The sequence below is a fragment of the Achromobacter sp. GD03932 genome, from assembly GCF_029839485.1.
GTDB classification, from domain to species: Bacteria; Pseudomonadota; Gammaproteobacteria; order Burkholderiales; family Burkholderiaceae_B; genus Achromobacter; species Achromobacter bronchisepticus_A.
This window is the reverse complement of sequence record NZ_JAOCAT010000027.1, coordinates 1-55,838: the sequence shown is the minus strand read 5'-3', so window position 1 is coordinate 55,838 and position 55,838 is coordinate 1. Positions and strand designations below refer to the sequence as shown.

Below are 55,838 nucleotides of genomic sequence, written 5' to 3'. Positions count from 1 at the left end.
CCTTGCCCGATTGGGGCGAGGCGGCGCTGCGCCAGCGCGTGGCGTTGATCGGGCAAAAGCCGCAGTTGCTGACAGGCTCCATCGCCGACAACATCCGCCTGGGCCGTCCCGACGCTTCCGATGCCGAGGTGCAGGCCGCCGCGCGCCGCGCCTGCGTGCTGGAGTTCGCCGAGGCCTTGCCGCAAGGGCTGGCGACGCAACTGGGCGGCCGCGGGCACGGCCTGTCCGGGGGCCAGGCGCAGCGCGTCGCGCTGGCGCGTCTGTTCCTGCGCGATCCGGGCTTGATCCTGCTGGACGAACCCACGGCGCATCTGGACGAAGCCACGCAGGCGCGCGTGCTGGACGAGATCCTGGCTTTCTCCGCCGGCCGCACCTTGCTGCTGGCGACGCACGCGCCCGCGGTGGCGGCCCGGCTGGGTCGGACGTTGCGAGTGGTTGGCGGAAAAGTGGAAGACGCATGAAGAACCTGTTGTTGCTCCTGCCGCTGTATGCGCGCCGTAAAAGCGGGCTTTTGCTCGCATTGTTCTGCGCGCTGGCGACCGTGGCCGCCGGCGTGGGCCTGCTGGGCGTGTCGGGCTGGTTCCTGACCGGCGCGGCGCTGGCGGGGGCGGGCGGCGCGTTCAATCTGTTTGCGCCATCGGCGCTGGTGCGCGGCCTGTCGTTCCTGCGCATCGTGGCGCGTTACGCCGACCGCGTGGTGGGCCATTCCGCCACGCTGCGCCTGCTGGCTGACCTGCGCGCGAAAGTGTTCTCGGCGTTGATCCGCCTAACGCCGCGGCAATTGGCGCGCTATCGCGACGGCGATCTGGTTGCACGCATGACGGGCGACGTAGATGCGCTCGATACGGTTTTCCTGTTTGTGGTGGCGCCCTTGGTTACCGCCATCCTGGCGGGTGCGGTGTTGACCGCGGTGTTGGGATCGTGGGTGCCCGCGGCCGCGCTGGCGCTGGCCCTGGCCTTGCTGGTTGCATGCGTGCTGGTGCCCTTGTGGCTGCTGCGCGCCGCGCGCAAGCCCGGCGCGGCGGCCCAGGAGAGCGCGGCGGGACTGCGCGCGGCGACGCTGGACGCGGTGGAAGGGCATGCCGACATGGTGGCCCTGCACGCGCAGGCGCAGACAGCCGCGCATTTCGAGCGTCTATGCGAAGCCACCGCGCTCGCCCGCCGCAGCCAGGCGCGGGTGGCGGCGCGGGGACAGTTCTTCCTGCAGGCGGCCGCCGGCGCATCGGTGCTGGCTTTGCTCTGGTTCGGCCTGGACACGCTGGAGGGAGGGCGCATCGAAGGCCCCACGCTGGCCGGGTTGTTGCTGGCGGTCATCGGAATTTTCGAAGTGGCTGGCCCGATCATGCGGGGCGCATCGCGCATGGGCTCGGCCATTTCGGCGGCGGGACGCATCCGGGAAGTCACGCAAAGCGAGCCGGACATGCAGGATCCGGCAGCGCCCAGCGTCTTGCCCGACAGCGGCGTGCTGGAGCTGGACGGCGTGCGCTTTGCCTATTCCGCCCGAGGAACGTCCGCGAGTCCGCCCGTGCTCGACGGCGTCAGCCTGCGTGTGGCGCCCGGCGAGCGGATCGCCATCGTGGGGCCCAGCGGCGCGGGCAAGTCGACCCTGCTGCACCTGCTCCTGCGACTGGAGGATCCGCAGGCGGGGCAGGTGCGTTTCGGCGGCTGCGATGCGCGCGTCTGTACACAGGCGGATTGGCACCGGCGCATCGCGCTGCTGTCGCAGGATGCTCCGGTATTCCTGGGAACCCTGCGCACCAACCTGCTGATCGGCGATCCCAAGGCGGACGACGCCGCCCTGTGGCGCGCGCTGGACGCCGCGAGGCTGGGCGACTTCGTGCGCGGCCTGCCGGATGGCCTGGACACCTGGGCGGGGGAGACGGGTTCGCAGCTGTCGGCCGGGCAGGCGCGTCGCTTGTGCCTGGCGCGTGCGCTGTTGTCGCCGGCCGCGGTCATTGTGCTGGACGAGCCGACGGCTGGTCTGGACGCCGAGGCCGAAGCGGCATTCTTCAGCGATCTGGCGGGCGCGGTGCAGGGACGCGCCGTGGTGCTGGCCACCCACGCGGCGTTGCCCGCAGGGGCGGTCGATCGCCGCTACGCGCTGCAGGACGGCCGGCTACAGCAATGTGAATTGTCATCGGGGGCGGCAACCCTGGCTTAAGCGCGGTTGCGAGGTTATAGTTCGCCTTGCTTCAATTCTTCAGGGCCGTCTTCCATGCAGACCGACAACGCCGAGTACATCCGGCGCACCATCCGCAGCGTTCCAGACTGGCCCCAACCCGGTGTCATTTTTCGCGACATCACGCCCGTGCTGCAGGACCCGCGCGCGTTCCGGGTGCTTATTGATCTCTTCGTCTATCGCTACATGCGCCAGCGCCTGGACCTGGTGGCTGGCGTGGATGCGCGCGGCTTCATCGTGGGCAGCGTGCTGGCCTACGAACTCAATCTGGGCTTCGTGCCGGTGCGCAAGAAGGGCAAGCTGCCGTTCCGCACCGTGGCCGAGGAGTACTCGCTGGAGTATGGCAACGCGTCGGTCGAAATGCACACGGACTCCGTGCGCACCGGCCAGCGCGTCCTGCTGGTGGACGACCTGATTGCCACCGGCGGCACCATGCTGGCCGCCATCAAGCTGCTGCAGCGCCTTGGCGCCAATGTGGTCGAGGCGGCCGCCATCATCGACCTGCCCGACCTGGGCGGCTCCGCCAAGGTCGCCGCCACCGGCACGCCGCTCTACACCGTCTGTCAGTACAGCGCCGATACGCCTGCGTAACCCATCAACAGTCGCCGCTCAAACGTCCGACAACCTCGGTTGGATGAAGTCCAGGAAGGCCTTGGTCTTTGCCGGCAGCATGCGCGAAGGCAGCAGCGCGAAGAGCGGCAGAGGCGTCAGGCTCCATTCCGGCAGCACCCGCACCAGGCCCGCTTGCTTGATGGCGCGTTCCATCGCGTCGAAGACCAGCAGCGGCGTGATGCCCAGGCCTTGTCCCGCCAGCCGTCCGAGCATGCCGACGTTGTTGGCCGACAGGCGGCCCGACACCTGCACGCGTTCCACCTTGTCGCCCGAATGCAGCATCCAGAAGGATGACTCCTCGCGCATGGTGGGGCGCAGGCATTCGTGATGGCTGAGATCCGCGGGCACCCGCGGCTCGCCGTGGCGGGCCAGGTACTCGGGCGAGGCATATAGCTGATGGGCCATCAGCACGATCTTGCGCGAGATCAGGCTGGAGTCCGGCTGCTGGCCAAAGCGCAGGATCAGGTCGAACGGATTGCTGATGGGATCGATCGGACGCATGCTCAGATCGAAGTCGCATTCGATATCCGGATGCTGCTCACGGAATTCGCTGATGACGGCGGGCAGGAACAGTTGCGCCAGGCTGGTAGGCAGCGAGATGCGCAGGCGTCCCTTGGGCTGCACCGCCATGTCCAGCAACTGATCGTGAGCAATGCGCGCTTCTTCCACGATATGGCGGCAGCGTTCGAAATAGATGGCGCCGGCCTCGGTCAGGTCGATCTTGCGCGTACTGCGGTTGAGCAGCCGCATGCCGATGCTGCGTTCCAGTTCACTGACGCGGCGCGAGAGCGTGGAGGTCGGAATATTCAAGGCTTCGGCTGCGTGGCTGAAGTTCTTGCGCTTGGCGACTTCGACAAACAGAGCGATGTCGTTAAGCTGGATATCCATGGGGGCCCTCGAGATTCAATTCCATTGCTGGTGGATTCGTATGATAAATGGAATCATTGTCCCGCCAGTAGAAATGTCTATTTCCCCACGCTGAACGGCGTATCCACCCGATCAGCTGCACATCTTCCCTTACCTAGCTTGCTTGCGGCTGAATGCCGGCAAGGCCTGCCGGTGCTGGATGGCACTCGGAAGTGTGCAGAAAATGCGCAGATTCTGGCGATCACTTCCCGTAATTGTCCCATCTGTGCAAATATGTTCCCCAAAATAAGGGTTTTTACTAGGCCGCAATCGCCAGATACTTCGTCCCAGCAATCAAATTGTCATATCGCACCTGCCAGCCTGGCAGAAGACGATGTGCAAGGTTTAGGATGGAGTCGTCTCAATGAAAGCCCTAGCTACCGCACTCATGGTTACCGCAACGTTGGTGGGTATGTCCGCCGCTCACGCCGATGGCAAGACGCGTGAACAGGTCCAGCAGGAACTGCAAGCCGCCAAGGCCGCCGGCCAGGTCACGTTTGGTGAACTGGACTATCCGCCTGCCGCCGTCGAGCGCACCAGCCTGTCGCGCGAGCAAGTCCAGCAGGAACTGCAAAGCGCCAAGGCTGCTGGCCAGGTGACCTCTGCTGAACTGGACTACCCGCCCAAGGCCGCGGTGTCGCAAACCGCCGGCAAGAGCCGCGAACAAGTGCGTCAGGAGTTGGCTGAAGCCAAGGCCCGCGGCGAGTACACGTTCGGTGAACTGGACTACCCGCCCCAAGGCCGGTAAGCCGTCCAGCTGGCAAGAAAAGAGCCCCTTCGAAGTGTCGAGGGGCTTTTTTTATGTGCAGCGGATGGTCCGCCATCCGCCGATAGTGTGGCGTTTGCACATCAGAATTGTCCGGGCCAATCAACAACTCTTGTTGGTCTGTCGGGCCCGGCAGGAGAATATCCGAGGCCCGTCTGGTGTTTTGCGAGCCTTAATTCGCATTTGATATCAATGCGTTAACGCAGGTTTCCAAAGAGGGTGGTTAGTAAGAAGGCCGTCATTATCCCAACCATGGAAAGTAGTTCTTCGAAATCCGGGTTACTTCGAATGGGCGCAGGCTGGACACTGACTCCAGTGCATGCGCCGCTAACTTGTTCGCAGCGGCACGCAGACTCCCAGCTCTGTGCGCGGTGGGTTTGCGGTTTGCCTTTCATCTCGCCATTTTGGGGACTTATATGAAGAAGACGCTATTGGCTGTCGCGCTGCTGGCTGGTTTCGCCAGCGCTGCGCAAGCCGCAGACTCCGTGACGCTGTACGGCTTGATCGATGCCGGTGTCGGCTACGAGAAGGTCAAGTTCGGCGGTAATTCGCAAAGCCGTTTCGGCGGAGTTCAGGGCGTGAGCAGCGGCTCGCGCTTCGGCCTGCGCGGCACCGAAGATCTGGGCGACGGCTTGCGCGCCGTGTTTACCCTGGAAGGCGGCTTCGGCCCCATGAACGGCAAGTCGCTGCAGAACGGCCGCCTGTTCGGCCGTCAGGCCACCGTGGGCCTGGACAGCGATTCCTGGGGCCGCCTCGAATTCGGCCGCCAGACCAACCTGGCCTCCAAGTACTTCGGCTCGATCGACCCGTTCTCGATCAGCTACAACACCGCCAACATGGGTACCACGTTCGGCAGCGCCAACACGATGCGCCTGGACAACATGGTCCTGTACCAGACCCCCAGCATGGGCGGCTTCAAGCTGGGCGTGGGTTACTCGTTCAGCGCCGATGACACGGTCAGCGACACCTCGCAGACCGGTTTCGCAACCGGCAACAACAACCGCGTGCTGACGGCGGGCGTGCAGTACGTCAACGGCCCGCTGAACCTGGCTGCGGCGTACGACCGCTTCAACCCGTCCAACGGCCAGACCGGCGGCAAGTCCGAAGCGCGCATCCAGGAATACATCCTGGGCGGTTCGTATGACTTCGAAGTCGTGAAGGTCGCGGCTGCGTTCGGCCAGACCCGCGACGGCTGGTTCGTCGGCCAGAACATGGGCACCACGCCCGACGGCATGCAGAACCTGGGCTCGTTCAAGCTGGCTGACGGCTTCCGCGCCAATTCGTACATGATCGGCGCCACCGTGCCGCTGGGCCGCCACGCTGTCTTCGGTTCGTGGCAGCGCGCCACCGCCAGCAACGACAAGCTGACGGGCGACGATGCAACGTTCAACGTCTACAGCCTGGGCTACACCTACGACTTCACCAAGCGCACCAACCTGTACGCGTACGCCTCCTACGGCGACAACTACGCGTTCCAGCGCGATGCGACCGACACGGCAGTCGCCGTGGGCGTGCGTCACCGTTTCTAAGCGCTAGGACGTCCGGCAAGACCTTGCTGAATGCGCGGCTCATCTCCGTGGGCCGCCGAGTGACAGCGAACCCCCCCTACTGGTTGCCGCCGGACGTTTCTAGAGCAGGGAAGGGAAGGGCCTCCGTATGGAGGCCCTCTCGTTTTTGTGCGCCGGTGTGAAGGTCGCGGCCCTACAGGAATAGCTTGTAGGCCGGATTGTCGGTCTCGTTCCAGTGGGGATAGCCCAGTTCGGCGACGAAGCTGCGGAACTGCTTCTTGTCGGCGGGCGGCACCTGGATGCCGATCAGGATGCGGCCATAATCCGCGCCCTGGTTGCGGTAATGGAACAGGCTGATGTTCCAGTCCGGATTCATGGCGTTCAAAAAGCGCATCAGCGCGCCCGGACGTTCCGGGAATTCAAAGCGGTACAGCAGTTCGTTGCGCGCCAGCGCCGAGCGCCCGCCCACCATGTGGCGCAGGTGGGTCTTGGCCATTTCGTCGTGGGTCAGGTCCAGCGTGTCAAAGCCGTGGCGGCGGAAGTTCGCGGCGATCTTGTCGGGCTCGGATGCCGAGGACACCTGGATGCCGACGAAGACGTGGGCGCGGTCCGCGTCGGAGATGCGGTAGTTGAACTCGGTCACGCTGCGCTCGCCCACCAATTCACAGAAGCGGCGGAAGCTGCCGCGCTGCTCCGGCATGGTGACGGCGAACACGGCTTCGCGCATTTCGCCGACTTCGGCGCGTTCGGACACGAAGCGCAGGCGGTCGAAATTCATGTTGGCGCCGCAGGCGATCGCCACCAGCGTCTTTCCCTTCAGGTTGTGTTCGGCCGCGTATTGCTTGGCGCCGGCGACGGCCATCGCGCCGGCCGGCTCCAGCACGCTGCGGGTGTCCTGGAACACGTCCTTGATGGCTGCGCAGATCGCATCGGTGTTGACCACCACGAAATCGTCCACATACTGGCGCGTGAGCTTGAAGGTCTCCGCGCCGACCATCTTGACCGCCGTGCCGTCGGAGAACAGCCCCACGTCGTTCAACTGCACCCGGCGGCCCGCACGCACGCTGCGCAGCATGGCGTCCGAGTCTTCCGTCTGCACGCCGATGATCTTGATCTCCGGGCGCAGCTGCTTGATGTAGGCGGCCACGCCCGCGATCAGCCCGCCGCCGCCGATGGCCACGAAGATGGCGTCGATCGGGCCGGGGTGCTGGCGCAGGATTTCCATGCCCACGGTGCCCTGGCCGGCGATCACGTCGGGATCGTCGAAGGGGTGGACGAAGGTCAGCTTCTCTTTCTTTTCCAGGATCTGCGCGTGCGCGTAGGCATCGGAAAAGCTCTCGCCCGCCAGCACGACTTCGCCGCCCAGGCGGCGCACCGCGTCGATCTTGACCTGCGGGCTGGTGGTGGGCATGACGATGACGGCGCGGCAGCCCAGCCGGCTGGCCGCCAGCGCCACGCCCTGGGCGTGGTTGCCTGCCGAGGCCGCGATGACGCCGCGGTTGCGCGCGGCCGGGCTCAGGTTGGCCATCTTGTTGTAGGCCCCGCGCAGCTTGAAGCTGAACACCGCTTGGGTATCTTCGCGCTTGAGCAGCACCGTGTTCGAGATCCGCTGCGACAGCAGCGGTGCCGTCTCCAGCGGCGATTCGACCGCAACGTCGTAAACCTTGGAGGTCAGGATGCGTTTCAGATAATCAGTGGACATGGACAGCAGGCGGGGCAAGAAGTAGGGAGGTGGGGCAGATTATGCACCCGCGCGCGGCTACACTCGGCGCACTATGGAAGAAAGTCTGCTATCCGCTGTGCATTGGATGCTGGGGGTGCTGTCGCTGCCCTCGGTCGGCCTGTCCGCCATCTTCACGGTTTCGCTGGTGTCCGCGACCCTGCTGCCCTTGGGTTCGGAACCCGCTGTATTCGGCTACATCAAGCTGGCGCCGGACATGTTCTGGCCGGCCATCCTGGTGGCGACCCTGGGCAATACGGTGGGCGGCGCCATCAGCTACGCCATGGGCCTGGGCGCCGAGCGCGCCGTGCAGCGCTGGAAGGAACACCACCCCCATCCGCATCCCGATGCGACCGAAGGCGGACGCATGCGCGGACGCTGGAACGAGCGTGCCCACGACTGGATCCATCGCATGGGACCGCCGGCGCTGCTGCTGTCCTGGCTGCCCGCCGTGGGCGATCCGCTATGCGCCGTGGCGGGGTGGCTGCGGCTGTCGTTCTGGCCCTGCGTGCTCTACATGGCCATCGGCAAATTCCTGCGCTATCTGGTCATGACGGCCGGACTGCTGTGGTTTTTTCCCGGGCAGATCTAGCGCCAGGATTGCGCTTAATTGGGGACACACCATCCCTATCATTTCCGAGTTTCGAGCGCTTCCCTAGGGGTATTAGGGGCCAGACTCGGCCTATGGCATAAAATAATTTTTTAAGGGCCCCCTTCTTGCAGCCATGAACGCCCCACTCGCTAGCCACATCTTGAACGGGGCGATGCCGCCCGCAGCACCCGCGCGCTTGCGCGAAATCCCGTACAACTACACGTCGTTTTCCGACCGCGAGATCGTCGGCCGCTTGCTGGGCGACGACGCCTGGAGCCTGCTGAGCGACCTGCGCGGCGAACGCCGCACCGGCCGTTCCGCGCGCATGCTGTACGAGGTCCTGGGCGACATCTGGGTGGTGCGCCGCAACCCCTATCTGCAGGACGACCTGCTCGACAATCCCAAGCGCCGCAAGCAGCTCATCGAAGCCCTGCATCACCGCCTGGGCGAAATCGACCGCCGCCGCGAACCGGACGTGCCCGCCGAGGCCGGCCACGATCCGCACCGCGACGAGAAGGTCGTCGGACTGCTGGCGCGGGCGCGCTCCGCCATCGCCGCGTTCGAGGGCGAGTTCGATCAGACCGCCATGATGCGCAAGCAGGCGCAGAAGGTGCTGGGCCGCATCACCGCGCGCGACAACATCAAGTTCGACGGCCTGTCGCGCGTCTCGCACGTGACCGACGCCACCGACTGGCGCGTGGAATACCCCTTCGTGGTGCTGACGCCGGACACGGAAGACGAGATCGCCGCCCTGGTCACCGCCTGTATTGAACTCGGGCTGACCATCATCCCGCGAGGCGGCGGCACCGGCTATACCGGCGGCGCCATTCCGCTGACCTGGAAGTCGGCGGTGATCAACACCGAGAAATTCGACAAGCTCGGCAAGGTCGAGTCCTGTCTGCTGCCCGGGCTGACCGAGCCCGTGGCGGTCATCCATGCCGGCGCCGGCGTCGTGACCAAGCGCGTTTCCGAGGCTGCCGAGGCGGCCGGCTTCGTGTTCGCCGTCGACCCGACCTCGGCCGAGGCCTCCTGTGTCGGCGGCAACATCGCCATGAACGCGGGCGGCAAGAAGGCCGTGCTGTGGGGCACCGCGCTGGACAACCTGGCCTGGTGGCGCATGGTTGACCCGAACGGCAACTGGCTGGAAGTCAGCCGCCTGGACCACAACATGGGCAAGATCCATGACGTGGACGTGGCGCGCTTCGAGCTCAAGTGGTTCGACGGCCGCGGCAAGCCGGGCGAACGCCTGCTGAAGACCGAAACCCTGGAAATCCAGGGCCGCGTGTTCCGCAAGGAAGGCCTGGGCAAGGACGTTACCGACAAGTTCCTGGCCGGCCTGCCCGGCATCCAGAAGGAAGGCTGCGACGGCCTGATCACATCGGCGCGCTGGGTGCTGCACCGCATGCCGCGCTACACGCGCACCGTCTGTATGGAGTTCTTCGGCCAGGCGCGCGACGCGATCCCGTCGATCGTCGAGGTCAAGGGCTACCTGGACGGCGAAGGCCGCGCCCGCGGCGCCATCCTGGCCGGTCTCGAGCATCTGGACGAACGCTATCTGCGCGCGGTGGGCTACGCCACCAAGAGCAAGCGCGGCGTGCTGCCCAAGATGGTCCTGATCGGCGACATCGTCGGCGACGACGAAGACGCCGTGGCCGCGGCTTCCAGCGAAGTCGTGCGCCTGGCCAACACGCGCCATGGCGAAGGCTTCGTGGCCGTCAGCCCCGAGGCGCGCAAGAAGTTCTGGCTGGACCGTTCGCGCACCGCCGCCATCGCTCGCCACACCAACGCCTTCAAGATCAACGAAGACGTGGTGATCCCGCTGCCCCGCATGGGCGAGTACACGGATCACATCGAGCGCATCAACATCGAACTCTCGACCAGCAACAAGCTCAAGCTGCTGGGCGAGCTGGACGCCTATCTGTGCACGCCGTTGCCGGTCGGCAAGATCGACGACACCGACGTCGAGACCACCCGCGCCGAAATGCTGGCCGAGCGCACGCGACAGGCGCTGGAACTGCTGGCCGCCGTCAGGCAGCGCTGGCAGTGGTTGCTGGACAACCTCGACCTGCCGCTTCTGCAGGCGCTGCCCGAGCTGCATGGCCTGGGCCTGGGCGAGCTGCAGCCCGTGCTGTCGGACCGCCTCGCGGCGCAGCCCGGCGCGCGCGTCTTCGACGTGGTGCAGGATCGCACCATCCGCCTGTCCTGGAAGACGGAAGTGCTGGCGGGCCTGCAGCGCACTTTTTCGGGCGCGGCCTACAAGAAGATCGTCGACGAGATGATCGCCATCCATGGCCGCGTGTTGAAGAGCCGCGTCTTCGTGGCGCTGCACATGCACGCCGGCGACGGCAACGTGCATACCAACATCCCGGTCAACTCGGACGACTACGGCATGCTGCAGGAGGCCCACCAGGCCGTCGAACGCATCATGCAGATCGCCCGCGACCTGGACGGCGTGATTTCCGGCGAGCACGGCATCGGCCTGACCAAGTATGAATTCCTGACCGAGGCCGAACTGGCGCCGTTCCAGGACTACAAGCGCCGCGTCGATCCCAACGGCCACTTCAATGCCGGCAAGCTGATGCCGGGCGCGGACCTGCGCCACGCCTGGACGCCCAGCTTCAACCTGATGGGTCATGAGTCGCTGATCATGCAGCAAAGCGACATCGGCGCCATCTCCGAATCCATCAAGGACTGCCTGCGCTGCGGCAAGTGCAAACCGGTGTGCGCGACCCACGTGCCGCGCGCCAACCTGCTGTATTCGCCGCGCAACAAGATCCTGGCCACCTCGCTGCTGGTGGAAGCCTTCCTGTACGAAGAGCAGACCCGCCGCGGCGTCAGCCTCAAGCACTGGGAAGAGTTCGAGGACGTGGCCGACCATTGCACGGTCTGCCACAAGTGCTACAACCCCTGTCCGGTCGACATCGATTTCGGCGACGTGTCCATGAACATGCGCGCCGTGCTGCGCCGCATGGGCCGCAAGTCGTTCAATCCGGGCACGGCCAGCGCCATGTTCTTCCTGAACGCCAAGGATCCGGCCACCATCAACGCCACCCGCAAGGCAATGGTGGGCGTGGGCTACAAGGTCCAGCGCGCCGCGCACGACCTGCTGTCGGGCCTGGTGAAGAAGCAGACCGCCGCGCCTCCGGCGACGGTGGGCAAGCCGCCGCTGCGCGAGCAGGTGGTGCATTTCGTGAACAAGAAGATGCCTGGCGGGCTGCCCAAGCAGGCGGCGCGCAAGCTGCTGGACATCGAAGACGCGAACTACGTGCCGATCATCCGCGATCCCAAGGCCACCACGGCCGACACGGAAGCGGTGTTCTATTTCCCGGGCTGCGGCTCGGAGCGCCTGTTCTCCCAGGTGGGCCTGGCCACGCAAGCCATGCTGTGGCACGCGGGCGTGCAGACCGTGCTGCCGCCGGGCTACCTGTGTTGCGGCTATCCCCAGCGCGGCAACGGCATGACGGACAAGGCCGAGCAGATCATCACCGACAACCGGGTGCTGTTCCATCGCGTCGCCAACACGCTGAACTACCTGGATATCAAGACGGTGGTGGTCAGCTGCGGCACCTGCTACGACCAGTTGGCGGGCTACGAGTTCGACAAGATCTTCCCGGGCTGCCGCCTGATCGACATCCACGAATACCTGCTGGAAAAGGGCATCAAGCTGGAAGGGGCCAAGGGCGTGCGCTACATGTACCACGACCCCTGCCACACGCCCATGAAGCTGCAGGAACCCATGAAGACCGTGCGCGCCCTGGTCGGCGACGACGCCGTCAAGAGCGACCGCTGCTGCGGCGAATCGGGCACGCTGGCCGTCAGCCGCCCCGACATCTCCACGCAGGTGCGCTTCCGCAAGCAGGAAGAGCTGCTCAAGGGCGATGCCGCCTTGCGCAGCGACGGCTTCACCGGCGACGTGAAGGTGCTGACCTCCTGCCCGTCGTGCCTGCAGGGCCTGTCGCGCTATGAAGGCGACACCGGCATGGACGCGGACTACATCGTGGTCGAGATGGCGCGTCACATCCTGGGCGAAGGCTGGATGGAAGAGTACGTGCGCCGCGCCAATGCGGGCGGCATCGAGCGGGTGCTGGTTTAGGCCGGCAGTCCACGCAAGAAGCGCACAAGAAAAAACCGCGACCATTGCTGGTCGCGGTTTTCTTTTCAACTGTGGCAGCGAGCTGTGAGGATTACTCCAGCTTGATGCCGGCCTTCTTGATCACGTCCGCCCAGGCGCTGCGTTCTTGTTCGGCGTAGGCCTTGAAGTCTTGCGAGGACATTGGCATCGGGATGACGCCCATGTCCAGGATCTTCTGCGATACGGCGGGCGACTTCAGCGTGGCTTCCAGGTCGGCGGCCAGCTTCTTGACGACGGGCTCCGGCAGGCCGGCCGGGCCGACCAGGCCTTGCCAGGCATAGGCGGTGAAGTTGGGCACGCCTTGCTCGGCCATGGTGGGCACGTCCGGCAGCGCGGCGACGCGTTCCGGAGTGGCCGCGGCCAACACGCGCAGCTTGCCGGCCTTGACGTTGGGCAGGCCCGAGGCCAGATCGATGAACATCAGGTCCACCTGTCCGCCCAGCAGATCCTGGACGGCGGGCGCCGCGCCCTTGTAGGGCACGTGCAGCACGTTGGCGTTGGTGCGCTGCTTGAAGAGTTCCAGCGCCAGGTGATGCGGCGAGCCCGCGCCGGCGGATGCCGCCGACAGCTTGCCCGGCTCTTTCTTGGCGGCCTGGATCACGTCGTCCACGGTCTTGAACGGCGAATTGACATTCACGGCCAGCAGCAGCGGGAACTTGGCGATGCCGCCGATGTAGGTGAACTTGGACGGATCGTAGGACAGCTTGGCGTACAGCGACGGGTTGAACGCCAGCGTGCCCGAGTCGGCCGTGCCGACCATGTAGCCGTTGGCCTCGGCCTGGGCGATGGCGGTAGCGCCGATGATGGTGGCGGCGCCGGGGCGGTTCTCGACCACGATGGTCTGGCCCAACGGTTTTTCCAGGCCGCTTGCCACCGTGCGCGCCACGACGTCGGTGCCGCCGCCGGCCGGGTAGGGCACGATCCAGCGGACCGGCTGGGTGGGCCAGGATTGGGCGGAGGCCGCGGCGGCGGCCAGGGACAGGGCGGCCAGCGCCAACAGGCGCTTCGCGTGCTTATGCATGGGGTGTCTCCAAGTGCGGAATTAAGTATGGGCCGCCGCCGCAGGGTGCGCGGGGGGCCTGTTATGCGCCGTTATTATGCCTTGCGTCCCCGGCAATCGGCAGATGTTTTGTGCCCTGTTTTCAGCGGCTTATTGCGGATCGGGGTAGCTGCGGGCGCCGAAGATCGCCGAGCCGATACGCACCTCGGTCGAGCCTTCCTCGATCGCCAGCTCGAAGTCTCCGCTCATGCCCATCGAGAGCCGGTCCAGCGATACGCCGGGCAGGTTTTCCTGGCGCAGGCGGTCGCGCAATTCGCGCAGGGTACGGAAGCAGGCGCGCACTTCGGCGGGATCCGGCGAATTCACGGCCAGCGTCATCAGGCCTTGCACGCGCAGCGTCGGAAAGTCAGCGGCGATGCGGCGCAGGAAGGCGGCCACGTCGGCGGGATCCATGCCGTACTTGGTGGGCTCGGACGAAGTCTTGACCTGCACCAGCACGTCCAGGGTCCGGCCTTCGTTGGCCAGGCGGCGGTGCAGGGCTTCGGCCAGCTCCACCCGGTCCAGCGACTGGACTTCGGCCGCGTCGCGCGCGGCGTCGCGGGCCTTGTTGGTCTGCAGGTGGCCGATCAGCACCCATTGCAGGCCCAGGCCGTCCAGGGCCGCGGCTTTCTGGCGGATTTCCTGCGTCTTGTTTTCGCCGTAGCGGGTCAGCCCCAGCGCCATGCCCTCGCGGATGGCGTCCACGCCGAAGGTCTTGCTGACGGGCAGCAGCGTCACGCTGTCCGGGCTACGGCCGGCGCGCGTGCAGGCGTCGGCGATGCGTTGCTGGATCTGGGCAAGGCGCCCGGCCATGGTGTCTACGGCGGTCATTCAGCTCTCTGGTAGGAACGGGATGTCCCATAGTGTAGGACTGCGCCGGATCGTTTCGCCACAACGCCCGCCGGCGTCGTTGACCCTGTCTGATTGGCAGGCTTAGAATTTGAAGATATTTGTTTATATTTCAATGTTCTATGCCATCCGGCGCCGCCCCAGCGGGCGACACGGTATCCAACCTACACAGTCTCCCGCCATGTCCACCGCAGCGCCTGAATACGCTTTCGCCACGCCTTTCCTGAATCCTCCCGCTTCCCCCATCCGATCGCTCATGCCGTATGCCATGCGGCCGGGCACCATTTCGCTGGCGGGCGGCTATCCCGCGCAGGAACTGTTCGACGTGGAAGGCCTGTCGATCGCCTCGACCCAGGTCCTGGCCCGCCTGGGCGCCTGCCTGCAGTATTCCAACATCGACGGCCAGGCCAGCCTGCGCCACGAATTGGCGCGCCTGTCGGCCGAACGCGGCCTCCATTGCAACGCCGATACCGAGCTGGTCGTGACCGGCGGCTCGCAACAGGCACTGGCGCTGCTGACCCGCGTCATGCTGCAGCCCGGCGACCACGCCATCATCGAATCGCCCGCGTTTCCCAATTCCGTACAGGCGCTGCGCTACACCGGCGCAACGGTGCATACGGTGCAGTCGGGTCCCGAAGGCATCGACGTGGACGCGCTGGACGAACTGGCCGGCCGCATCAAGCCCAAGATGGTCTGCGTGGTCGCCTCCTTCTCCAACCCTTGCGGCGCGACCCTGACGCGCGAGCGCCGCCTGCGGCTGCTGGAACTGGCGGTCAAGCACCGCTTCCTGATCGTCGAGGACGATCCTTACAGCGAACTGCGCTTTGCCGGCGAGGCGGTGCCGCCCATCGCCGCGCTGGCCGAGGGCGAAGCGCGCCATTGGGCCGTGTACCTGGCCAGCATGTCCAAGACCATGGCGCCGGCGCTGCGCATCGGTTGGCTGGTGGCGCCGCCGGAAGTCCGCCGCCGCTGCGTCAGCGCCAAGGCGGCCGACGATATGGCCTCGTCCGCCTGGATCCAGGAAGTCGTGGCCCAGTACCTGGCCAACGGCCGCTACGGCGAGCACGTGCCGCGCATCCGCGCGGCCTACGGCCAGCGCTGCGACGCGATGGCGGAATCCCTGGCCCGCGAACTCAACGGCCGCGTCACCTTCAGCAAGCCCGAGGGCGGCATGTTCTTCTGGGCCCGGCTGACCGGTGATATCGACGCCACGCGGCTGTTGCCCTACGCCATCGAGCACGAGGTCGTCTACGTGCCGGGCAAGGCGTTCTACGCGGACGCGGCGCAGGCCGACCTGCACGCCATGCGCATGTCCTTCGCCACCATGAATGAAAGCCAGATCGCCCAGGGTATGGTGCGGCTGGGCCGCGCGCTGGACGCGTGCGAGGCCAACCAACCGGTGTCGATCTCGCTGGCCGCCTGATGCTCTGATGCCGGCTTGACGGCGCGCATGCGCCTCTGGCTGGCCTGTTGCTAAGCTCTTCAGACTGTCCGCCCCGGCGCTTGCGTGCGGGGTGCGCATACCTAAATAAGCGCTCGTTATTTGGTTTGGGCGCTTCATGTCTATAAGCTTCTTGCCTCGGCGCGTTCCCGCGCCCGCAAAGCAGAACAGGAAACGAGGTCATGAACATTGCAAAAGGGTTGATCGGCGCGGCGTTGCTGGCGGCAGCGGCACAGGGCGCGCAAGCGGCCACGCTGGACGTGGTGCGCCAGCGCGGCGCCGTGGCTTGCGGCACGACCACGGGCTTCGCGGGCTTCTCCGCGCCCGACGCGCAAGGCAAGTGGCAAGGCCTGGACGTGGACCTGTGCCGCGCAATTGCCGCGGCGGTCTTCGGCGACGCCAACAAGATCAAGGTGGTGCCGTTGAATTCGCAGCAGCGCTTCACCGCCCTGCAATCTGGCGAGGTGGACGTGCTGACGCGCAATACCACCGTGACGCAGCAGCGCGACACCGCACTGGGCATCATCCACGCCGGCATCAACTTCTATGACGGCCAGGGCTTCCTGGTGCCGAAGTCCTTGGGCGTGAAGAGCGCCAAGGAAATCAACGGCGCCACCATTTGCCTGCAGACCGGCACGTCCAACGAAAACACGCTGGCCGACTGGGCGCGCGCCAACAACGTGAGCTACAAGCCGGTCGTGATCGAGACCTTCAACGAAGTGGTCAACGCGTTCGCCGCCGGCCGCTGCGACGTCTTCAGCACCGATGCCTCGGGCCTGGCCTCGATCCGCATTTCCAAGCTGCAGAACCCCGACGACTACGTGGTGCTGCCCGAGATCATCTCCAAGGAACCGCTGGGGCCCTTCGTGCGCCAGGGCGATGATGCCTGGCTGAACATCGTGCGCTGGTCGCTGTCGGCCATGATCGAAGCCGAGGAGTACGGCGTGTCGTCCGCGAACGTGGACGAGCAGGCCAAGAGCGCCAACCCCAACATCAAGCGCATCCTGGGCGTCACGCCCGGCAGCGGCGCCAACCTGGGGCTGGACGAGAAATGGGCCTACAACATCGTCAAGCAGGTGGGCAACTACGGCGAGAGCTTCGAGCGCAACGTGGGCCAGGGCAGCCCCCTGAAGATCAAGCGCGGGCTGAATGCGCAGTGGACGCAGGGCGGCTTGATGTACGCGTTGCCGATACGGTGACGACGACGGGTTTCGCGCGTTGGGCAATCGATTGCCTCGTGCGCGGAGCCCAATGGCTTTATCCGCGCCGGTACAACTCCGCGATCTTCACGAACGCCGCCCGCAGTTCCCGCGTGCCGCCCTGGAAGATCATCGGCCGGCCGCGGTGCGTGAACACCACCAGCCGCTTGGAAAACAGCATCGGCACGAAGCGCGCGTAGCGCACGTCTTCCCAGGCGACTTCGCGGCGCGTGAACCAGGTCTGGCGCAGGCCGCGTTCGTCGATGGTGGTGATGGACGTCTGCATGTGCCAGGAAACGAACAGCAGCCCCAGAAAGCACAGCCCCACCACGACGGCCAGCAAGGTGTCGAAGGGCTGCGAGGGCGCGCGGATGGCGGTGGTGACCACCTGCACGCCCAGCACCGCCAGGATGACCCAGGTCAGGATGCGGACCCAGTCGGGCCAGGCTTGGCCGGACAAGGGCAGGGGACCGATGGTACGCAGCAGCGCCGCGTGTTCCTCGGCGGAGGGCGTGCTGGCCGAAGCGTTCATGCGGTCCGTCATGCCGCCCGTTTGGCGGCAATGGCGTTGCCCGCGCGGCTTGCGCCCTTGCGGTTCAGGTGGGCCGACATCCATTGGCCGATGTCGACCACGGCGTCGAAGTCCACGCCGGTGTCGATGTCCAGGCCGCGCAGCATGTACAGCACGTCTTCGGTGGCGACGTTGCCGGTGGCGCCCTTGGCGTAGGGGCAGCCGCCCAGGCCGGCCACTGAAGTGTGGAAAATCGAGATACCGGTTTCCAGCGCCGCCAGGATGTTGGCCAAGGCCTGCCCGTAGGTGTCATGGAAGTGGCCGGAGATGCGGGCCGGGTCGGCCACGCGCGTCACTGCGCTCATCACTTCGCGCACACGCTTGGGCGTGCCCACGCCGATGGTGTCTGCCACGTCGATCTCGTCGACCTGCATCGCCAGATAGCGCTGCGCCACATCCACGACCGCTTCCACCGGCACTTCGCCCTGGTAGGGACAGCCCAGCGCGCAGCTGATGCTGCCGCGCACGCGGATACCGGCGGCGCGTGCGGCCTGCACCACGGGTTCGAAGCGCGCGATCGATTCGGCGATGGAACAGTTGATGTTCTTTTGCGAGAAGGCTTCGCTGGCCGCGCCGAAGATCACGATTTCATCGGCGCCGGCGGCCAGCGCACCCTCGAAGCCCTTCATGTTGGGCGTCAGCACGGAATAGATGGTGCCGGGACGGCGCTCGATGCGGGCCATCACTTCGGCGCCGTCGGCCATTTGCGGCACCCATTTGGGCGACACGAACGAGGCGGCTTCCACATTGGGGAAACCGGCGGCGGATAAGCGGTTGACCAATTCCACCTTGATGTCGGTGGGGACGAATTCCTTTTCGTTCTGCAGGCCATCGCGGGGCGACACCTCGACGATCTTCACGCGGGAGGGCAAAGCCATGTTTGTTCCTGTCTCGGGATGGGGTAAGCGGCGCGGCAGGGCGGCGCTATCTGCCCAATATTAGCGCCATAGCGCCGACCCTGTTTTGCAGGGAGGTCCGGGGGGAACAACCCTATTTCATGCGCTGGTAACGGCCATCGTCGAGCCGGACGATGCGGCCTTGCAGCTCCAGTTCGACCAACTGCGTCTGCAGGTCGGCGGTGTCCATTCCACTGCGGGCCTGGATCGCATCCAGGTGCAGCGGATCGTAGCCCAGCGCGTCCAGCACCGGGTGGTCAGGCAAGGCCTCCGCGGCGGCGGGCTGGGCGCGCGCGGCCGGCGTGGGGTCGCCGCCCAATTCGTCGGTGATGTCGCGGGCGGTTTCCACGAGCTTGGCGCCCTGGCGGATCAGCGCATGGCAGCCGCGCGAAAGCGGCGAATGGATGGATCCGGGAATGGCGAAGACCTCGCGCCCGCCTTCTGCGGCAAGCCTGGCCGTGATCAGCGATCCGCTCTGGCGGGCGGCTTCCACCACCAGCACGCCGCGCGCCAACCCGGCCACGATGCGGTTGCGCTTGGGGAAGTGCTGCGGCAGCGCGCCCGTGCCCAGCGGCAGTTCCGATACCAGCGCGCCGTGCGCCGCGATGCGGTGCGCCAGGTCGCGATGCTTGGCGGGGTAGATGCGGTCTATGCCGGTGCCCATGACGGCCACCGTGCCGGCGCCATCGGGGCCGGCGTCCAGCGCGCCTTCATGGGCGGCGCCGTCGATACCTAGCGCCAGCCCGCTGACGACGCGCCAGCCATGCCCGGCCAGATGCCGCGCAAAGGCGCGGGCGTTTTCCTGGCCGCCGGGCGTGGCGTTGCGCGCGCCCACCACGGCCAGCGACGGCCCCTGCAGGAAAGCGGGGTCGCCCGCCACATAGAGCAGGATGGGCGGGTCGGCGATGGACAGCAGGCTTTGCGGATAGGTGGGATCGGCCAGCGTCAGGATGTGCCGGCCGGGCGCGGCCACCCATTCCAGCGCGCTTTCGACCTGCGCCGCCATCTCTGGCGGCATCGGGGCGGCCAGCTGCCGCGCCAGCGCTTCGGGCAGATGACGCGACAGAGCCGCGGCGCGCTGGGCGTAGATCTGTTCCGGCAGGCCGAGCGCGCCGAGCAGGGTGCAGGCGGTGGCGGAGCCGATGTTCGGTTCCAGGGACAGGCGCAGCCAGGCGGCCAGTTCGGAAGGGGATTGCGTAAGCGGCATCGTGCGGGGCGCGTAAGGGCGTCGGTGGTGCGAGAGTGTCGCATGCGGGGCGTTGGGCCGCGGGCCGGGGCGGATTGATTTGCGGCGTGGCGCGGCCAGGAAACTCCCGGGCACATGGCAATCCTGCCAATCCCGGGATTAGCCGAAAACTATTAGAAATCAAGAGTCTAATGAATTAAACTCTTATGTAAACCTGACTACTGGCATTTCCCCCGCAATGGCTTTACTTCCTATTCTTCGCTACCCGGACCCGCGCCTGCACAAAAAGGCCAAGCCGGTCGCCGAGGTCGACGACCGTATCCGCCAACTGGTGCGCGACATGGCCGAAACCATGTACGACGCGCCGGGCGTAGGCTTGGCCGCGACCCAGGTCGACGTGCATGAGCGCGTCGTCGTGATCGATGTGTCCGAGGAAAGCAACCAGCTGCTGGTCCTGATCAATCCCGAGATCACGTGGCGCAGCGACGACTACAAGATCTACGAAGAGGGGTGCCTGTCTGTGCCCGGCGTCTATGACGACGTCGAGCGCGCCTCCCGCATCCGCTGCAAGGCGCTGGACGTGGATGGCAAGCCCTTCGAGTTCGAGGCCGACGGTCTGCTGGCCGTGTGCGTGCAGCACGAGCTCGATCATCTGGAAGGCAAGGTGTTCGTGGAATATCTGTCCAGCCTGAAGCAGAACCGCATCAAGACCAGGCTGAAAAAGGCCGAGCGCGAAGCGTTGCGAGCGTAGAGGGGCCCACCCCCTACCCGCCGCGCGGGCCCCCTAGGCGGGCCCCTCTCCAGGGGGCGGCGCAGGCGGACCGGCAAAGCCGGATCCGCGGCGCCCCGGATCGGCCAGGCCTCCTGGCTGCGGGCAACGCGATTCTTTGAACGTCCGTTCCATTCTTCTTTTTACGTCCCATGCGCCTAGTCTTTGCCGGCACGCCGGAATTCGCCCGTATCGCTTTTGACGCCCTGCGCGCCGCAGGCCATGAGATCCCGCTGGTCATGACCCAGCCCGACCGCCCGGCCGGGCGCGGGCTGAAGCTGACGCCCAGCCCCGTCAAGCAGGCGGCGCTGGACGCCGGCATCGAGGTCGCCCAGCCGCGCAGCCTGCGCCTGGACGGCCGCTATCCCGAAGAGGCCGGCGAGGCCCGGGCGCTGCTTGAGCGTGTGGCCCCCGATGTGATGGTGGTGGCCGCCTATGGCCTGATCCTGCCGCAATGGGTGCTGGACCTGCCGCGCCTGGGCTGCCTGAACATCCATGCCAGCCTGCTGCCGCGCTGGCGCGGCGCCGCGCCCATCCAGCGCGCCATCGAGGCCGGCGACGCGCAGACTGGCGTGACCATCATGCAAATGGATCAGGGCCTGGATACGGGTGACATGCTGCTTGAACGCGTCGTGCCCATTGGCGGCGACACCACGGCGGCCGAACTGCACGATGCGTTGGCGCTGGCGGGCGGCGAGGCGATCGTCGCGGCGCTGGATGCGCTGGCTCAAGGTGGACTGACGCCGCGCAAGCAGCCCGAGGCCGGCGTGACCTACGCCGCCAAGCTCGACAAGGCCGAGGGCGCGCTGGATTGCACGCAGCCGGCGGAACTGCTGGCGCGCCGCGTGCGCGCCTTCAATCCCGTGCCGGGCGCCAGCATCCGCCTGCCCGGCCTGGCAGACCCGGTGAAGGTGTGGCGTGCGCAGGCGCTGGATCAGGCCACGACGGCTGCGCCCGGCAGCGTGCTGCGGGCCGATGTCTCAGGCATCGACATCGCCACCGGCAACGGCGTGCTGCGCCTGCTGGAATTGCAGAAGGCGGGCGGCAAGCGCCAGCCCGTGGACGTGTTCGCGCGCGGCTGGCAGCCGGCCTGACAACACCGGGGCCGAGCCGCCCCTGAACTCGCTTTCAATACAAGGTGCTGGCCACGCGGGCGGGTAGATCGCGGTCGTAGGTGACGCCGTCGAAGGTGCCTGCCGTCAGGTCCGACAGGATGCGGCCGGCGCTGGGCAAGGCGCTGCGCGGCACCTGGGTAGCGGGATCCCACAGCTTGGAGCGCAGCAGGGCGCGCGAACACTGGAAATACACGGTGTGCACGTCGACGACGAGCACCGAGCGCGGCAGCTTGCCGTCCATCTCGAAGCGGGCGAGCAGGGCGGGGTCCACGCTGATGCGCGCCGCGCCGTTGACGCGCAGGGTTTCGCCCACGCCAGGCACGAGGAACAGCAACGCGACCCGCGGGTCGGCCAGGATGTTGCGCAAGCTGTCGATGCGATTGTTGCCGCGGCGGTCCGGCAGCAGCAGCGTCTTTTCGTCCTCCACCACTACAAAGCCAGCGGGGTCGCCGCGCGGCGAGGCGTCCAGGCCATCGGGACCCGCGGTCGCCAGCATCGCGAACGGCGCGGCTTCGATGAAGGCGCGGTAGTGCGGATGCACATGGTCCACTTCCTTTTTGATCGAGGCTTCGCCAGGCGAGCCGTACAGCGCTTGCAGGGCGTCCGCGTCAGCAACCAGGTGGGCGGGGTCGATATGCATGGCAGTGAGGTCCCAGGTTCAGGCCAGCGCGGCTGGCAGGTCGGCAACAGTCAAGAACAGCTCGTCGGGGCCGCGTTCGCGCAGCGCCTCGACATGGTTATAGCCCCAGGCGACGGAGCCCACGCGCACACCCGCCTTGCGGGCGGCGTCGATGTCGCGCATTTCGTCGCCCACCAGCAGAAAGCGCTCGGGGGCGGTGCCGTGCTGCTTGAGCAGGCGGTCGATCTTGGCGGACTTGCCGAACAGGTCGGTGCCGCATTCGTAGTTGTCGAACAGGGCGGCGGTTTCCGCGCCCAGCACGCGCTGCACGTTCTCGATGGAGTTCGAGCTGACCACCGCCAGCCGCAGCCCGCCCGCCTTCAGGCGCGCCAGCGCGTCGGGAATGCCGTCGAACAGGTGCACGCTGGGGTCGATTTCCTGCATCAGCGTGCGCACATGGGCCATGATGGCGGGCAGCTTCCACAGCGGGATGCCGAGAAACTTGAGGATCTCGGCGGCATCGCGATGGCGCAGCTGGTCGCGTTCGGAGGCGTCGATCTTGCGGAAGCCATATTTGTCGGCCACCGTATTCAGGATGGAGTTGAACCATGGCATGGTGTCCGCCAGGGTTCCATCAAAATCAAAAGCAGCGATGTCGTATTTCAAGTCGCGGATCTCTAGAGCCTGTTGATGCTGAAATGGCCGTGTACCGACCCTAGGCGCCGTTCGGATGCAGCAGATAGTGCACGACGGGAGCCAGGCCTTCGAGCGGCGGCGCGCCGGCCACGACGCGGGCGGCGCTGGCCCAGGGATAGTCCAGGCCCAGCAGCCATCCGAACACCGCTTCGGTATCGTGCGCGGGCAGCGTCACCATGGTTTCGATGGTGATGACGAGGTTGCTGGCGCGATAGGGCTCGGGCTGGAATTCCCAGTCATAGCGGCCACAGCCCACGCGGACGTTGCCCGTGGCCTTTTCCGTCATGCCCACGATCCAGTCGCACTGGTAGTCGGGCAGGCGCGCGCCGGCCTCGGGCCGCGCCAGGTAGAACGTGTAGACGTTGTCGTAGGTCTGGCCGAACTTGCGCACCAGCGTATCGGTGATGGCGGCCAGGCCGTGCGACTCGGGCGGAAACGCGATGGCCTGCGTGCGCAAGGCCATCTTCAGCACGGCGTCCGGCGCGAACGCGCGCGCCATGTAGTGCGGGCGGTTCTCGTCCTTGGCGTGAAAGTAGTCGCGCAGGACGGATTCGGTACTGGCGGGAGTCAACGCATGGGTGGGCATTGCGGGGCTTCCGTTGTGGTCTGGTGAATGGATGGCCTCAGGCCTTGATCTGTTCGAACCACTTCGAGACATTGGGCGGTTCGTACATGGCGTAGCGGTCCAGCAGCAAAGCAGGGTCCTCTTCCACCACCAGCATGTCGCGATGCTGGGGGCGGATGAATTCTTCCTCGACCGCATGGTCCACGAACTGGACCAGCGCGTCGTAGTAGCCGGCAATGTTCAACAGGCCGCAGGGCTTCTGGTGCATGTTCAGCTGGGCCCAGGTCCAGACTTCGAAGAACTCTTCCAGCGTGCCCGCGCCGCCTGGCAGCGCGATGAAGCCGTCGGCCTTTTCCATCATCATGGCCTTGCGCTCGTGCATGCTCTGCACCAGGTGCAGTTCGGTCAGGCCGCGGTGCGCCTGTTCCTTCTTCATCAGCAGTTCCGGGATCACGCCGATCACGCGGCCGCCGGCGGCCAACACCTCATTGGCCACCACGCCCATGATGCCCACGACCGAGCCGCCGTACACCAGTCCCAGATCGCGCCGCACCAGTTCGCGGGCCAGCACGCGGGCCTGCTCGATGTAATCCGGCCGGGCGCCCGGGTTCGAGCCGCAATACACGCAAATGTTCTTCAGAGTCATAGATCTTCGGGTGATGCCTATCCCGTTACAGATTGCGTCACGGGTTTTCGGGAAGCCCATAGTTTACGCAAGGTTCGAAAACCGGTTTCGCCGGGCAATTTTGGGGGGCGCAGGCAATGTTTGGACACAGCATGTTCGGCCACGATCGGTAGACTGGGTTGTACGGAGAGACTGGAAGCCCAGTGTCGCAGTGCTTTCACTTAACCAAGAGGAGCCACGATATGGAACAAGCAACCCGTACCCACGCGCAGGCGAGCCGCCCGTTCGACATGGACGTGAAGGCCATACGCGCCAAGGCGCGCAAGGACATCGAGTCCGGCGCCGTGACCGACACTTATCGCGCCGACCGCCAGACCGTGTTGAAGCTGCTGAATGAAGCGTTGGCTACCGAGATCGTCTGTGTGCTGCGCTACAAGCGCCATTACTTCATGGCCCGCGGACTGAACGCCGAGCCCGTGGCCGCGGAATTCGCCGAGCACGCCACGCAGGAACAGGACCATGCCGACCGGCTCTCGGAACGCATCGTGCAGCTGGGCGGCGAGCCCGACCTGTCGCCCAAGGGTCTGTTGGAGCGCAGCCATTCTGAGTACGTCGAAGGCACCTCGCTGGAGGACATGATCAAGGAGAACCTGATCGCCGAGCGCATCGCCATCGACAGCTACCGCCAGATGATCGAGTACATCGGCGAACAGGACACCACCACGCGCCGCCTGCTGGAGGAAATCCTGGCGGTGGAGGAAGAGCACGCCGACGACATGTCGGACTTCCTGGCCAAGCGCTAGCGGGCGCGGCGCGCCGCCCGGGCATCGTGGCGGCGCGCGGCCGCGTCCAGCGCCGCATGATGGGTCTCGGCCCACCGGTCCAGCGCGATCAGGGCCACGTTCAGGGACTGGCCCAGTTCGCTCAGCCGGTAGTTCACGTGAGGCGGCACGGTGCCCAGGTCCTCGCGCAGCACCAGGCCGTGGCGCTCCAGTTCCTTGAGCGTCTGCGTCATGACCTTTTGCGAAATCCCGTCCAGCCTGCGCAGCAGCTCGTTGTTGCGCATGGGGCCATGCTCCAGCGCAGGCAGGATCAGCGGCACCCATTTGCCGGCGATCAGTTCCAGGGCGCGGCGCGACGGACAGGCGGCGTCGAACACGTCGCCCGCGGGCGTGGAGGCGGATGGCTTTTTCATAGTTACCAAAAGGTGCGTACTTGTCGTACGGTAACTATAGTCTCTAAGCTAGCCGTTCCCTAGTCCTGGCAGGAGGCCGCAATGGCCTGGTTGATTCTGGTCGCCGCGAGCGCGGTGGAAATCGTGATGGCCCTGGCCTTGAAGTATGCCGACGGCTGGACGCGTTTGTGGCCCAGCGTGATCGGTATCGCGGCCGCGCTGGGCAGCGTGTTCTTGCTGACCTTGGCCATGAAGCAGCTGCCCGCAGGCACTGCCTATGCCATCTGGACCGGCATCGGGTCCGTGGGCATCACCGTGCTGGGGATCATGCTCTTCGGGGATTCGCCGTCCGCCGCCCGCCTGCTGTGCATTGCGATGATCGTGGGCGGGGTGGCTGGGCTCAAGCTGCTGGAAGCTTGAGCCCAGCACGCGGCGGGCGCCGCGCGCGGGACCGGGCTCAGATCGCGTCGGCCCAGAGGTCGTATTCGTCGGAATCGGTGACGCGCACGCGCACCAGGTCGCCCGCCTTCAGGGGCTTGTCCGAGCTGACGTAGACGCAGCCGTCGATCTCCGGCGCGTCGGCGCTGCTGCGACCCACGGCGCCGTCTTCGTCCACTTCGTCGATCAGCACGTCGATCTCGCGGCCCACCTTCCTGGCCAGGCGAGCGCTGGAGATCGATTGCTGCAGCTCCATGAAGCGTTCCCAACGTTCCTGCTTGACCTCGTCCGGCACCGGATTGTCCAGCACGTTCGCGGGTGCGCCTTCCACCGGCGAATACTGGAAACAGCCCACGCGGTCCAGCTGCGCTTCCTGCATCCAGTCCAGCAGGTACTGGAAGTCTTCCTCGGTTTCCCCGGGGAAGCCGACAATGAAGGTCGAGCGTATCGTCAGATCCGGGCAGATTTCGCGCCAGCGCTTGATGCGGGCCAGGGTCTTGTCCTCGAAGGCCGGGCGCTTCATGGCCTTCAGGATGCGCGGGCTGGCGTGCTGGAACGGAATGTCCAGGTAGGGCAGGATCTTGCCCTCGGCCATCAGCGGAATGACTTCGTCCACGTGCGGGTACGGATACACGTAGTGCAGGCGCGTCCACACGCCCATCTCGGACAAGGCCATACAGAGTTCGGTCATGCGGGTCTTTACCGGACGGCCGTTCCAGAAACCGCTGCGGTACTTCATGTCCACGCCATAGGCGCTGGTGTCTTGCGAGATCACCAGCAATTCCTTCACGCCCGCCTTGACCAGGCGCTCGGCTTCGCTCAGCACGTCACCCACCGGCCGGCTGACCAGGTCGCCGCGCATCGACGGGATGATGCAGAAGCTGCAGCGGTGATTACAGCCTTCCGAGATCTTCAGATAGGCGTAGTGGCGCGGCGTGAGCTTGATGCCTTGCGGCGGCACCAGGTCCAGATAGGGGTTGTGGTCCTTCTTCGGCGGCGCGGCCTGGTGCACCGCGCGCACCACCTCTTCGTATTGCTGCGGGCCGGTCACGGCCAGCACGCTGGGGTGCACGTCGCGGATCACCGATTCCTCGACGCCCATGCAGCCGGTCACGATGACCTTGCCGTTCTCGGCCAGGGCTTCGCCGATGGCCTCCAGCGATTCCGCCTTGGCGCTATCGATGAAGCCGCAGGTATTGACCACGACCACGTCGGCATCGTTGTACTCGGGCGTGACGACGTACCCTTCGGTCCGCAGCTGGGTCAGGATGCGTTCGGAGTCGACCAGGGCTTTGGGACAGCCCAGGGATACGAAGCCCACGCGCGGGGTTCGGCCGTCGGCGTTGGCCGCGGCGATAGTGTCGGCCAGGGCGGAGGTGGCGGACGCGTTCGCGTCAGCGCTGTTGGCCTTGCCGGGGCCCTTGCCAGGCCGGGAGGTTTCGAGGATTTCCAATGTCGTTCACCAAAAAAACGCGCGGCAAGCGTGTCGCGCGGCGGATGTGTTTTTCATGTCGGGCGAGGCCGGGGCGGCTGGCCTCAAGATTCAGCGTGTTCGTTGGCGGGCCACGGGGGCAGCTCTCGCAGGGTCTCGGGGTGCAGCATTGCTACCTGTAGCAGGGTCTTTGCCGCACCCGAGGGGGTGCGTCGTCCTTGCTCCCAATCTTGCAGCGTGCGCACGCTCACGCCCAGCAGCTCAGCGAAATCCGTTTGCGGCAGGCCCACGCGGTTGCGTGCTTCGCTGATATGCGACGCCTGCCACGGTGCGCTGCGCGCCGTCGGGGCAGCATTCTTCATGGCTCTTCAAAAGTCGGGTGGCGCCTGTGCGGCGTCCCAGGGGGTCATGCCGTCGCACCATGATGGGGGCGAAGGCGAATTTTTGATTATACGGCATTGCCGTAGGCCATGTGCAGCGGGGCCGAGACTGTGTCCGATATTTCATAGGGGAGATTGCGGCTCGCAGGCCAGGTCCTTGATACTTGGGACAGGGTCGCATCGATCCTTGACCGATTTCTTTGCACCCATGCATAATTCTTCCAACGCAACCCGCCACACGTGTTATCCACGGATAACGTGCCTCGCTCAGAGGCCGTGCAAAAGGCGGGTTTTTCACGTCCATGGTCTGTGCAACAACAATGACGAATGAAGCGCAGGCCGCGTATTCCGCGCCGACGCGAACAGACCGCGGTCCCAGGAAGGCGTTCGACAAACCACATCTTGAGCCGGAGGCGTTGATCGTCAAGTTGCGGGGCCAGGGCATGGTTATCGATGCGAAGACGGCGTTGCCCTATTTGCGGCAAATCGGCGGCTACCGGTTGAAAGGCTATTGGTATCAATGGCAGGACGCGGAAACCAGGAGGTTTCGCGGCCACGTCCATTTCGACCAGGTGATCAGGCGCTACGAGTTTGATCGCGAGCTACGCAGAATTACCAGTGACGCACTCGAACGAATAGAGTTGGCAGTGCGCACCGTGATGTCGAATGTGCTCAGCCGGCGGGAGGGGCCGCATTGGTTCATGAAAGAGGATCTTTTCACTTGGCCGCAGGGTTGGCGGCATCAGACTTTTCTCGAGAAAGTCCGGGACGAAATCGACCGCGTTCGTAAAAAGCCATTCATCGCGCACTATCGCGCAACGTACGATTCTCCCGAGTTTCCGCCAAGCTGGGTCGTGAGTGAATGCCTGTCCTTCGGATCCTGGACGCACGCATACAAGGGCCTGGCGAACGGTGAGTATCGCAAGGAGATCAGTCGAAGGTTCGGCGTAGAGGCCTGCGCTGTTTTTGACACATGGCTCTATGCTTTTGCAGTGCTGCGCAACACGGTCGCGCATCATGGCCGTCTATTGGGTGCACAGACCAGTGTGACGCCGGGTGACTATCGGAAGCGCGGACTCAGCTTCAATAGGCGTCGCACCTTCTTTGTGACGGCATCCGTCATTAGCTACATCGGAGCGCGTCTGGGGTATGGCCGGAGCTGGGAGGGCGATCTGCAATCGCTGATGGAGCGCTTTCCCGACATTCCAGTCGAGCTGGGGTTGGGTTTCCCGCCCAATTGGCGGGAGCAGCCCGGTTGGGCGTCCCAGTCTTCCATCCCGCGACTAGCGCAGTGATCCGTCGGTCATGCTGCTACGTACATCAATGACATATGCAGCGCCGCGCGCAACTTCCGGCGCCGGATCCGCCGCCAGCCGCGCAAGCAGCGCTGTCGCCATCGCGCCTGGAATCTCAGCTAGCGCCTGCGAGATGCGGACACGGGCCTGGACCGGGGTGTCGTCGTCGGCCGTTGCAGCTTCAAACCGCGACACGATTTGCAGGGCGACTGCGGGATCCTCCGCGAGTCCGGCCAGGGCGTCGGCTGCTTCGACATCGTGATCGCCGACCAAGATCTGTTCGATCAGCAGGGGGATGGCATCATGCACGCCCTGTGCGCCAAGCGTCCGGGCGGCCCGGTACCGGATATCGGCACTGGAGTCCGCCAGCGCCGTTCGCAACAGGTTGAACGCCTCGTCGCTGCCCACATAGGCAAGCGCCACTACCGCGCGTTCGCGCACCTCGGCATCGGGCAGGCGTAGGGCGGCCGCAAGCACGCCAATGCCGTCGCCTTCGGTTCTGGCCAGGGCCCAGCGCAGGGCGCCCGCAACGTTCTGGTCGGGCTCCTGCAGCAAAGCCTGGGCCACCCGTTCGCTCAGCGGCGCGCCGCAGATCGCCGCATCCAGCGCTGCGCGCTGTCGCAGCGGCGCATCCGCCGAGTCCAGCTGGTTCAGCAATTGGACGATGTCCAGCACCTTCGGCCAATCGGCAGGGGCCGCCGCGCGCACCGCGCTCAGCCGCGCCAGCAGCTCCTGCTCCGCGGTCAGACGCTGTTGGCTGCGCGTGATGAGTTCGTCGATGAGGGCATCGGGCAGGGGGCCTTGGCGGTTTAGCGCTTGGCCAACCTCCGAAAGCGCCAGGCCCAGCGTGCGCAGGCTCTCCACCTGGAAAAGACGCCAGACATCGGCTTCCGAATACTCGCGATAGCCCGCCATGGTGCGGCCTGAAGGTTTGAGGAGTCCGAGCGAGTCGTAGTGCCGCAACATGCGCGCGCTGATCCCCGAACGCCTGGCCAGTTCGCTGATGCGCATGAATGCTCTCTCCTGTGTGGTCTGCGCCCCAACCTGCGTATCCGCGCCTGGGGGACGGTTTTGCGGCCGTTGCTCAGACAATTATCGCTGCCCGGAAGGGCGCGCGGAATCGGTGGCGCGCGGCAATGACGGCGCCATAGTCCGGGCGTCCGCGGGGTCCAGCACGAAGGGGCCTTCCGGATCCGCGATCAGCCTGAGGGTGGCGCGTGCGTGGACGCGCACCGACGGGCGCTTGTGCTTTGCGGCGGCGGCTTGGAGGAAGGCGATTGCGGCGTCTCCGAGCATCGCCAAGGCGCGGCTGAGACTGCGTTTGAGATCCGTATCGCCGCGCCCGAGTTCTAGCACCAGCTCCCGCGCCAGACCGTCGCGTTGCGAGACCGGCGCCAGCCCGGCGGCGGTGCGCCATGCGGTTCGCGCGACCTCCGGATCCGCGTCATGTAAGTGCGCGCGCGTGATGGCGGACCAAGTGCCAGGATCGCCGATCTTCGACAGCGTGTGCAGCGCCTGGCTGCGCGCTTGGGCCCGGGGCGAGTTCAGTTCTGCCAACAGCAAGGGCAGGGTGTCGGCCTGCGGGTGCCGCGTCAGCGCCCAGGTGAGCATATCGCGCACGAAAAAATCCGCGTCCGTGCCGCAGCACGCCACCAATAGCGGGACGCTGACAGGATCGGGGAGCGTCCCGGCGCGCAGCGCGGCCGCCAGGCGGACCGATGCGTCCGGGTTGTCGAGCGCCGTCTTCAAGGCGGCATGGGAACTGCCGGGGGGGTGATGGGCCATGGGGTGCCTCCTTGCCCGGCAGTGGACACCTTCACACTGTGAGAAGGTCAAGGAGGCGGCAAACGGATCCGCAAGTGATTTGAAATCGAGGTCCTATCAAGGCGCGCTGCGCCGGTACAAGGCCAGGGTCCCCGCCAGCCCAATCAGCAGCCCCCCGCAGACGCGGTTCAGCCAGCGCAGGCCGGCGCCCTGGAAGGCGCGCACCATCTGCGCGCCCAGCGCGGCGTAGGCCAGCATCACGGCGATGTTCATCAGCGCCATGACCCCGGCCAGCACGGCGTATTGCGCCAGCAGAGGGGCGGCCGGATTGATGAACTGGGGCAGGAAGGCGGACATGAACAGCAGCGCCTTGGGGTTGGTCAGCGCCACCGCGAAGCTGCGCAGGCCTAGCGCCAGGCCGGCCGGACGCCGGGCGTCCGCCTGGGCGGCAGGCATGACCAGCGCCGCGTCCGAGCGCAGCATCTTCCAGCCCAGATAGGCCAGATAGGCCGCGCCCACCCATTTGATGAGCTGGAAGGCGATTTCGGACGCCGCCAGCACCACACCCAGGCCCGACGCCACCGCGCCGATCAGGACCAGGTCGGCCAGTACCGCGCCGGCCATGCCCCAGCAGGCCGCGCGCACGCCGTGGCGCGAACCGTTGCTCATGGCGAGCAGGACGGTGGGGCCTGGCGTGATGATGGTGACGGCCGAGGCCAGGATGAAGAGCAGCAGGGTGGCGAGGGTCATGAGGGGCTCCGTGGCTGGGGCCAGTGTGCCGTGACGGCCGCCATTCGTCCAGGTCCGGCTACCATAGCGGTCTTATCTCCTGAATTTGCATCATGTCCACGCGTTCCGACTCCCCCAATCTGGCCCCTCCGCTGTCCTCCGTCCTGCTTTCCAGCGCGGAGGTGGTCGAGGGCGTGCTGGACGGCCGCTCCCTGACGGACGCGCTGGCCGGCGTGGAATCGTCCTTGCGGCCCGCCACGCAGGCCGTGTCGTTCCATGCGATGCGCTATCTGGGCTGGGCCGACGCCGTGGGCCGCGAGATGGTGCAGCGCTATCCCAGCGTGCTGTTCGAATCGCTGCTGCTGGTGTCGCTGACCCTGCTGAAGGAAGAGGGCGACGCCGCGGCTGCCCTGCCGGGCATGCCGGTCTACGCGGCGCACACGGTGGTGGATCAGGCCGTGACGGCGGCCTCCCGCAGCCGCGCCCTGGCTTCCTATAAGGGCATGCTCAACGCCTGCCTGCGCCGTTTCCTGCGCGAGCGCGCGGCGCTCGAGGCTGCCGTGGCGGATAGCCCCGAGGCCCAATGGAACCACCCCGGCTGGTGGGTCAAGCAGCTGAGCGTGGCTTACCCGCGCGAGTGGCGCGAGATCCTGGCCGCGGCCAACCTGCCAGCGCCGCTGACGCTGCGCGTCAACCGCCGCCGCGCCAGCCGCGAACAGGTGTTGGCCGCCTTCCAGGCCGTGGGCCTGGCGGCCGAGCCCGTGGGCCAGTCCGGCCTGGTGCTGGCCGCGCCCAAGCCGGTGGCGCAATTGCCCGGTTTTGCCGAGGGCTGGTGGTCGGTGCAGGACGCCGGCGCGCAGCTGGCGGCCGAGCTGCTGGCGCCCGCCGATGGCATGCGGGTGCTGGACGCCTGCTCGGCACCCGGCGGCAAGACCGCCCACCTGCTGGAGCTGGCCGATATCGACCTGCTGGCGCTGGATGCCGATGCCGACCGGTTGGCCCGCGTCGGGCAGAACCTGGACCGGCTGGGCCTGGCAAGCGACCGTGTCCAATTGAAAGCGGCGGATGCGGCGGACCTGGACGCCTGGTGGGACGGCAAGCCGTTCGACGCGGTGCTGGCCGACGTGCCCTGCACGGCCTCGGGCATCGTGCGCCGCCATCCTGATATCCGCTGGCTGCGGCGCGAGAACGACGTGCGCCGCACGGCCACCCTGCAGGCCAGCATCCTGGACGCGCTCTGGCGCACGGTGGCGCCCGGCGGGCGGCTGCTCTACGTGACCTGCTCGATCTTCCCGATCGAGGGCACGCGCCAGGCGCTGGAGTTCATGCAGCGCCATCCGGAGGCGCAGCGGCTGGACGCGCCCGGCCAATTGCTGCCAGTTGCGGTCGATGCAACACCTGCGGCGCAGCGCGACGGGTTTTTCTACGCCTTGTTTGCCAAGCAGTCCTGAATCGCCAAGAATAGGGGGCATGACGTAGTTCCGGTGCCGTATGTCCATTATTCCGCGCTTAATTCTCGGGTTGTTGCTCGCATCTGCCTTGCTTTCTCTTGTGCCGGGCGGGCAGGCGCATGGGGCCGAACCCAAAGTCACCGAAGTTCGCCCGGCGGTGCGCGACGGCAAATTGGAAATCGACGCGGACATCGAGTTCGAACTGAACCAGCAACTGCGGGACGCGGCCCAGCGCGGTGTTCCGCTCTACCTAACTGCTGATCTCAACATCAACCGCGAACGCTGGTGGTGGTTCGACAAGTCCCTGGTCGATACATCCCGCACCTGGCGCATCATCTACAACGCCCTGACCCGGCAATGGCGGGTCGGCGTGGGCGAACTGACCTTCCCGGTCGCCTCGCTGGATGACGCCATGGGGGTCATCCGGCACATCCGCAACTGGCCGGTGGCGGACGCTGGCGACTTTGACGCGGGCGTGCTGTACGGCGGCCAGTTGCGCCTGCGCCTGGATACGTCGCTTTTGCCGCGGCCCTTCCAGGTCAACGCCCTGAATAGCAGCTCCTGGGTACAGTCGACGCCGTGGATGGACTTCACGTTCGTGCTCAGCGACAAGGAGAAAGACCCGTCATGAGGCTTGTGCTTCGGCTGGCCCTGATGGTTGGCGCCGCAAGCGGCCTGGCATTGCTGGGGCTGCTGGCGTGGTCCACCGGCAATGCCTCGCGCTTTGCGCGCTACTACGACACGCTGCTGGTGCTGAACGGCATTTTTGCGCTGGCGCTCTTCATCTGGGTGGTGGCGCTGACCGTGAGGCTGGCGCGGCAGATCCGCCGGCGCCAGTTCGGCGCGCGGCTGACGGCCCGCTTTTCCCTGGCGTTCGCGCTGATCGGCGTGGTGCCCGGCGCGCTGATCTACACCGTGTCGGTGCAGTTCATGTCGCGCTCGATCGAATCCTGGTTCAACGTGCGGGTGGACACGGCACTGGAGGCAGGCCTGAACCTGGGCCGCGCCGCGCTGGACTCGCTGCTGGCCGACCTGGACGCGCGCGCGCGCTCCATGGCCATGGAGCTGAACCGCAGCTCCGACAGCGGCGTGACGCTCGCCTTGACGCGGCTGCGCGAGGCCAACGGCGTGCAGGAAGCCATGGTCTTCACCGGCAGCGGGCGCATGATCGCGTTCTCCACCAGCCAGTACGGACAACTGCTGCCGGCAACGCCACCGTCCACCGTCATGAACCAGTTGCGGCTGGCGCGCGGCTATTCCGCCGCCGAGGCCGACGACCCCGTGACCCCCGGCGCTGAAGGCGGGCTGCATCTGCGGGTGGTGATTCCGCTGACGGGTCCCGACCGCTACGACAACCTGCTGGGGGCGGCGTCCGAACCGCGCTGGCTGCAGCTGCTGCAGCCGGTGCCCGAGCAGATCGCCCATAACGCCAATCTGGTGCAGCAGGGGTTTCGCGACTACCAGGAGCTGGCGTTGTCGCGGCTGGGCCTGCGCAAGCTGTACGGCATCACCCTGACCCTGGCCTTGCTGCTGGCGGCCTTCGGCGCCATCGCGGTGGCGCTCTCGCTGTCCAAACGGCTGGTGCGTCCGCTGCTCAGCCTGGCGGGCGGCACGCAGGCCGTGGGCGTTGGCGACTACCGGCCCTTGCCCGAACCGCCCGAGCGCGACGAAGTCGGCCAGCTCACGCGCTCGTTCAATGCCATGACGCGGCAGCTCGACGAGGCCCGCCGCATGGTCGAGAGCAACCGGCAGCAGCTGGAACGCTCCAATGTCTATCTGGAAAGCGTGCTGTCGAACCTGTCCTCCGGGGTGCTGGTGTTCGACGAATCGTTCCGCGTCACCACCGTCAACCAGGGCGCCCAGACCATCCTGGGCGCGGATCTGCGCTCGGTGATCGGCCGGCCGCTGGAGACGGTGGCCGGCATGCTGGAGTTCGCCAACATCGTGCGGCAGGCTTTTTCCGCCCACGCCGCGGTGGGTTCCGAGCGCCAGCACTGGCAGCAGCAATTCGAGATCGCTCCGGGCCAGGATGACGCGCCCGCCGGGGCGCAGCCCCTGACCCTGCTGGCGCGCGGTACGCATCTGCGCGTGGATGGGCGCGGCAACGGCTATCTGGTGGTGTTTGACGACATCACCGAAGTGATCTCCGCCAACCGGACCGTGGCCTGGGGCGAGGTCGCCCGCCGGCTGGCGCACGAGATCAAGAACCCGCTGACGCCGATCCAGCTGTCGGCCGAGCGCCTGGCGATGAAGCTGGAGGGCAAGCTGCCGCCCGCCGAGGCCCAGATCGTGGAAAGGTCCACCAATACCATCGTCAACCAGGTGGCATCGCTCAAGCAGATGGTGGACGATTTCCGCGAATATGCCCGCACGCCGCCGGCCGTGATGCAGCGCATCGACTTCAACGCCCTGGTGGCGGACGTGCTGTCGCTGTACGGCTGGGAGCCCGAAGGCGGTGCGTCGCGCCTGGCCGAAAAGGCCTTGAATCTGGACGTGACGCTGGCGCCGGACCTGCCGCTCATCGAGGGCGATCCCACCCAGTTGCGCCAGGTGATCCACAACCTGATGTCCAATGCCCGCGACGCGATCGCCGAGCAGGGCGGGCAAGGGCGGGTCAGCGTGACCACGCAGCTCATGCGTAGCGAGCAGCCCGACCGGGCGGCCCATCAGGCGCTCAGATTCACGGTCGCCGATACGGGCCCGGGCTTTCCTCCCCAGGTCATGCAGCGCGCGTTCGAGCCCTACGTCACCACCAAGTCCCACGGGACTGGGTTAGGATTGGCAATCGTACGCAAGATCGTGGAAGAACACGGCGGGCGTATCGACCTTGCGAACCGCAAGGAAGGGGGCGCGCGGATCTCCATATTGTTGACCCGGCTGGCTTCCGAGGCCGATACTATGGACGCGACCGCGCAAGAAAAGGATAATGCGGCTACGCAATAGGTGGATGCTTTATGGCCAGAATTCTGGTGGTTGACGACGAAGTCGGTATACGCGAGCTTTTGTCGGAAATCCTATACGACGAAGGACACACGGTCGAGCTGGCTGAAAACGCGGCGCAAGCGCGCGCCGCACGCTTGCGCATGCGTCCTGACCTGGTGTTGCTGGACATCTGGATGCCGGACACGGACGGCGTCAGCCTGCTCAAGGAATGGGGCTCGCAAGGTCTGTTGGACATGCCCGTGATCATGATGAGCGGCCATGCCACCATCGACACGGCAGTCGAGGCCACGCGCATCGGCGCCATGGACTTCCTTGAAAAACCGATCACGCTGCAGCGTCTGCTGAAGACCGTCGCCGCCGGCCTGGCGCGCGGGCGCGCGCCGCATCCGGCGCCTGCCGCCGCGCATCCGGCCGTCGCCAGCGCCGCGGTGGCGCTGGAAGACGAGCTCGATCCCCCGGTCGCCGCCGCCGCGCCGGCCAACGAAGTTCCGGTCACGTCCAACGGCCAACTCGGCAGCATTTCGTTGGACCAGCCGCTGCGCGAGGCGCGCGACGAATTCGAGCGCATCTATTTTGAATACCACCTGGTCCGCGAAAGCCACAGCATGACCCGCGTGTCGGAACGCACGGGGCTGGAACGCACCCACCTGTACCGCAAGCTCAAGCAATTGGGCATCGAGTCCGCCCGCAAGCGGAGCTCATGAAGATCCTGATCATGGGCGCTGGTCGCGTAGGCACCAGCGTGGCCGAGAACCTGGTGTCCGAAGAGAACGACATCACGGTGATCGACTCGGATCCTGTCCAGCTCCAATACCTGCAAGAACACTTCGACCTGCGTGTCGTCCATGGCGACGGCTCGCAGGTATCGGTGCTGGAGGCCGCCGGCGCCGCCGACACCGACCTGCTGATCGCCTGTGCGGCCTCGGATTCGGCCAATATGGTGGCCTGCAAGATCGCGCGCCAGCTGTTCAACATTCCCCGCCGCATCGCCCGCATCCGCTCGGTCGAGTTCGCCGAGCACCCGGAACTCATGAGCGAAGAGGGCTTCTGCATCGACGCCCTGATCAGCCCCGAGCGCAGCGTCACCACCTATCTGCACAGCCTGATCGAGTTCCCCGAGGCTTTGCAGGTGGTGGAGTTCGCCGAAGGCCGGGTCAGCGTCGTGACCGTGCGGGTCGGGGCGGGCAGCCCGATGGCCCATTCGCCGGTCGACAAGCTGCGCGACGTCTGGCCCGACGTGAAAGCGCGCGTGATCGACGTGCTGCGCGGCGGCCGGCCGCTGCGGGCCGGCAGCGGCACCGTCATCGCCCCGGGCGACGAGGTGGTGCTGGTGGTCGACTCGCGCGATGCGCGCCGCGCCGTGCGGCAGCTGCGCGAGGCCGAGCGCGCCGTGCGCCGCGTGATGATCGCGGGCGGCGGCAATATCGGCCTGCGCCTGGCGCGCCAGCTGGCCGAGGAAAAATACAGCGTCCGCATCATCGAGCGCGACCAGAAGCGCTGCGAATACCTGGCGACCCAGCTGCCCGACAGCGTGCTGGTGCTGCACGGCAGCGGCACCGACGAAGCGCTGCTGGAACGCGAGAACATCGAGGACATGGACACCTGGCTGGCGCTGACCAGCGACGACGAGGACAACATCATGTCCTCGCTGCTGGCCAAGCGCCTGGGCGCGCGCAAGGTGATTGCGCTGATCAACCGCCAGGCCTACGGCGAACTGATGCAGGGCAGCCATATCGACATCGCGGTGTCGCCGTCCCAGGCCACCATGAGCGAACTCCTGCGGCACGTGCGCCGCGGCGACGTGGCCGCCGTGCACCGGCTGCGCCAAGGCGTGGCGGAAGCGCTGGAGGCCATCGCCCACGGCGACCGCTCCACCTCCAAGGTGGTGGGGCGCGCGGTCGGGCAGATCAGCCTGCCCAAGGGCGCTAGCATCGGCGCCCTGGTGCGGGAAGACGAAATCATCCTGCCGGACGCCGACACCGTGATCGAATCCGACGACCACGTCATCGTTTTCGTGCCCTCGCGCCGGCAGATGCCGCGCGTGGAAAAGCTGTTCCAAGTCTCGGCGTCGTTCTTCTGATGCGCGCCGCCTCCTTCCTACTGCGCGGGCCGCGCGCGGCCGGATAGCTCCATGAAGCGCGTTCTGGGCACCCTCTACATCCTGGGCCTGACGATGGTGATGTTCGCGCTCACCATGCTGATCCCGCTGACCGTCGCCTACGTGGGCGGCGACGGCGCGCGCGAGGCCTTCCTGGACGGGTTCCTGATCTCGGTGGGCATAGGCGGGGGCCTGGCCGCGATAACGCGCCGCGCCCGCTGCGAGCTGCGGGCGCGCGATGGCTTCGTGCTGGTGTCGGCCGTGTGGGCGGGCCTGCCCCTGCTGGCGGCCATTCCGCTGCTGCTCTACTTCCACGGCGCCGGCTTGCCGCTGTCGTTTACCGGCGCCTATTTCGAGGCCATGTCGGGCCTGACCACCACCGGCGCCACCGTCCTGACCAATCTGGACACCTTGCCCCCGTCGATCAACCTGTGGCGGGCCACGCTGATCTGGATCGGCGGCATGGGCATCCTGGTGCTGGCCGTGGCCATTCTGCCCCTGCTCGGGGTGGGCGGACACCAGGTGGTGCGGGCGGAAACGCCCGGGCCGATGAAGGACGAACGGCTCACGCCCCGCATCGCCAGCACCGCCAAGGCGCTGTACGCGGTCTATTTCGTGTTCTCCATCCTGTGCTTCCTGGCCTATCGGGCGGTCGGGCTGTCGTGGTTCGAGGCCTGGTGCCATATGGCCACCACCATGGGCCTGGGCGGCTTTTCGACCTGGGACGATGGCTTCGCCCGTTTCGATTCGGTGGCGGTGGAAATGGTGGCGATGGTGTTCATGCTGATCGCGGGCATCAACTTCGCTACCCACTTCAACGCCTTCCGCCAGCGCAGCGCGCGCGCCTACGTGCGCTGTCCGGAGGCGATTCCCTACCTGGTGGTGGTCTTGGGAGTGGGGCTGGTCATCTCGGTGTTCCTGTTCCTGAAAGGGGTCTATGAAGACCCGCTGCAGGCGCTGCGCTACGGCATGTTCAACACGATTTCCATGGCGACCACCACGGGCTACGCCAATACCGACTTCGCGCAGTGGCCGCTGTTCGCGCCGCTGACCATGCTGCTGCTGTCGGGCTTTGCCACGTCGGCCGGGTCGACCGGGGGCGGCATCAAGATGATCCGGGCGATCCTGCTGGTCAAGCAGGCGCGCAACGAGCTGGTAACAATGTTGCACCCGCACGCGGTCAGTCCGGTGCGTATCAATGGCCGCGCGGTCGAGACCCGCACCATGTCGTCGGTGCTGGCCTTCATGCTGTTCTACGGCCTTTCCATCGCCGTTTTCACCAGCCTGCTGCTCCTGTCCGGCCTGGATCCGATCACCGCCTTCTCGGCCGTTTTCGCCAGCGTCAACAACACCGGCCCCGGCCTGGGCCCGGTCGGCCCCATGGGCAACTTCGCCGTCCTGTCCGATTTCCAGATCTGGGTCTGCACCTTCGCGATGCTGATCGGGCGCCTGGAACTGCTGACGGTGCTGGTGCTGTTCACCCCTATTTTCTGGCGGAAATAGTTCAGGGATAACCCTTATAAGGGTTGTCCCACCCCCTCTCGGAAGCCCCTTGAGCGCTTGCTGTCCGGCTGCCGCAGGCCGGGAGGCCGCGCCGTTTCTATGCCGTGAGCGCTCGCTCACTTTCCTTCACAGGGAAAAACCGATTGCTTCGTGATGTTGCACATAAATGTCACGATTTTCCATCTTCTTGCCACAAAACAGCGGCTATCATGCGTGCACAAGCTGCCGTCTAGTGCCCCCCGGGCTGTTTCCGGGCTTCAAGGTCGAACGGCGCACACCCTCATCAAACATTCAGAAAGGAGTCCGAGATGGAACAGATCCCGTTCATTTCGTCGGCCCCCAACACCCTGGGCATCGAGCTCGAGCTGCAACTGATAGACCCGCGCAGTTTTGACCTGACCGCAGCCTCGGACGAGCTGCTGGCTCAAATGGCCAACCACCCCATCGCCGACCGCGTTAAACCGGAAATCACGCGGTCCATGATTGAACTGAATTCCTCGGTGCACGAGCACCCCATGGGCCTCCTGGCCGAGATGCGCGAAATGCGCGACGCGCTGATCGAAGCGGCGGACGCCGTGGGCGTGTCGGTCGCCGGCGGCGGCGCCCACCCCTTCATGCGTTGGCAGGAACGGTCCATTTCGGACACCCCGCGCTTCCAGTACCTGGCCGAAATGTACGGTTACCTGGCGCGTCAATTTACGGTCTTCGGCCAGCACATCCACCTGGGCGTCAAGAGCGGCGACGATTCCATCAAACTGTTGCGCCGCCTGTCGCCCTATGTGCCGCACTTTATCGCCTTGTCGGCCTCGTCGCCCTATTGCGAGGGGGTGGACACCTTGTTTTCGTGCTCGCGCCTGAACGCGGTCAACAGCTTCCCGCTGGCCGGTCACATGCCGCCCGAAGTGAAGGACTGGTACCAGTTCGAGGCCCATCTGGCGCAGCTGCGCGCCTATGGCCTGGCGGAAAGCATCAAGGACCTGTACTGGGACATTCGTCCCAAGCCGGAATTCGGCACCGTCGAAATCCGCGTATGCGACACGCCGCTGACGGTCGAGCGGGCTTGCCAGCTGGCAGCCTTCGCCCAGGCCCTGGCGGTGCTGCTGATGCGCGAGGGCGACCCGGGCGACGGCGCCTGGCTGTCCTACCGCAGCAACCACTTCCAGGCCTGCCGCTTCGGTCTGCAGGGCAGCTACGTGACGCCGGACGGCCAGCGTCTGCGGCTGATGGACCACCTGCGCAACCTGTTCCAGCGCCTGATGCCGGTGGCGGAAGAGCTGGGCACGGGCGACATGATCGCTGCCCTGCGCGACGAATCCATGCGCAGCGGCAACGATTCCCGCTGGCTGCGCAGCCAGTTCCACCGCTTGCGCGACCTGCCGCTGGTGGTGGAGGCCATGTCGAACGCCTGGCGCGGCGCGGCCTCGCCAGGCGTAGGGCCCGCGGAACCGACGGCAGTCTTGAGGCGCCGTATTCGCGCAACCTCAGAGCCTATGTCGGCGCTGCCGGCTTCCGAGCCCGGGGTCAGCGTGCCGATGCCGGAACGGCTGCACTAGGCGGGAAGGCCGGCGCTCGCAAGGCGCCGGCTCCGCCGGTCAGCCTCTGCCGCCCCGATCAGGGCGTGCGGTGCCGGCCGCCAATCGCGCTGACCGACAGCCGGGTTTCTCCGGCCACGGTGCGATGCGCGGCGGCGCGCCAAGCGTGGCCGTAGGCGACTTCAATGCTCAGGACAATCAGGCCGTCGGGCCGGCGCTGCGCTTCCAGCGCGGCGCAGAGGCGGTCGCGCCAGTCGCGGCCCACCAGCCCGCCGCGCCGGCCTTCGGCCGGGTTGCCGCCCAGCGCGCGCACGTCCTGCAGCAGCTTTTCCGGGCTGCGGTACGTCAGGGTCAGGATCTCCTGGTCCATGACCGGATCCGCGAAGCCGTTTTCCACCAACAGGTCGCCGAAATCATGCATGTCCACAAAGGACGGCGTGGCCGTGCGCAGTCCGGCGTCGTCCAGGGCCTGGCGCAGCTCGCGCAGCGTGGCCGGCCCCAGACAGGAGAACATCGCCAGCCCGCCGACTTTCAGGACGCGCCGCCATTCCGCCAGCACGGCGTGCGGGGCGCGGTGCCAGTGCATGGCCAGGTTGGACCACACCAGTTCGAGTGATTCGGGCGCCAGGCCCGTCGCCGCCAAGTCGGCGTTGACGAAGGCAGGGGCGGCCGGGCCGCGGCGCGCCAGCTTGCCGATCCAGGCCGACAGGCCGGCGGGGGCGTAGCGCTTGCGCGCCTGTTCCAGCAGCGGTTCGCAGTTGTCCAGGCCGGTATAGGCGGAGTCGGGATAGCGTTCGCGCAGCAGCGGCAGGTTGTCGCCTGCGCCGCAGCCCGCGTCCAGCATGGCTTGCGGCTGGACCCGAATGTATTGCAGGCGGCCCAGCATGCGGCGGGCGACTTCCCCGTACAGGAACTGGGCCTCGGCCAGGTCGCCGCGGCGGGCGAATTGCCGGGGTACGTCAGCGCTGACGATGGGCAGGGAGGGGAGCGTTGCGGATTCTGGCAGGGACATTTCGGTCGCGCCCGCGTCTGCAACGCGGGCGGATCATGGTTTCATGAGGGATGGCATCCATTATTGCGCATCCCGGCCGCGGCTTCCGATTGCCCCTACGGGCCATGGGGCGGTGGCTGCTGTCGCGGGTCGGTTGCGATTGCCCCTTGTGCGGCGCCCGGGTGGCGGGTGCGCGGCTTTGCGCGGGCTGCGAGGCGGATATCTGCGGGGATGCTCTCCACCGGGCCGGGGCCGGTGCCGCGGCCGTCGCGCGCGGCCATGCTCCGCGCCGCTGCCCTTTTTGCGCCCTGCGGTTGCGTCCGGACGCGCCGCACTGCGCCGCCTGCCTGGGCGCGCCCCGGGCGTTTTCGCGCACGATTGCCGCCTTCGACTACGCGCCGCCCGCCGACACGCTGATCCTGATGCTGAAGACCCGCCTGCGGCTCAGCATGGCGCCGGTGTTGGCCCGGTTGATCGCGGCTGCCGTCGCCCGCGACGGTCCGGTACCGGACGGCGCCTTGCTGGCGGCCGTTCCCGCCAGCCGCGCATCGCTGCGCCAGCGCGGCATGAATCCGGCCGGTGAAATTGCGCGCAGCCTGGCGGCGGAGCTGGGGCTGCCGCTGGCGCGCGGGCTGCTGCGGCGCCGGCGCGAGACGCCCCGGCAGACCGCACAGGGCCGCCAGGCCCGCCGGCTCGGGGCGCAAAACCTGTTCTATTGCGTGGGCGACGTGCGCGGCCGGCAGCTGCTATTGGTGGATGACGTCATGACCACCGGCAGCACCGCCAACGCGGCCGCCGCCGCGCTGCTGGCGGCGGGCGCGGCGGACGTCAGGGTGCTGGTGGCCGCGCGCACGCCCTGAGCCGGCCCGCAGGCAAATCGGCGACAATTCCCGATGTGCGGCGACGTTTCCGCCGCAAGCCGTCCCGAGTCCCGAGCACCATGTTCCACGTCATCCTCGTTTGTCCCGAAATCCCGCCCAATACCGGCAACGCCATCCGCCTGTGCGCCAATACGGGCGCGCAATTGCACTTGGTGCGTCCCTTGGGCTTCGAGCTCGACGACGCCCGCATGCGCCGCGCCGGCTTGGATTACCACGAATGGCAGCCGGTCCGCGTGCATGACACGCTGCAAGAGGCCCTGGCCGATACCGGCGCCGCGCCGTCCAGCATCTACGCGCTGACCACGCACGCGCAGCGCAGCGTGGCGGACATCGGGTTCAAGCCGGGCGACGTGTTCGTGTTCGGCCGCGAAACCGCGGGCCTGTCGGAGGAACATCAGGCGATGTTCCCGCCCCAGCAGCGCCTGCGCCTGCCGATGCGCGCCGGCCAACGCAGCCTGAACCTGTCCAATGCCGTCGCGGTGACGGTGTTCGAGGCCTGGCGCCAGCAGGGGTATGAAGGGGGAGTGTGACGGGGCGCGCTGAATCCGGCGCGCTCGGCCCGTCACGGCTGGGCTGCAATCAGTCCAGCGACAGATTCAACTTCTCGATCACCTGATCCCAGCGCGCCTTTTCATTCTTGATGCGGGCGGTCAGGGCTTCGGGCGTGGATGGCGCGGGCGTGAAGTACTGCAGCGCCAGCTGCTTGCGCACCGCGTCGCTGCCGATGATGCGCGCCAGCTCGCTGTTGAGCCGTTCGACGATGGGCGTGGGCGTGCCGGCCGGAACCAGCACGGCGTTCCAGGAAATGGCTTCAAAGTCCGGATAGCCCTGGGACGCCATCGTCGGCACGCCCGGCAGTGCCTCGCTGGGCTGCAGGCTGGTCACGGCCAGCAGCTTCACCTTGCCGTCGCGCGCCTGGGGCACGGCGATGGCCGGCACCATGAAGCCGGCCTGGACGTCGCCGCCGATGATGGCCGAGATGACCTGCGGGAAGCCGGAATAGGGGATGTGCGCCAGGTCCACGCCCGCGCTTTCCTTGAACATCTCCATCGCCAGGTGGGCCGAGCTGCCCGGGCCGACGGAACCGTAGTTCAGCGAATTGCCGCGGCCCTTCACCAGCGCGACGAAGTCCTTGACGTTATCGACCTTCAGGCTGCTGGGCACGACCAGCACGTTGGGGCTGGTGCCCACCAGCGATACCGGCTGCAGATCGCGCAGCGGGTCGTAGCCCAGCGTCTTCTTGTACAGCGTGGGGGCGGTGACCAGCGGGCCGTTGATCGTGTAGAGCAGCGTGTAGCCGTCCGGCTTGGCCTGCGACACGATGCGGGTGCCGATGTTGCCGCCCGCGCCCGGCTTGTTGTCGATCACGATGGGCTGGCCCAGCGCCTGCGACAGCGGTTCCGAGATGGTGCGCGCCAGGATGTCGGGCGACGAGCCGGGCGGGAAGGGCACGACCATGTGGATCGGACGGTCGGGCCAGTCGGCGTGGGCGGCGGCTGGCAGAATCGCGGCCAGGCTCAGGCACAGGCCGCGTAGCAGCGGGCCGACCCGGAACTTGCGGGCTTGCGTCATGAAGGATGTCTCCTCGGGTTGTGCGGGGTATTTGTTTTTGGGGCGACTCAGTGGGGCCGGTCGTCCGGCGCCGCTTCCGGCTGGCTGGCTACCCCGCTTTCGTAGCGGGCGTCGCGCGCCAGCAGGGCGGACACGGCCGTCATGGGGGCCACGCCGTCGAACAGCACGGCGCAGACGGCTTCGGTGATGGGCAGTTCGACGCCGATGGCGCGGGCGCGGTCCAGCGCGGCGCGCGCGCAGCGCACGCCTTCGGCCGTGATGCCGCTGGCCAGGATGTCGGCCAGCTTGCGGCCGGCGCCGATCTCCAGGCCCACGCGGCGGTTGCGCGACAGCTCGCCGGTCGCGGTCAGGACCAGGTCGCCCAGGCCGGTCAGCCCGGCGAAGGTCTCGGCCTGCGCGCCCAGCGCCACGCCGAAGCGGGTCATCTCGGCCAGGCCGCGGGTGATCAGCGCGGCGCGGGCATTGGTGCCCAGGGCCAGGCCGTCGCCGATGCCGCAGGCGACCGCGATCACGTTCTTCAGCGCGCCGCCCACTTCCACGCCGACCAGGTCGGTGCTGGCATACACGCGCAGCGCCGCGCCATGGAAGGCGGCGGTGGTGGCGTCGCGCAAGGCGGGGCTGTCGCTGGCCACGGTCAGCGCGACCGGCAGGCCCTGCGCGACTTCGCGCGCGAACGAGGGGCCCGACAACGCGCCGCCAGTGGCGCCGGGCAAGGCCTCGCGCATGATTTCATGGGGCAGCCTGGCCGTGTCGGCTTCAAAGCCCTTGCACGTCCAGACGATGGGCGTGTCCTGTAATCCCAGCGTGGGCAGCCGGCGGGACAGCTCGCCGCAGATGGCGGTCAGGCCGGCCACGGGCACGCCCAGCACGATCAGGCGGCGCGCGCCGTCTTCTTGCAGGCTGCGCAGCGTGGCGTCGAGATCGGAGGAGATATTCAGTGCCTGCGGCAGGGCGATGCCTGGCAGGTAGCGCGCGTTTTCGTGCGAGGCCGCCATGTCGGCGGCCTGCGCGGCATCGCGCGCCCAGAGTACGGCGGCGTGGCGGCGGCTGGCGGCCGCCGCCAGCGCGGTGCCCCAACTTCCCGCACCCAGGACGGCGACGCGCAGGCGTGGCTGGATGGGATTTTTCATCGCCGAGCCGCCTCAAGATGAAAAGCGCCCCCACGGGGGGCAGCAAGCCGAAGGCGCGGCGTGGGGGCTCTTTTCATGGGGCGCCGCGGCTGCTTTACTGGCGGGTCGCGCCAGGGGGCAGGATGATGCCCGAGTCGCTGCCATTGCCGTTGGCGGCGCTTTGCTGCTGTTGCAGCTCGGCCAGGCGTTGCTCGTACAGGGCCTGGAAGTTCACTTCGGTCAGGTGCAGCGGCGGCATCGAGGTGCGGGTGATCGCATCGGCGATGTTGGCGCGCAGGTAGGGGTACAGCATGGTCGGGCAGACGATGCCCAGCAGCGGGTCGAGCTGTTCTTCGGGGATGTTGGCGGCCTCGAAGATACCGGCTTGCGTGCCTTCGACCAGGTACACGACCTTCTCGTTGATGCGGGTGGTGACGGTGACGGTGACCGTGGTTTCGAACACGGTTTCAGCCAGGCGTTGGCCGCCCACGGTGATGCTCACCTCGACCTGGGGCGCTTCCTGCTCCAGGAAGACGTGGGGCGCGTTCGGCATTTCCAGCGAAAGGTCTTTCAGGTAGACGCGCTGCAGATTGAACGAGGGCGCGTTGCCGCCTTCTTGCTGGGAGTTTTGGTCTTGATCAGCCATGAGTGTTTCCGTTGGTGGGAGGGGCAAAAAGGGGCGATTAGCTGGCCAGCATGGGGGCAAGGCCACCCGAGCGGTCCAGGGCCATCAGGTCGTCGCAACCGCCGACATGGGTATCGCCGATGAAGATCTGCGGGACGGTGCGCCGGCCGGTGCGTTCGATCATGACGTCGCGTTGGGACGGGTCCCGGTCGATCTGGATGATTTCCAGGTCGGTCACGCCGCGCTGCTCGAGCAAGGCCTTGGCGCGGGCGCAATAGGGACAATAGTCCTTGCTGTACATGACGACTTTATTCATGGGCGCTCCTGTGAGTACAAGAATAGGTAGATGGGGGCGAGGCCCCAGGCTTCAACCCTTCTGGGTCACGGGCAGGCTGGCCGCCGACCAGGCGCGCATGCCGCCTTCCAGCGGCACGACGTCGGCGAAACCCTGGGCGCGCAGCTTGGCGGCGGCGCGGGCCGAATCGCGGCCATTGTCGCAAACCACGACCAGCGGCTTGTTCTTGGGCAGCGAGGCGGCTTTCTGCTCCAGATCGGCCGCCGGCACGTTGCGGGCCTGGGCGATGTGGCCGGCCTGGAACTGTTCGGCGGGACGGACGTCGACCCATACGGCCTGGCGCTGGTTGACCATCTGGATGGCCTCGGTCGTGCTCACGGCCGAACCGGTGCGGCCTTTGCGCAGGGCGGGGATGGCCAGCATGATGCCGGAGATCACGGCAACGGCGACGATGAAGACGTTGTTTTTATCGATCAAGAATTGCAAAAGGTCCACGGGGCATCCTGAAGTGCGGCGACTAGCCTGGTATAGGCAAACCCTGATGCGCCGCGCCGCGGAAATGGGCGGGTGCGCCGGGGCAAAATCAAGGGCAAAATCGCTCAATTATAAAATGAGCGCATTCCTTCACTTTAACCCGCGTTACAAGCGTCCCAAATCATGCACAAACTCGTTCTGATGCGCCACGGCGAAAGCCAGTGGAATCTGGAAAACCGCTTCACCGGTTGGACCGACGTCGACCTCACCGAGACCGGCCGCGAACAGGCCCGCAAGGCCGGCGAACTGCTCAAGAAAGAAGGCTACACCTTCGACCTGGCCTACTCGTCGTTGCTCAAGCGCGCCATCCGCACCCTTTGGATCGCCCTGGACGCCATGGACGCCATGTACACCCCGGTCGGCGTGACCTGGCGCCTGAACGAACGCCACTACGGTGCGCTGCAAGGCCTGAACAAGGCTGAAACCGCCGCCAAGTACGGCGACGAGCAAGTGCTGGTCTGGCGCCGCGCCTACGCCATCGCCCCGGAGCCGCTGGCCCTGGACGACGAGCGCCATCCGCGTTTCGACAAGCGCTACGCCAAGGTGCCGGCCGACCAGCTGCCCGCCACCGAATGCCTGAAGGACACCGTGGCTCGCGTGCTGCCGTTCTGGAACGAATCCATCGCCCCGGCCATCCGCGCCGGCCGCAATGTCCTGATCGCCGCCCACGGCAACAGCCTGCGCGCCCTGATCAAGCACCTGGACAACGTGTCGGACGAAGACATCGTCAACCTGAATATTCCCACCGGCCAGCCGCTGGTGTACGAATTGGATGATGACCTGCGCCCGATCCGCCACTATTATCTGGGCGATGCCGCCGAGATCGAGGCGGCCATGGCTGCGGTGGCAGCCCAGGGCAAGGCTAAGAAGGACTGATATTCCTATGCGTCGCGCGGCAGGGTTGTTGTTGGCGGTCATGTTGACCGGTGGAGCGCTGTCGGCTCGCGCCGCGCCCAATGACCTCGCCGGCCGCCAGTCCGACGCGGAAAAGCAGCAGGCCGCCTTGCGCGACCGCATCGAGAACCTGCAAAAGGATATCGATGACCGCGAGGCTGCCCGCAAGGAAGCCGCCGACGCGCTCAAGCAGTCCGAGTCGGCGATTTCCAAGATCAACCTGCGCCTGCGGGAGCTGGCCGAGGCCAACCGTCAGGCGCAGGCCGACCTGACCGGCCTGGAAAAACAGATCGGCGCCCAGCAGGTGGTGCTGGCCAAGCGCCGCACCGAACTGGCCGAACAGCTGCGCACCCAGTACACCAGCGGCCTGTCACCCTGGACCGCCCTGTTGTCCGGCGACGATCCCCAGGTGCTGGGGCGCAACCTGGGCTATCTGGATTACGTGTCGCAGGCTCGCGCCAAGGCCGTGCAGGCCCTGCGCGAGGACATCGAGCGCCTGGCCGCCCTTCAGGGGCGCGCCGACGCCCGCCGCGCCGAAATCGAAAAAGTCGTGGCCGAGACCTCCGAGCAGAAGACCGCGCTGGTCGGTCAGCAGAAGGAGCGCGCCACGCTGCTGGCTCAGCTGGAAGGGCAGATCGCCGCCCAGCGCGCCGAAGCCAACAAACTGGGACGCGACGACCAGCGCCTGTCGCGGCTCATCACCGATCTGGACGCGGCCATCGCCAAGCAGATCGAGGACGCCCGCCGCGCCGAGGAAGCGCGCAAGCGGGCCGAGGAAGTGCGCCGCGCGGAAGAAGCGCGCCGCGCCGCTGAAGAAGCCAAGAAGCGCGCCGACGCCGAGCGCCGCGCCGCCGAAGACGCTCGCAAGAAGGCCGAGGCTGACCGCAAGCTCGCCGCCGACAACGCCAAGCAGGCCGCCGACAATGCCAAGCGCGAGCGTGACGCCCGCGATGCCCGCGATGCCGCCCAGGCGCGCGAACAGGTCGAAGCCGCCTCGCGCCAGAACCGCGGTCCCGTGGCGGTGGCCGACCCGGATGCCGCCGGACTGCGCCCGGCCGAGCAGAAGCAGTCGCGGCTGACCACGCCCGAACCGCCGCCTCAGGCCAAACCCGCGGAACCGCCCAAAAAGGCGGAACCTATAGAGGAAAAACCCGCTCCAACCCGTAGTGAGCCCGCTCAGCAGACCCAGACCGCGCGCGCCGCACCGGTGGGCGGCGGCAACGGCTTGCGCCACGGGCTGTCCATGCCGGTGCGCGGCCAGGTGCAGGGACGTTTCGGGGTCGACCGCCCGGACGGCGGCGTATGGCGCGGCGTGGTGCTGCGCGCGGCTGAAGGCACGCCGGTCAAGGTGGTGGCCCCCGGCACGGTGGTCTACGCCGATTGGCTGCGGGGTTTTGGCAACCTCATCATTGTGGATCATGGGCAGCAATACCTGACCGTCTATGCTTACAACCAAAGTCTGCTCAAACGGGTGGGAGATTCGGTGACGGGTGGCGATACCATCGCCACGGTCGGGGCGACCGGCGGCCAAGTGGAATCCGGCCTATACTTTGAAATTCGCCATCGTGGCGCTCCTGTGGATCCGGCACAATGGCTGGCGCAGTAGATTGATGTCGTTGGTAATTACCAAACCCCATCGGCGAAAACAAAATTCGGGAAGTGTGCATGGGCACTCGTAAGTTTCGCGGTTTCGGTCTGATTGCCATCGGTGCGGTGGCTGGTGTGTTGCTCAGCGTAGGCGTGACTGCGGTCGCCCAGCGCGGCAGCCCTCTGCCACTGGACGAACTCAGGCAGCTGAGCAATGTGTTCGCCGCCATCAAGAACAACTACGTCGAGGCCGTCGACGACAAGACCCTGATCGACAATGCCATCTCCGGCATGGTGTCGAACCTGGATCCGCACTCGGCCTACCTGGACGCCGACGCCTTCCGCGAAATGCAGACGGCCACGCAAGGCGAGTTCGGCGGCCTGGGCATCGAGGTCGGCGCCGAAGACGGCTTCGTGAAGGTCATCTCCCCCATCGAAGATACGCCCGCGGCCCGCGCTGGCGTGATGGCCGGCGACCTCATCATCAAGATCGACGACACGCCCACCAAGGGCATGACGCTCAACGACGCCGTCAAGCTGATGCGCGGCGCGCCCAAGTCGCCGATCACGCTGACCATCATGCGCGCCGACCGTCCGCAGCCCATCGTGCTGAAGATCGTGCGCGACATCATCAAGGTGCGCAGCGTGCGCAGCAAGATGCTGGACAACGGCATCGGCTACGTCCGCGTCGCCCAGTTCCAGGAAAAGACCGGCTCCGACCTGGCCAAGCAATTGAAGGACCTCGGCGCCAAGGAAGCTCCCAAGGGCCTGGTGCTGGACCTGCGCAACGATCCGGGCGGCCTGCTGACCAGCGCCATCGGCGTGTCCGGCGCGTTCCTGCCGCCCGACTCGGTGGTGGTGACCACCGACGGCCGCACTCCCGACGCCCGCCATAAGTACCTGGCCACGCCTTCGGAGTACGCCCGCGGCGAAAGCAACTACCTGGCCGGCCTGCCGGCCTGGACCAAGACCGTGCCGATGGTGGTGCTGGTGAACGTGGGTTCCGCCTCGGCCTCCGAGATCGTGGCCGGCGCACTGCAGGACCACAAGCGCGCCAAGGTCCTGGGCAACCGCACCTTCGGCAAGGGCTCGGTGCAGGTGATCCTGCCGCTGTCCGAAACCACCGCGGTCAAGCTGACCACCTCGCGCTACTTCACGCCCAGCGGCCGCTCCATCCAGGCCACCGGCATCGAACCTGACTACGTCGTCGCCGACACGGCCGAAGGCGACCTGTTCCGCCTGCCGCGCGAAGCCGACCTGCAGCGCCACCTGTCCAACCAGCAGACCGCCAACGAAGTGAAGTCCAGCGCCGGCGAAGATAACGCCGACCTGCCGGCCAAGGTGTTCGAATTCGGCGGCAAGGACGACTTCCAGCTGCAGCAGGCCTTGAACGTACTGGCCGGCAAGCCCGTGCAGAAGGGTTCGGCCCGCGCCCAGGCCAAGGCTGACGCCAAGGCCGGCGGCGGCACGCCCCAGCGCATGAAGATCACGCCGACCGGAGTCGAGCCCAGCAAGGACAAATGAACGACGAGCAACTGCTGCGCTACGCCCGCCATATCCTGCTCGACGAGCTGGGAATCGAAGGGCAGGAAAAACTGCTGGCGGCGCGTGTGCTCATCGTGGGGGCGGGCGGACTGGGTTCCCCCGCCGCGCTCTACCTGGCCACTGCCGGCGTGGGCGACATCACCCTGGCCGACGACGACGTCGTCGAGCTGAGCAACCTGCAACGCCAGATCCTGCATACCACCGCGAGCGTCGGCCGTCACAAGGCCGAGTCGGGGCGCGACATGCTGGCGGCCTTCAATCCGCAGACCCGTGTTCATGCCCGCGTCGAGCGGCTGGAAGGCCAGGCCCTGTCCGACGCCGTCGCCCAGGCAGACCTGGTGCTGGACTGCACCGACAACTTCGCCACCCGCCACGCCATCAACCGCGCCTGCGTGCAGCATCGCAAGCCGCTGGTGTCGGGCGCCGCGATCCGCTTCGACGGCCAGGTCAGCGTCTATGACCTGCGCGACGACAACGCGCCCTGTTACCACTGCCTGTTCCCGGAAGCGGACGACGTCGAGCAAGCCAATTGCGCCACGATGGGCGTGTTCGCCCCGGTCGTGGGCATCATCGGCAGCATGCAGGCCGCAGAGGCCCTGAAACTGCTGTCCGGGGTGGGCGAAAGCCTGTCGGGCCGGCTGTTGTGGCTGGACGTGCGCACCATGCAATGGCGCAGCGTCAACGTCCAGCGCGACCCGGAATGTGCCGTCTGCGGCCATCGCGGGCACTGATTTCCTGCCCGGGATTGGCCCCGCGGACAATATAAAACGCTTGTAATACCTGCTATAACGCCAGCCAGCCTACCCGAAAGCGGGTAGATGGCCTGGGGTTATCGCGTGGATACAGCACTGAAGTTCAGTTTGCCCAAATGGCGCCTGACGCGTTGGCTGACGCATTCCGGGCACGATACCCCTGCGGACATCCGTTCGGCCCTGATCGCCAGCCTGTTCGGCACGCTGCCCATTTTCGCCGGCGGCGTCATCAACACCCTGATGATCTCCGGCGTGGTCGCCTGGCGCCGCCCAGAGCCGTTGTATCTGTCCTGGCTGGCGCTGGAGGTGGCGCTGGCGCTGGTCCGCGTGCTGATCCTGCGGTCCGCCTTGCGTGCCGCGGCCAAGGGCGGCAATACCCATACCGACATCTACATCCTGCTGGCCCTGTTGTGGGCGTTCAGCGTGGGCTATGGCGTCTTCGTCACTTTCATCAACGGCGACTGGCTGGCTGCCACCTTGGCCGGGGTGTCCTGCGGGGCCATGGCCGGCGGCATCTGCTTCCGGAACTACGGCGCGCCGCGGCTGGTCGGCGCCATGATCTTCCTGAGCCTGGGGCCGATGTGCCTGGGCGCGGCCTTTACCGGCGAATACGTCACGGCCATCGTCTTCATCCAGATCCCGTTCTATCTGGTCAGCATGAGCGTCGCCTCGCACCGGCTCAATCGCATCCTGGTATCCACCATGCTGGCCGAGCGCGCCAGCGAACGCCGCGCCAGCGAAGACGCGCTGACCGGCCTGGCCAATCGCGCCGGCCTGCAGGCCGCGCTGGAACGCGTCTGCACCAGCGCGCGCGGCCAGGACAGCTCCGCGGCGCTGCTGTACATGGACATGGACGACTTCAAGCTCATTAACGACACCTACGGCCATGCCGCCGGCGACCAGGTGTTGATGACCATCGCCCAGCGCATGCGCTCCATGCTGCGGGTGGACGACGTGGCGGCGCGGATCGGCGGCGACGAGTTCATCGTGCTGGTGACCGGCATCGACGCCACGGCCGCCCTGCGGCTGGGCGAGCACCTGCTGCACGACGCCTCCCAGCCGATCACCCTGGCGGATGGCACGCGGGTCAGCGTCGGCCTGTCGATAGGCATTTCCATCGTGTCCGGCGCCAACCGCAGCCCGGAAGCTGCCATGCATTCCGCCGACGCCGCCCTTTACCGCGCCAAGGCGCAGGGCGGCCGCTGCTGCGCCGTGGCGGGAGCGGACGAAGCCGAGAATACCGTGCCGGACGGCGAACCCGCCGTCGCCTGATCCACCGCGCCCGCGGCAGCCCATCAAGCTTGAAGCCGATCTGGAAGCGGCTTCTTTCTTGAAAGTTATCAGATAACCTGAGAAGTGTGCCTATAATGCCCGGATGCTGACCAAGAGCCTCACCTTGACCGAACAGGTCGCCCGCCAGATCGCCGCCGACATCGCCGGGGGCGCCTATCCCATTGGCGCCAAGCTGCCGGCGGGCCGCGTGCTGGCTGAGCAATACGGCGTCAGCGCCGCAGTCATCCGCGAAGCCACTGAACGGCTGCGCGCCCAGGGCCTGATCCAGAGCCGGCAGGGGTCCGGCAGCACCGTGCTGTCGCGCACCGGCGCACAGGGCTTCCAGCTATCCGCCGGCATCGCCGTGGACCGCAAGCAGCTGGCCGGGGTCTACGAACTGCGCATGGAGCTGGAAGGCGGCGCGGCCGCGCTTGCCGCGCTGCGGCGCGACGATGCGGACCTGGCTGCCATGGCGAGCGCCCTGGCCGACCTGGAATCGCATCTGGACGACCCGGAGCAGGGCGTGGAACACGACATCGCCTTTCACCGCGCCATCGCCGCCGCCACGCACAACAGCTGCTACCAGGACCTGCTGCAGTATTTGAACCTGCAGCTCAGGCTGGCGGTCAGCACCGCGCGCAGCAATAGCCGGCTGCAAGCCGGCCTGACGGCCGCCGTGCACCAGGAACACGTGGCCGTGTTCGAGGCCATCCGCGCCCGCGATCCCGAACGGGCGCGGCACGCCGCCGCCCGCCATCTGCAACAGGCGGCCAGCCGCCTGCAACTCGATCTCCTCTCTCCCGCCGCAAGGCAGACATCATGAGCGCATCCGACTTTACGCAACGCCTGGTCCAGGCCCTGGGCCCTGACACCGTCATCACCGCCGAGGCCGACATCGCGCCCTGGTTGTCCGACTGGCGCGGCCTGTACAAGGGCAACGCGCAGGCGGTGGTGCGCCCGCGCACGACCGCCGAGGTCTCCACCTGCCTGGCGCTGTGCCAGGAGGCAGGCGTGCCGGTGGTGCCGCGCGGCGGCAACACCGGCCTGTGCGGCGGCGCCACGCCGGATGCCGCCGCGGGCAACGTGGTGCTGAGCCTGGACCGCATGAACGCCGTGCGCTCCATCGACACCATCGCCAACACCATGGTGGCCGAGGCCGGCGCCATCCTGGGCAACTTGCGCCGCGCCGCGCAGGACGCTGGCCGTCTGCTGCCGCTGAGCCTGGCGGCGGAAGACTCCAGCCAGATCGGCGGCAACGTCGCCACCAACGCGGGCGGCGTGAACGTGGTGCGCTACGGCATGGCGCGCGAACTGGTGCTGGGCCTGGAAGCCGTGCTGCCCACGGGCGAGATCTTTCACGGCCTGCGCACGCTGCGCAAGGACAATACCGGCTATGACCTCAAGCAATTGCTGATCGGTTCCGAAGGCACGCTGGGCGTCATCACCGCCGTTGCCTTGCGCCTGTTCCCGCGCACCGACGTGCGCTCGGTGGTGCTGGCCGCCGTCGAATCGCCGATGCAGGCGCTGCAACTGTTCGAGATCCTGTTCGAACAATGCGGCGCGCGGCTGCAGGCATTCGAATACTTCTCGGGCGATTGCCTGGACCTGGTGCTGACGCATGCCGCAGGCGTACAGGAACCTTTTGCTCAGCGCTATCCGGCCTATGTGCTGGTGGAGCTGGCGGACACGGCCGACGAGGCCGCGCTCAACGGCCTTGTTGAAAACGTGATCGGCACGGCGCTGGAGCGTGGCCTGTGCCTGGACGCGGCGGTTTCCGCATCGCTGGCGCAATTGCAGGCGCTATGGAAGCTGCGCGAGGAAATCTCCGAAGCCCAGCGTGCCGACGGCCCGCACCTGAAGCACGACGTGTCGCTGCCGATCGAACACATTCCCGCTTTCATGGAATCCGCCGAAGCGCGCGTGCGCGCGCTGTACCCGGACATCCGCCCCTTCATCTTCGGCCACTTCGGCGACGGCAACCTGCACTACAACCTGTCGCGTCCGGCGGGCGCCGACCGCGACTGGGTGGCGGTGCATGGGGCGGCGATCACGGACGCGGTGCTGGACGAGGTCAATCGCTATGGCGGGAGCATTTCGGCTGAGCACGGGATCGGGCAGCTGAAGCGGGATCATTTCCTGCATAGCAAGGATGCGCTGGAGTTGCGGTTGATGCGGGAAATCAAGGCTGTGTTGGATCCTGCGGGGATTATGAATCCTGGGAAGTTGCTGTAGTTTTCTTGGGGCGTTCTTGAGCGGAGCTTCGTGGGCTGTTCGTCGGTGTGCATGAGCGAAGCTTCGTAGGCCGCACGGCGGCGCTGGCGGTGTGGCGGCGAGCGCCCACGATTGCGGTCCGGAGCCTTCGCTCCGGACTGCCCCGTTGTCATCCTCGTCCAGGCCTTCGGCCTTCCCTTCGGATTCCCTCGGGCGCATCGAGGTTGCTCGCCGCCACACCGCCAGCGCCGCCGTGCTACCTGCGTCTTGGCCTGTTGCATCGCTAGAGCCGTGTTCGGTGTCGAGTCTTGCTAGGCCCGCTCATTGCGGCCGCCCGGGCGGCCGCAATGAGCATACGCGCTTGCGTGCGTCGTGACGGGTGCGCTAGCGCGAATGCGGCGGGCGGCTTGCTAGTGGTCGTCGCCGTTTTGGGGGAGGGGCGGTGATGGGCGGCGCGCGTTGGACAGAAGCTTGCGCACGCAGATCGTCTCGCGCGCGCCGCCCATCCGGCGGCGGAGTTGAAATGACGAACGTTTGGCGCCTCATGACGCTTCCGTGGGATGGGTGAAGCACCAAGCAAGAACCCCAGCGTCCAGCACAAGTAGCCCACGGCCGGACCCTTACGCACTCCCCCGTCCTGCCCACCTCCACGCACTCACCACCTGCGCGCAGCGTCATCATCCGACGCCAGACACCGCGTAAGCCCCCAAAGGCCGCCCGCGCGGCCGGCCGGGGGCGGGCCCCGCAAGATCCTCGCCCACCCCCCACCGGTGGCGAAAACGCCAAGCACACAGCTCGTCCCGGCGACCGTGAAGATCCAACAGACAGAGCACGGCGCGGCAGTGG

Annotated in this window: 53 protein-coding genes (1 of these 53 running past the window's edge); 30 read left to right on the top strand and 23 right to left on the bottom strand. The window is 66.7% G+C overall.

What is annotated here, in order from left to right; translation table 11 throughout:
- The 3 genes in view from cydD to N5C88_RS23085 are tightly spaced (at most 54 nt apart) and all read left to right on the top strand, a layout consistent with a single transcriptional unit that may run on beyond the window.
- Positions 1-461 carry the final stretch of a thiol reductant ABC exporter subunit CydD gene (cydD, locus tag N5C88_RS23095; protein ID WP_280016329.1) on the top strand. Its footprint begins 1,237 nt before the window's first position, so only the last 461 of its 1,698 coding nucleotides appear in the window; the start codon falls outside the window, past its left edge; it ends in the stop codon at positions 459-461.
- Entirely contained in the window at positions 458-2,161 is a 1,704-nt protein-coding gene (cydC, locus tag N5C88_RS23090) for a thiol reductant ABC exporter subunit CydC (protein WP_280016321.1), read from the top strand. Before cydD ends, cydC begins: the two co-directional genes overlap by 4 nt.
- A gap of 54 nt (positions 2,162-2,215) precedes the next feature.
- Entirely contained in the window at positions 2,216-2,770 is a 555-nt protein-coding gene (locus N5C88_RS23085) for an adenine phosphoribosyltransferase (RefSeq protein ID WP_054457754.1), read from the top strand.
- Between the two features lie 18 nt (positions 2,771-2,788).
- Here the strand turns inward: N5C88_RS23085 and N5C88_RS23080 are convergent, their stop codons facing one another.
- Entirely contained in the window at positions 2,789-3,679 is an 891-nt protein-coding gene (locus N5C88_RS23080) for a LysR family transcriptional regulator (protein ID WP_059378273.1), read from the bottom strand.
- 382 nt (positions 3,680-4,061) lie between these two features.
- Here N5C88_RS23080 and N5C88_RS23075 point away from each other — a divergent pair, with 382 nt between their 5' ends.
- Together N5C88_RS23075 and N5C88_RS23070 are read left to right on the top strand one after the other, a co-directional pair.
- Positions 4,062-4,445 (top strand): DUF4148 domain-containing protein, encoded by a 384-nt coding sequence (locus N5C88_RS23075; protein WP_059378272.1) that lies wholly within the window; start codon positions 4,062-4,064, stop codon positions 4,443-4,445.
- 434 nt (positions 4,446-4,879) lie between these two features.
- Positions 4,880-5,992, top strand: coding sequence for a porin (locus N5C88_RS23070; protein WP_059378270.1), 1,113 nt, complete (start codon positions 4,880-4,882; stop codon positions 5,990-5,992).
- Between the two features lie 172 nt (positions 5,993-6,164).
- Here N5C88_RS23070 and ilvA read toward each other — a convergent pair whose 3' ends face one another.
- On the bottom strand, positions 6,165-7,673 hold the full coding sequence (gene ilvA, locus N5C88_RS23065; RefSeq protein WP_054457791.1) for a threonine ammonia-lyase, biosynthetic: 1,509 nt from the start codon (positions 7,671-7,673) through the stop codon (positions 6,165-6,167).
- Positions 7,674-7,746: 73 nt separating this feature from the next.
- Between ilvA and N5C88_RS23060 the strand changes: the two genes are divergently transcribed.
- Positions 7,747-8,283, top strand: coding sequence for a YqaA family protein (locus N5C88_RS23060; RefSeq protein WP_059378268.1), 537 nt, complete (start codon positions 7,747-7,749; stop codon positions 8,281-8,283).
- 133 nt (positions 8,284-8,416) lie between these two features.
- Positions 8,417-12,376: an FAD/FMN-binding oxidoreductase gene (locus tag N5C88_RS23055; RefSeq protein WP_059378266.1), complete on the top strand. Its 3,960-nt coding sequence runs from the start codon at positions 8,417-8,419 to the stop codon at positions 12,374-12,376.
- Positions 12,377-12,467: 91 nt separating this feature from the next.
- Here the strand turns inward: N5C88_RS23055 and N5C88_RS23050 are convergent, their stop codons facing one another.
- Together N5C88_RS23050 and N5C88_RS23045 are read right to left on the bottom strand one after the other, a co-directional pair.
- Positions 12,468-13,436 (bottom strand): tripartite tricarboxylate transporter substrate binding protein, encoded by a 969-nt coding sequence (locus tag N5C88_RS23050; RefSeq protein ID WP_280016320.1) that lies wholly within the window; start codon positions 13,434-13,436, stop codon positions 12,468-12,470.
- A 129-nt stretch (positions 13,437-13,565) separates the two neighbouring features.
- On the bottom strand, positions 13,566-14,285 hold the full coding sequence (locus tag N5C88_RS23045; RefSeq protein ID WP_059378261.1) for a YggS family pyridoxal phosphate-dependent enzyme: 720 nt from the start codon (positions 14,283-14,285) through the stop codon (positions 13,566-13,568).
- 199 nt (positions 14,286-14,484) lie between these two features.
- Here N5C88_RS23045 and N5C88_RS23040 point away from each other — a divergent pair, with 199 nt between their 5' ends.
- Both N5C88_RS23040 and N5C88_RS23035 read left to right on the top strand, forming a co-directional pair.
- Positions 14,485-15,726 (top strand): PLP-dependent aminotransferase family protein, encoded by a 1,242-nt coding sequence (locus N5C88_RS23040; protein ID WP_280016319.1) that lies wholly within the window; start codon positions 14,485-14,487, stop codon positions 15,724-15,726.
- A 200-nt stretch (positions 15,727-15,926) separates the two neighbouring features.
- On the top strand, positions 15,927-16,943 hold the full coding sequence (locus tag N5C88_RS23035) for an amino acid ABC transporter substrate-binding protein (protein ID WP_059378256.1): 1,017 nt from the start codon (positions 15,927-15,929) through the stop codon (positions 16,941-16,943).
- A gap of 58 nt (positions 16,944-17,001) precedes the next feature.
- Here N5C88_RS23035 and N5C88_RS23030 read toward each other — a convergent pair whose 3' ends face one another.
- From N5C88_RS23030 to dprA, 3 genes are all read right to left on the bottom strand, one after another.
- Positions 17,002-17,475, bottom strand: a complete 474-nt coding sequence (locus N5C88_RS23030; RefSeq protein ID WP_059378355.1) for a hypothetical protein — start codon at positions 17,473-17,475, stop codon at positions 17,002-17,004.
- A gap of 8 nt (positions 17,476-17,483) precedes the next feature.
- Positions 17,484-18,392 carry a hydroxymethylglutaryl-CoA lyase gene (locus N5C88_RS23025; RefSeq protein ID WP_059378254.1) on the bottom strand — a complete coding sequence of 303 codons (909 nt, stop codon included), beginning with the start codon at positions 18,390-18,392 and terminating at the stop codon, positions 17,484-17,486.
- 112 nt (positions 18,393-18,504) lie between these two features.
- Positions 18,505-19,617: a DNA-processing protein DprA gene (dprA, locus tag N5C88_RS23020; protein ID WP_280016318.1), complete on the bottom strand. Its 1,113-nt coding sequence runs from the start codon at positions 19,615-19,617 to the stop codon at positions 18,505-18,507.
- Between the two features lie 217 nt (positions 19,618-19,834).
- Between dprA and def the strand changes: the two genes are divergently transcribed.
- On the top strand, positions 19,835-20,347 hold the full coding sequence (gene def, locus N5C88_RS23015; RefSeq protein WP_059378250.1) for a peptide deformylase: 513 nt from the start codon (positions 19,835-19,837) through the stop codon (positions 20,345-20,347).
- A gap of 170 nt (positions 20,348-20,517) precedes the next feature.
- Complete coding sequence (gene fmt, locus N5C88_RS23010; RefSeq protein ID WP_059378248.1) at positions 20,518-21,459, top strand: methionyl-tRNA formyltransferase; 942 nt, start codon at positions 20,518-20,520, stop codon at positions 21,457-21,459.
- 34 nt (positions 21,460-21,493) lie between these two features.
- Here fmt and N5C88_RS23005 read toward each other — a convergent pair whose 3' ends face one another.
- From N5C88_RS23005 to N5C88_RS22990, 4 genes are read right to left on the bottom strand one after another with little or no spacing between them, the layout of a single operon-like run.
- The gene (locus tag N5C88_RS23005; RefSeq protein WP_280016317.1) at positions 21,494-22,120 is read right to left on the bottom strand and encodes a pyridoxamine 5'-phosphate oxidase family protein; all 627 of its coding nucleotides are present in this window, start codon (positions 22,118-22,120) and stop codon (positions 21,494-21,496) included.
- Between the two features lie 18 nt (positions 22,121-22,138).
- Positions 22,139-22,765, bottom strand: coding sequence for an HAD hydrolase-like protein (locus N5C88_RS23000; protein ID WP_059378241.1), 627 nt, complete (start codon positions 22,763-22,765; stop codon positions 22,139-22,141).
- Between the two features lie 49 nt (positions 22,766-22,814).
- Positions 22,815-23,381, bottom strand: coding sequence for a hypothetical protein (locus N5C88_RS22995; protein WP_118933583.1), 567 nt, complete (start codon positions 23,379-23,381; stop codon positions 22,815-22,817).
- Between the two features lie 37 nt (positions 23,382-23,418).
- Complete coding sequence (locus tag N5C88_RS22990) at positions 23,419-24,006, bottom strand: TIGR00730 family Rossman fold protein (protein WP_059378237.1); 588 nt, start codon at positions 24,004-24,006, stop codon at positions 23,419-23,421.
- Positions 24,007-24,227: 221 nt separating this feature from the next.
- Here N5C88_RS22990 and N5C88_RS22985 point away from each other — a divergent pair, with 221 nt between their 5' ends.
- Complete coding sequence (locus tag N5C88_RS22985) at positions 24,228-24,788, top strand: ferritin-like domain-containing protein (RefSeq protein WP_059378234.1); 561 nt, start codon at positions 24,228-24,230, stop codon at positions 24,786-24,788.
- Here N5C88_RS22985 and N5C88_RS22980 read toward each other — a convergent pair.
- Positions 24,785-25,180, bottom strand: a complete 396-nt coding sequence (locus N5C88_RS22980) for a helix-turn-helix domain-containing protein (RefSeq protein WP_059378232.1) — start codon at positions 25,178-25,180, stop codon at positions 24,785-24,787. The two genes, N5C88_RS22985 and N5C88_RS22980, sit on opposite strands and share 4 nt — an antisense overlap.
- An 81-nt stretch (positions 25,181-25,261) precedes the next feature.
- On the opposite strand from N5C88_RS22980, the gene N5C88_RS22975 reads away from it, so the two are divergent.
- Entirely contained in the window at positions 25,262-25,579 is a 318-nt protein-coding gene (locus tag N5C88_RS22975; protein WP_059378230.1) for a multidrug efflux SMR transporter, read from the top strand.
- Positions 25,580-25,616: 37 nt separating this feature from the next.
- Here N5C88_RS22975 and rimO read toward each other — a convergent pair whose 3' ends face one another.
- Both rimO and N5C88_RS22965 read right to left on the bottom strand, forming a co-directional pair.
- Positions 25,617-26,954, bottom strand: coding sequence for a 30S ribosomal protein S12 methylthiotransferase RimO (rimO, locus tag N5C88_RS22970; protein WP_280016328.1), 1,338 nt, complete (start codon positions 26,952-26,954; stop codon positions 25,617-25,619).
- A gap of 179 nt (positions 26,955-27,133) precedes the next feature.
- On the bottom strand, positions 27,134-27,391 hold the full coding sequence (locus N5C88_RS22965; protein ID WP_059378228.1) for a helix-turn-helix domain-containing protein: 258 nt from the start codon (positions 27,389-27,391) through the stop codon (positions 27,134-27,136).
- A 338-nt stretch (positions 27,392-27,729) separates the two neighbouring features.
- Between N5C88_RS22965 and N5C88_RS22960 the strand changes: the two genes are divergently transcribed.
- Positions 27,730-28,704 carry an Abi family protein gene (locus N5C88_RS22960; protein WP_280016316.1) on the top strand — a complete coding sequence of 325 codons (975 nt, stop codon included), beginning with the start codon at positions 27,730-27,732 and terminating at the stop codon, positions 28,702-28,704.
- Here the strand turns inward: N5C88_RS22960 and N5C88_RS22955 are convergent.
- From N5C88_RS22955 to N5C88_RS22945, 3 genes are all read right to left on the bottom strand, one after another.
- Complete coding sequence (locus N5C88_RS22955) at positions 28,693-29,715, bottom strand: HEAT repeat domain-containing protein (protein ID WP_280016315.1); 1,023 nt, start codon at positions 29,713-29,715, stop codon at positions 28,693-28,695. The genes N5C88_RS22960 and N5C88_RS22955 overlap by 12 nt on opposite strands.
- A gap of 81 nt (positions 29,716-29,796) precedes the next feature.
- The gene (locus N5C88_RS22950) at positions 29,797-30,489 is read right to left on the bottom strand and encodes a HEAT repeat domain-containing protein (protein WP_280016314.1); all 693 of its coding nucleotides are present in this window, start codon (positions 30,487-30,489) and stop codon (positions 29,797-29,799) included.
- A gap of 96 nt (positions 30,490-30,585) precedes the next feature.
- The gene (locus tag N5C88_RS22945) at positions 30,586-31,218 is read right to left on the bottom strand and encodes a LysE family translocator (RefSeq protein WP_054457734.1); all 633 of its coding nucleotides are present in this window, start codon (positions 31,216-31,218) and stop codon (positions 30,586-30,588) included.
- Between the two features lie 92 nt (positions 31,219-31,310).
- Here N5C88_RS22945 and rsmB point away from each other — a divergent pair, with 92 nt between their 5' ends.
- The 7 genes from rsmB to N5C88_RS22910 all read left to right on the top strand — a co-directional run bounded on the left by rsmB (position 31,311) and on the right by N5C88_RS22910 (position 40,745).
- The gene (gene rsmB, locus N5C88_RS22940) at positions 31,311-32,648 is read left to right on the top strand and encodes a 16S rRNA (cytosine(967)-C(5))-methyltransferase RsmB (RefSeq protein WP_280016313.1); all 1,338 of its coding nucleotides are present in this window, start codon (positions 31,311-31,313) and stop codon (positions 32,646-32,648) included.
- A gap of 40 nt (positions 32,649-32,688) precedes the next feature.
- Positions 32,689-33,279, top strand: a complete 591-nt coding sequence (locus N5C88_RS22935; RefSeq protein ID WP_118933571.1) for a DUF4390 domain-containing protein — start codon at positions 32,689-32,691, stop codon at positions 33,277-33,279.
- Positions 33,276-35,591: an ATP-binding protein gene (locus tag N5C88_RS22930; protein WP_059378204.1), complete on the top strand. Its 2,316-nt coding sequence runs from the start codon at positions 33,276-33,278 to the stop codon at positions 35,589-35,591. The genes N5C88_RS22935 and N5C88_RS22930 overlap by 4 nt, the downstream gene beginning before the upstream one ends.
- A gap of 11 nt (positions 35,592-35,602) precedes the next feature.
- On the top strand, positions 35,603-36,295 hold the full coding sequence (locus tag N5C88_RS22925) for a response regulator (RefSeq protein ID WP_059378202.1): 693 nt from the start codon (positions 35,603-35,605) through the stop codon (positions 36,293-36,295).
- On the top strand, positions 36,292-37,671 hold the full coding sequence (gene trkA, locus N5C88_RS22920) for a Trk system potassium transporter TrkA (RefSeq protein ID WP_059378200.1): 1,380 nt from the start codon (positions 36,292-36,294) through the stop codon (positions 37,669-37,671). Before N5C88_RS22925 ends, trkA begins: the two co-directional genes overlap by 4 nt.
- 51 nt (positions 37,672-37,722) lie before the next feature.
- Positions 37,723-39,192, top strand: coding sequence for a potassium transporter TrkG (locus tag N5C88_RS22915; RefSeq protein ID WP_280016312.1), 1,470 nt, complete (start codon positions 37,723-37,725; stop codon positions 39,190-39,192).
- 308 nt (positions 39,193-39,500) lie between these two features.
- Positions 39,501-40,745: a YbdK family carboxylate-amine ligase gene (locus N5C88_RS22910; protein ID WP_059378196.1), complete on the top strand. Its 1,245-nt coding sequence runs from the start codon at positions 39,501-39,503 to the stop codon at positions 40,743-40,745.
- Positions 40,746-40,803: 58 nt separating this feature from the next.
- Here the strand turns inward: N5C88_RS22910 and N5C88_RS22905 are convergent, their stop codons facing one another.
- Positions 40,804-41,736 carry a methyltransferase domain-containing protein gene (locus N5C88_RS22905; protein ID WP_280016311.1) on the bottom strand — a complete coding sequence of 311 codons (933 nt, stop codon included), beginning with the start codon at positions 41,734-41,736 and terminating at the stop codon, positions 40,804-40,806.
- Positions 41,737-42,029: 293 nt separating this feature from the next.
- On the opposite strand from N5C88_RS22905, the gene N5C88_RS22900 reads away from it, so the two are divergent.
- The gene (locus tag N5C88_RS22900; RefSeq protein ID WP_347881409.1) at positions 42,030-42,575 is read left to right on the top strand and encodes a phosphoribosyltransferase family protein; all 546 of its coding nucleotides are present in this window, start codon (positions 42,030-42,032) and stop codon (positions 42,573-42,575) included.
- An 80-nt stretch (positions 42,576-42,655) separates the two neighbouring features.
- The gene (locus N5C88_RS22895) at positions 42,656-43,126 is read left to right on the top strand and encodes a tRNA (cytidine(34)-2'-O)-methyltransferase (protein WP_013396662.1); all 471 of its coding nucleotides are present in this window, start codon (positions 42,656-42,658) and stop codon (positions 43,124-43,126) included.
- A gap of 49 nt (positions 43,127-43,175) precedes the next feature.
- Here N5C88_RS22895 and N5C88_RS22890 read toward each other — a convergent pair whose 3' ends face one another.
- From N5C88_RS22890 to N5C88_RS22870, 5 genes are all read right to left on the bottom strand, one after another.
- Positions 43,176-44,168 (bottom strand): tripartite tricarboxylate transporter substrate binding protein, encoded by a 993-nt coding sequence (locus N5C88_RS22890; protein WP_059378192.1) that lies wholly within the window; start codon positions 44,166-44,168, stop codon positions 43,176-43,178.
- 47 nt (positions 44,169-44,215) lie between these two features.
- Positions 44,216-45,298, bottom strand: coding sequence for an NAD(P)-dependent glycerol-3-phosphate dehydrogenase (locus N5C88_RS22885; RefSeq protein WP_280016310.1), 1,083 nt, complete (start codon positions 45,296-45,298; stop codon positions 44,216-44,218).
- 94 nt (positions 45,299-45,392) lie between these two features.
- Positions 45,393-45,923: a protein-export chaperone SecB gene (gene secB, locus N5C88_RS22880; RefSeq protein ID WP_059378188.1), complete on the bottom strand. Its 531-nt coding sequence runs from the start codon at positions 45,921-45,923 to the stop codon at positions 45,393-45,395.
- Positions 45,924-45,960: 37 nt separating this feature from the next.
- Complete coding sequence (grxC, locus tag N5C88_RS22875) at positions 45,961-46,218, bottom strand: glutaredoxin 3 (RefSeq protein ID WP_054457721.1); 258 nt, start codon at positions 46,216-46,218, stop codon at positions 45,961-45,963.
- Positions 46,219-46,269: 51 nt separating this feature from the next.
- Complete coding sequence (locus N5C88_RS22870) at positions 46,270-46,692, bottom strand: rhodanese-like domain-containing protein (protein WP_059378185.1); 423 nt, start codon at positions 46,690-46,692, stop codon at positions 46,270-46,272.
- Positions 46,693-46,854: 162 nt separating this feature from the next.
- On the opposite strand from N5C88_RS22870, the gene gpmA reads away from it, so the two are divergent.
- The 7 genes from gpmA (at position 46,855) to N5C88_RS22835 (ending at position 55,013) form a co-directional block, all read left to right on the top strand.
- Complete coding sequence (gene gpmA / locus N5C88_RS22865; protein WP_059378183.1) at positions 46,855-47,607, top strand: 2,3-diphosphoglycerate-dependent phosphoglycerate mutase; 753 nt, start codon at positions 46,855-46,857, stop codon at positions 47,605-47,607.
- 7 nt (positions 47,608-47,614) lie between these two features.
- Positions 47,615-49,231: a peptidoglycan DD-metalloendopeptidase family protein gene (locus tag N5C88_RS22860; protein ID WP_118931593.1), complete on the top strand. Its 1,617-nt coding sequence runs from the start codon at positions 47,615-47,617 to the stop codon at positions 49,229-49,231.
- A 59-nt stretch (positions 49,232-49,290) separates the two neighbouring features.
- On the top strand, positions 49,291-50,736 hold the full coding sequence (locus tag N5C88_RS22855; RefSeq protein WP_059378178.1) for a S41 family peptidase: 1,446 nt from the start codon (positions 49,291-49,293) through the stop codon (positions 50,734-50,736).
- Positions 50,733-51,488: a molybdopterin-synthase adenylyltransferase MoeB gene (gene moeB / locus N5C88_RS22850; RefSeq protein ID WP_059378175.1), complete on the top strand. Its 756-nt coding sequence runs from the start codon at positions 50,733-50,735 to the stop codon at positions 51,486-51,488. The genes N5C88_RS22855 and moeB overlap by 4 nt, the downstream gene beginning before the upstream one ends.
- 105 nt (positions 51,489-51,593) lie before the next feature.
- Positions 51,594-52,781, top strand: a complete 1,188-nt coding sequence (locus N5C88_RS22845; protein ID WP_280016309.1) for a GGDEF domain-containing protein — start codon at positions 51,594-51,596, stop codon at positions 52,779-52,781.
- Positions 52,782-52,884: 103 nt separating this feature from the next.
- Positions 52,885-53,604 carry a FadR/GntR family transcriptional regulator gene (locus tag N5C88_RS22840; RefSeq protein WP_118931594.1) on the top strand — a complete coding sequence of 240 codons (720 nt, stop codon included), beginning with the start codon at positions 52,885-52,887 and terminating at the stop codon, positions 53,602-53,604.
- The gene (locus N5C88_RS22835; RefSeq protein ID WP_280016308.1) at positions 53,601-55,013 is read left to right on the top strand and encodes an FAD-binding oxidoreductase; all 1,413 of its coding nucleotides are present in this window, start codon (positions 53,601-53,603) and stop codon (positions 55,011-55,013) included. Before N5C88_RS22840 ends, N5C88_RS22835 begins: the two co-directional genes overlap by 4 nt.
- Positions 55,014-55,838 lie beyond the last annotated feature (825 nt).

Bases quoted from the DNA above. Each gene is read 5' to 3' on its own strand.
- cydC (WP_280016321.1), top strand. From the start codon at position 458: ATGAAGAACCTGTTGTTGCTCCTGCCGCTGTATGCGCGCCGTAAAAGC.
- N5C88_RS23085 (WP_054457754.1), top strand. From the start codon at position 2,216: ATGCAGACCGACAACGCCGAGTACATCCGGCGCACCATCCGCAGCGTT.
- N5C88_RS23080 (WP_059378273.1), bottom strand. From the start codon at position 3,679: ATGGATATCCAGCTTAACGACATCGCTCTGTTTGTCGAAGTCGCCAAG.
- N5C88_RS23075 (WP_059378272.1), top strand. From the start codon at position 4,062: ATGAAAGCCCTAGCTACCGCACTCATGGTTACCGCAACGTTGGTGGGT.
- N5C88_RS23070 (WP_059378270.1), top strand. From the start codon at position 4,880: ATGAAGAAGACGCTATTGGCTGTCGCGCTGCTGGCTGGTTTCGCCAGC.
- ilvA (WP_054457791.1), bottom strand. From the start codon at position 7,673: ATGTCCACTGATTATCTGAAACGCATCCTGACCTCCAAGGTTTACGAC.
- N5C88_RS23060 (WP_059378268.1), top strand. From the start codon at position 7,747: ATGGAAGAAAGTCTGCTATCCGCTGTGCATTGGATGCTGGGGGTGCTG.
- N5C88_RS23055 (WP_059378266.1), top strand. From the start codon at position 8,417: ATGAACGCCCCACTCGCTAGCCACATCTTGAACGGGGCGATGCCGCCC.
- N5C88_RS23050 (WP_280016320.1), bottom strand. From the start codon at position 13,436: ATGCATAAGCACGCGAAGCGCCTGTTGGCGCTGGCCGCCCTGTCCCTG.
- N5C88_RS23045 (WP_059378261.1), bottom strand. From the start codon at position 14,285: ATGACCGCCGTAGACACCATGGCCGGGCGCCTTGCCCAGATCCAGCAA.
- N5C88_RS23040 (WP_280016319.1), top strand. From the start codon at position 14,485: ATGTCCACCGCAGCGCCTGAATACGCTTTCGCCACGCCTTTCCTGAAT.
- N5C88_RS23035 (WP_059378256.1), top strand. From the start codon at position 15,927: ATGAACATTGCAAAAGGGTTGATCGGCGCGGCGTTGCTGGCGGCAGCG.
- N5C88_RS23030 (WP_059378355.1), bottom strand. From the start codon at position 17,475: ATGAACGCTTCGGCCAGCACGCCCTCCGCCGAGGAACACGCGGCGCTG.
- N5C88_RS23025 (WP_059378254.1), bottom strand. From the start codon at position 18,392: ATGGCTTTGCCCTCCCGCGTGAAGATCGTCGAGGTGTCGCCCCGCGAT.
- dprA (WP_280016318.1), bottom strand. From the start codon at position 19,617: ATGCCGCTTACGCAATCCCCTTCCGAACTGGCCGCCTGGCTGCGCCTG.
- def (WP_059378250.1), top strand. From the start codon at position 19,835: ATGGCTTTACTTCCTATTCTTCGCTACCCGGACCCGCGCCTGCACAAA.
- fmt (WP_059378248.1), top strand. From the start codon at position 20,518: ATGCGCCTAGTCTTTGCCGGCACGCCGGAATTCGCCCGTATCGCTTTT.
- N5C88_RS23005 (WP_280016317.1), bottom strand. From the start codon at position 22,120: ATGCATATCGACCCCGCCCACCTGGTTGCTGACGCGGACGCCCTGCAA.
- N5C88_RS22995 (WP_118933583.1), bottom strand. From the start codon at position 23,381: ATGCCCACCCATGCGTTGACTCCCGCCAGTACCGAATCCGTCCTGCGC.
- N5C88_RS22990 (WP_059378237.1), bottom strand. From the start codon at position 24,006: ATGACTCTGAAGAACATTTGCGTGTATTGCGGCTCGAACCCGGGCGCC.
- N5C88_RS22985 (WP_059378234.1), top strand. From the start codon at position 24,228: ATGGAACAAGCAACCCGTACCCACGCGCAGGCGAGCCGCCCGTTCGAC.
- N5C88_RS22980 (WP_059378232.1), bottom strand. From the start codon at position 25,180: ATGAAAAAGCCATCCGCCTCCACGCCCGCGGGCGACGTGTTCGACGCC.
- N5C88_RS22975 (WP_059378230.1), top strand. From the start codon at position 25,262: ATGGCCTGGTTGATTCTGGTCGCCGCGAGCGCGGTGGAAATCGTGATG.
- N5C88_RS22965 (WP_059378228.1), bottom strand. From the start codon at position 27,391: ATGAAGAATGCTGCCCCGACGGCGCGCAGCGCACCGTGGCAGGCGTCG.
- N5C88_RS22960 (WP_280016316.1), top strand. From the start codon at position 27,730: ATGACGAATGAAGCGCAGGCCGCGTATTCCGCGCCGACGCGAACAGAC.
- N5C88_RS22955 (WP_280016315.1), bottom strand. From the start codon at position 29,715: ATGCGCATCAGCGAACTGGCCAGGCGTTCGGGGATCAGCGCGCGCATG.
- N5C88_RS22950 (WP_280016314.1), bottom strand. From the start codon at position 30,489: ATGGCCCATCACCCCCCCGGCAGTTCCCATGCCGCCTTGAAGACGGCG.
- N5C88_RS22945 (WP_054457734.1), bottom strand. From the start codon at position 31,218: ATGACCCTCGCCACCCTGCTGCTCTTCATCCTGGCCTCGGCCGTCACC.
- rsmB (WP_280016313.1), top strand. From the start codon at position 31,311: ATGTCCACGCGTTCCGACTCCCCCAATCTGGCCCCTCCGCTGTCCTCC.
- N5C88_RS22935 (WP_118933571.1), top strand. From the start codon at position 32,689: ATGTCCATTATTCCGCGCTTAATTCTCGGGTTGTTGCTCGCATCTGCC.
- N5C88_RS22930 (WP_059378204.1), top strand. From the start codon at position 33,276: ATGAGGCTTGTGCTTCGGCTGGCCCTGATGGTTGGCGCCGCAAGCGGC.
- N5C88_RS22925 (WP_059378202.1), top strand. From the start codon at position 35,603: ATGGCCAGAATTCTGGTGGTTGACGACGAAGTCGGTATACGCGAGCTT.
- trkA (WP_059378200.1), top strand. From the start codon at position 36,292: ATGAAGATCCTGATCATGGGCGCTGGTCGCGTAGGCACCAGCGTGGCC.
- N5C88_RS22915 (WP_280016312.1), top strand. From the start codon at position 37,723: ATGAAGCGCGTTCTGGGCACCCTCTACATCCTGGGCCTGACGATGGTG.
- N5C88_RS22910 (WP_059378196.1), top strand. From the start codon at position 39,501: ATGGAACAGATCCCGTTCATTTCGTCGGCCCCCAACACCCTGGGCATC.
- N5C88_RS22905 (WP_280016311.1), bottom strand. From the start codon at position 41,736: ATGTCCCTGCCAGAATCCGCAACGCTCCCCTCCCTGCCCATCGTCAGC.
- N5C88_RS22895 (WP_013396662.1), top strand. From the start codon at position 42,656: ATGTTCCACGTCATCCTCGTTTGTCCCGAAATCCCGCCCAATACCGGC.
- N5C88_RS22890 (WP_059378192.1), bottom strand. From the start codon at position 44,168: ATGACGCAAGCCCGCAAGTTCCGGGTCGGCCCGCTGCTACGCGGCCTG.
- N5C88_RS22885 (WP_280016310.1), bottom strand. From the start codon at position 45,298: ATGAAAAATCCCATCCAGCCACGCCTGCGCGTCGCCGTCCTGGGTGCG.
- secB (WP_059378188.1), bottom strand. From the start codon at position 45,923: ATGGCTGATCAAGACCAAAACTCCCAGCAAGAAGGCGGCAACGCGCCC.
- grxC (WP_054457721.1), bottom strand. From the start codon at position 46,218: ATGAATAAAGTCGTCATGTACAGCAAGGACTATTGTCCCTATTGCGCC.
- gpmA (WP_059378183.1), top strand. From the start codon at position 46,855: ATGCACAAACTCGTTCTGATGCGCCACGGCGAAAGCCAGTGGAATCTG.
- N5C88_RS22860 (WP_118931593.1), top strand. From the start codon at position 47,615: ATGCGTCGCGCGGCAGGGTTGTTGTTGGCGGTCATGTTGACCGGTGGA.
- N5C88_RS22855 (WP_059378178.1), top strand. From the start codon at position 49,291: ATGGGCACTCGTAAGTTTCGCGGTTTCGGTCTGATTGCCATCGGTGCG.
- moeB (WP_059378175.1), top strand. From the start codon at position 50,733: ATGAACGACGAGCAACTGCTGCGCTACGCCCGCCATATCCTGCTCGAC.
- N5C88_RS22840 (WP_118931594.1), top strand. From the start codon at position 52,885: ATGCTGACCAAGAGCCTCACCTTGACCGAACAGGTCGCCCGCCAGATC.
- N5C88_RS22835 (WP_280016308.1), top strand. From the start codon at position 53,601: ATGAGCGCATCCGACTTTACGCAACGCCTGGTCCAGGCCCTGGGCCCT.